The sequence below is a fragment of the Bacteriovorax sp. As-1 genome (genome assembly GCF_058446905.1).
On the sequence record NZ_CP184341.1, the window covers coordinates 115,343 to 172,630 of the forward strand.

Genomic DNA, 57,288 nt, shown 5'->3' on the forward strand with positions numbered 1-57,288 from the left:
ATCTCGCTTCATAAAATTAAAAATCCTCATCTGAGTGACGAGCTTTTAAATTTAGTGGGCATTGCCCACAAAAAAGACTCCCTAATTTCTAAACTCTCAGGGGGAGAAAAACAGCGCGTGCTTATTGCCCGTGCCATTATTCAAAAACCGCAAATCCTGCTTTTGGATGAGCCGACAAAAGGTCTTGACAGCAATGGCCAGGATCAACTCTTGTCTTTAATTGAAACGATTAAAAAGCGCGACCAGACATCGGTCATGATCGTTGATCACAACATCAATCAGATTATCAAGAGCTGCCAGAACATCCTGTGTTTAAACCGCGACGTTCACTGGCATGACCACCGCGACTTCTTAACAAAAAATATTCTTGAAGATGTTTATCACTGTGAGTTTGAGCACCTGTTGATCCATGAAAAAGACCTGGAGAAAAATGACGGGGCCGATCACTCGCACGATCACCACTTCTGCAATCACGATCATGCTCACGAGAAAACCAAAAGCGGCCATCAGTTTATCAGGAGAAAACCATGAGTTTCATCAATGATTTTCTTCAGTACGATTTCCTGCTCTATGCTCTTTTGGGAACCGTTTGCCTGTCGCTGACTTGCGGCCTGATCTCACCTCTTATCATTGCCCGTAAAAACGCTTTTATGGGTGCGGCCATCTCTCACTCAACACTTTTAGGTCTGGCCATTTCACTTAGTTTATTTGAAGCGACACAGGCCCTGCCGGTTTTTATCTCTACTCTTATCATCACTATTTTTCTGACCATGTTCCTGGCCTACTCAACTTTCAGACAAAAACTACCCAACGATTCAATGATTGGAATTTTTTACACTTCGACAATGGCGATGGGGATTATCATCCATACACTTTTTGCCAAAGACCAAAGTGATCTTTTAAGTTTTCTCTTTGGAAATATCCTGCTTTTAACAGCTGAAGACCTTTATCTTTCGCTTTTCATTCTAATTATCACTGCTCTACTTATCCTGGTGCCGCTAAAAAAATGGCTCTTCTTAACATACGATGAAGAAGGAGCAATCACCTCGGGAATTAAAGCTCAGGTTTTTCATTACACTTTTTTTGTTTTACTGGCCTTTCTCATTGTCACAAGCATCAAATTAGCAGGGACCGTCCTGGTTGAAACATTACTCTTAGTTCCAGGATTTTTTGCACTGAATTTTGCAACGAACATCAGACAAACCTTCGTTATCAGCACGCTCTTTTCTGTGATCTTCGCTGTTACCGGGATTATCCTAGCAAATGCGTTTGGTCTTCCGAGTGGCGCCACTCTTGCCGTCGTACTCTTTGGGGCACTGGTGGTATCGTTTTTCCTAAAAAAGGTTTATACTCTCTTTAAGTAAACTAATCTTAAGGAAAGAGATTTATGCACAATCAAAACGAGCCAAAAACCGTTGCTGATAGCGCTGTTGAAATGCGCTATCTCGTCATGCCTAACGATACCAATCCACAAAACTCTATCTTTGGAGGAGTGGTTATGTCTTGGATCGATATGGCCGCGGCCATGGTTGCTGAGAGACACTCAAACCGTCCCGTTGTCACTGTTCACGTAGGCGATATCAGCTTTAAAGCGCCTATTAGAATTGGTGATCACGTTCTTATCCAAGCGAGTATTAACTACGTCGGTAAAACATCAATGCTTGTTGGTGTAAAGGTTATCGCGGAAAATCCTTTTACTGGAATCACCAGACACACGACGACAGCTTACCTGACGTTTGTCGCTCTGGATGACATCGGCCGTCCGATTCAAACCAGAGGGTTAATTCCAGAAACAGACGAGGAAAAAAGACGTTTTGAATCTGGAAAAAAACGCATTGAAGACATGAAAAAAAGTAAAACCAAATAAGCTATGAGTGAAGAATTTAAATCAGGAAAACTTTCCAGATTTTTAAGACTGGGCACCAGTCTAACCAAGGCCTCTGCCCAGCTCGCCCTTGATGCCGCTAAAAATAAAGCGCAGGACTACATTGATAAAAATCCCAAGGCCCGCGACCTGGAACTTAAAATCAAGGCCTCTAAAGAAATCATTCAAACCATGGGGGAACTCAAAGGGGCGATGATGAAACTAGGTCAGATGATCTCCATCTCAGAGGACCTGGTTTTACCAAAAGAAATCTCTGCTCTTTTTGCTAATCTTCAAAAAAATTCTCCTTCAATGCCGGAAGCAGAAGTCATTCGCATGATCAGAGAGAATTTCAAAAAAGACCCGCAGGAACTTTTTTTAGAATTTGATTTAAAACCAGTGGCCGCTGCCAGTATCGGCCAGGTTCACAAGGCCAAACTGCATACCGGCGAAACAGTCGCGGTTAAAATTCAGTACCCAAAAATCGTCAATGCGATTAAACACGATTTTCAAAACCTGCACAAAATCGACAAACTCATTCACCTGCTTTACCCCAATAAACCCAATGTAGACAACATGATTCAGGAGCTCAAAACATCCCTGATCCAGGAGTGTAACTACATCACAGAAATGGAGCAGATCCAGTTTTTTAAATCACAATTTAAAGAACGCTTCCCGATGATTATCATTCCTGAAGTTTATCCTGATTACTGCTCAGAGCAGATTCTCACGATGGAATGGGTTGAGGGCGACAGCTTTGAAGAGACCCTGCACTACACCGACGAAGAAAAAAACTTCCTGGGTACAGCTTTGTATGAAAGTTTTCTTTTTTCACTCTGGGAATTAAAACGACTTCATACAGATCCACAAAACGGCAATTACCTTTTTAAACGCGACAAAATCATCATGCTGGACTTCGGCTCAACCCGTGAGTTTGATCCGGATTTTATCGTCGATTATTGCGGCCTGCTCATGTCTTTGGAAGAAGACCGCTTCGATCACTACATCGTGATCTCCAAGCATCTCCACTTCTTTAAAGAAGACGAACCAGAAGATATGATCAAGCGTCACTTCGAGATGATTAAGTCTCTTTATGCGCCCTATACCAAGCCTGGGACTCATCCAATTGAGGCCATCAATCCCTTTGACCTCTTCAAGGATTTTTTCAAGGATCTGGATTTTAAAGGTAGAAAATCCCCTCGACAGGAATTTCTCCTCCTCGATCGCTCAACTTTTGGCCTCTATGCAAAACTCAAGGGCTGGAGAAGCGAAATTAATTGGCTCGAAGGCCGAAATAAGTTTAGAAATTCCATCGAAAATGAGGTTAAATTTAAGTATCAGTTTTAGGAATAACTATGCTTTGGTTTAGACACTCTGTTTTACTCTCATTTGCTCTTTGGTCAACTTTTGCCCACGGTGCTTTAGAGTACTCAAAAATCGAACACGCAGGTTGCCCAGAAAACGCCTACTGCCAGAAAGTCACTGGAGAAATCAGACAAAAATGGCTTAATCAACTCGACGATTTTAAATCGGGTAAATTAAACGAAGCCAAATTCAATGCCGAACTTCAAAAAGAATACGGATTGCCCATCTCCAACTGGGCAGCAGAAGAGGCCAGTGTCCTCCCGCGCATTATCATGTGGGACTCCCCTTGCCCTCAACACAAAAAAGAAGCATCAAAATTTTACATCAGCGAAATTTTTCGCAAAAACTTAAAGGACTCGGAGATTAAAGATTACACGACTCTTTATTTCGCCAAGGCCATAGGTTTAGACGCCAACAAAAAACTAATAACTCTCACTATTCCCAGAGGAGAGATTCCTATTTTTACTGAAAACAATGAGTACTATTTCCTGCGTGAAGACGAAGGAAAATATTACGGCCTTTTAGTTGGCCGTGAAGGAAGCCTGAAAGTTTCAAAAATCCAGAACGTCAAAGAGTTACCCAAAGATGCGGTTTGTTTAAAAGAGCAAATCGACACATTTTTAAGAGAGGCCCCATCGCCTACTTTTTATCAGGGCTATCACTGCAAAGACATCTGGGACAAAACGAAAAAGGCCTACACGACGATGCTCTTTGGCTGGAGCTGTAATTGAAACTTTGTCTCTATAACGTAGAAAATCTTTTTTTAATGAATCAGGCCCCAGGTGAAGGTTACAAAAAGCCTGCGGAAAAAACTGAATGGGTGGCAAGAACTCTGAGAGAAATCAACGCTGACATCGTCATGCTTTGTGAAGTAGGCGGAAAAGAAAGTCTTGATTTATTAAATGCCCGCTATTTAAATCACGAGTACTACACCGCTCTTTTACCAGGAAATTCAGACCGCGGTATTGAGATGGGCTATCTCATCCACAAGCGCGTCCCTTTTTTCCACCAGCTTTTAAGCCATAAAGAAAAAGTTCTTAACTTCAATTACCCGCACGAAATTTTAGACCATCAGAAAAACCAAAGTGAACTCAAGCTTCATCGTTTTTCCCGCGATATTGCCGAGCTAAGACTGATCAAAGACCAGAAAGTGGTTTTCATCATTATGCTCGTACATTTGAAATCCAAACTCGATAAAGAAGGCATCGATTTCAACGGACAGCTTAGAAGAAAAGCAGAATTTCACTCACTGGTTGAGACCTACAACGAGCGACGCAAAGAGTTTCCCAACGTCCCGGTGGTGGTTGCCGGAGACATGAACGGCCAGGCCCAGAGGATACTTCTGGAGCCGGAATTCCAGGCCCTCTATGAAAAAACCGACCTGGAAGACGTTCTCGAAGTCATAAAAGAGCCTGCCGAGCGCAGATTTTCTTATTTCCATTTTGGCCGCGAAAACAATCGCGAAGCCTCTCAACTAGACTACATTCTCCTTCCTCCCGAGCTCCACGGGCGAGTCCAAAAAGAAGAATCAGGCATTTACCACTACCGCGATCCCAATGGCGTCCTGGTTCCCTATCCGCAGGACTCCTTCCAGCGCTACGCCCTTCCCTCCGACCATTACCCAGTGGTGGCGACCTTCGAATTTTAGCATTTTAAGTTTGTGAATAGACTTCAAATAAGTTAAATTCTGGCCTTATTAATTCAATGATTTTTAATGAGGTGACACGATCATGGAAAACGACAAAGCACGCCCTCCGGCCCCTTGGACAAAGGAAGAAGCAGATAGCGTCTATCACATCAGCCGTTGGGGTGATGGGTATTTTGATATTAATGATCAAGGACATTTATGTGTTCGTCCGAATCAGGATGAAAACGGTCCACGTATTGATATCGCCGAAGTTCTTGAAGAGATGAAAGCACAAAATATTCCTCTTCCGATCGTCGTTCGTTTCCACGATATTTTAAGATCACACGTAAAAGTGATTAACGAAACTTTCCGCGATGTCATTCGCGAAGCTGGATACCAGGGAATGTACACTGGTGTTTATCCAATTAAAGTAAACCAGATGAGAGAGGTTGTTGAAGAGATCGTCGATGCCGGCGCTCCCTACAACTTTGGTCTTGAAGCTGGTTCAAAACCAGAACTACTTTCAGTTCTTGCTTATAACGACAACCTTGATGCCCTGACTGTTCTTAACGGATACAAAGACGAAGAGTACCTTCGCCTTGCTCTTCTAGGAAACAAACTGGGAAGAAAAGTTATCGTCGTTATCGAGAAGTTCTCTGAGCTTCATAAAATCCTTAAACTTTCTCGCGAAATGAATGTTGAACCAGTTATTGGTCTTCGCGCGAAGATGGTTGTTAAGGGATCTGGAAAGTGGGCAGACTCTGGTGGAGAAAAAGCAAAATTCGGCCTAACGATCGCTGAAATCCTTACAGCTGTTCAAATCCTAAAAGATGAAGGCTTCATCAATTCACTAAAACTTTTCCACTTCCACATCGGTTCTCAGGTAACAGACATTAGAACTGTTAAAGAAGTTATCCGTGAAGGTGGACGTATTTTTGCTAAGCTTTGCCAGCTTGGTGCTCCTCTTGAGTACTTCGACGTTGGTGGTGGTCTTGGTGTTGATTACGACGGTTCACAGTCAACAAGTGACTCGTCAATGAACTACAAGCTTGCCGACTACGCTTCAGATATCGTGTATATCTTAAAAGAAATCTGTGATGCGGAAAAAGTAAAACATCCAAACATCGTTTCTGAATCAGGTCGTGCTATCACTGCCCGCCACTCGTGCGTGATCACTAATGTTGTCGATAAAATCGAAACATCATTCACTGATTACAAAACAGATGCCGTTTCCGGCGACCACACTCTTGTGCAAAACATGAGAGACCTGCTTGAGACGATCAATGAAGAAAATGCTCAGGAAGTTTATAACGATGCTCTGGACTTTAAGCGCGAATGTATGAACGCTTTCCGTCTGGGAATTTTAAAACTTGAAGAGCGCGCACGCATTGAAACTCTTTTCTGGAAAATCACAAAAAAGATTTCAGCTCTTCTGCCAACAATGGAATTTATTCCTGACAACCTTTCTGACATCGATCAAGGGATTGCTCCACAATACCTTTGTAACTTCTCTATCTTCCAGTCTGCGCCGGACCTATGGGCCATTGGACAACTTCTGCCAATCGTTCCTATCACGCGCTTAAATGAGAAGCCTGAAGTTCAAGGAACACTGGTAGACATCACTTGTGACTCTGATGGAAAGATTAACAAGTTCATCGATATCAACGAAACAAGAAACCTTCTGCCACTTCACGAGCTTCGCCAGGACGAAGACTACCATATTGGTCTGTTCCTAACGGGAGCTTACCAGGACGTAATGGGTGATCTTCACAACCTATTTGGCCGTTTAAATGAAGTGCACGTTTTCTGTGACGATGAAGATCCAACAGACTTCTACATCGAAGAAGTGATCCGTGGATCATCTTCTGAGTCAGTACTGGCAGCTATGCAGTACAACCCGGAAGCGATGGCGTACACAATGAAAAAGAATATCGACCGTCAGATTGCTCAAGGGAAAATCATGCCACGCGAAGGTGTTCGCCTGGTGGATTTCTATGAGAGCTGTTTAAAATCTTATACGTATTTAAAGCAGTAGGCGGAAGAAATGTTCCAGTGGAGCATTTCTATATCGCAAAATAAAATGTAAACGGCGGCCTTCTTCTTTAAGAGTTCCGCCTACAAAATAGAGGTAACAATGAAACGCGGACCTATTACAGAATTTATGCTTACTCACTACAAACACTTCAACTCTGCTTCACTTGTTGATGCAGCTAAAGGTTGGGAAACTCACCTGGCAAAAGGTGGAAAGATGTTTGTCACTCTTGCAGGAGCAATGTCGACAGCTGAACTTGGAAAGTCTCTTGCTGAAATGATCAGACAAGATAAAATTCACGGGATCTGCTGTACAGGAGCAAACCTGGAAGAAGATATTTATAACCTTGTAGCTCACAATCACTACCACCGCATTCCAGACTGGAGAGCGCTGACAGCTGAAGAAGAAGTGAAGCTTATGGAAAAAGGTCTAAACCGCGTAACTGACACTTGTATCCCAGAAGAAGAGGCCATGAGAAAGATCGAAGGTCTATTAAATAAAGAATGGCAAAACGCTGATAAAGCGGGAGAAAGCCATCCTCCTCACTTCTATTTCTGGCAGCTTCTAAAGAACCCAGAGTTCAAAAAAGAATACCAGATCGATCCAAAAGACTCTTGGATGATCGCTGCTATGGAAAAAAATATTCCAATCTACACTCCAGGTTGGGAAGATTCGACTAACGGAAACATGTACGCAGCTGCAGTGATCGAAGGAAGAATTAAAAACGTTCACACTGTAAACTCTGGTATCCAGACCATGATCAGACTCGCAGAATGGTACACAGAAGTTTCAGCTAATCACTCAATCGGTTTCTTCCAAATCGGTGGGGGGATCGCTGGTGACTTCCCTATCTGTGTTGTTCCAATGCTGGAACAAGACCTTGAGCGTAGCACTCCACTTTGGGGTTACTTCTGCCAGATCTCTGATTCGACAACTTCATATGGATCGTACTCTGGTGCGGTTCCAAATGAAAAAATCACTTGGGGAAAACTTGATGGTTCTACTCCAAAATTCATCATCGAATCAGATGCTACAATCGTTGCACCGTTAGTTTTTGCCTACGTTCTAAATTGGTAGTCGGCCGAAAAAATGCGTAAGCATTTTTACTAGTTAGCTTAGAGTTCGGACGACCGACAAAAAGCTCCTTCGGGAGCTTTTTGTCCGACTTATTTTCCTCTCACATTTTTCATAAAATACCCGATAAAGCTTCATCCTCTGATTTATCAGAGACCATGGAGAGGCCTTTATGAAAAATCTTTTTGTCATTTCTACCCTTACTCTTACGACTCTTGTTTCATGTGCAGGGCCTGAAAGCTTTGAGCAAAAGATGGACCGCTACACTCCAAAAAATATGGGACAAAACCAGGTTCCAGAAATCACTTCAAGCGGCTTTAAATTCTCTTCATCAAAATCGAGAATGCCGGCAAGTGCAGGATCGGCAACAAGTGTAGAAAAATCGCTAAGCGAAGAAGCAACTCTTTCAAACAAAAAACTTTATTTCCTCACACTCTTTGGACAATACGAGAGTATGAAAAAATACGCTCAAGACTTTGAAGCTCCAAGTGTGAACATCTGTCCTCATTTCCACACTAGTCTTCTTGAGCATAAGGGAAGAAAACCAGCTGGTTTTGCCGGGAATGTGACTTATAAAAACAACAAAAAATTTGTCTACGACTATAAAAAGATCGAAGACGCTGATTACATTTCAAAGAGACCGGAACTTTCTTTGCCATTGGCAAAAGATGATGTCACTCCAAAAGTAGTGGACATTTTCCGCTCGCAAAAAGGCGATATGAATGATGCTAAAATGAACGAACTGGTTCATAAGGCACTGGATATTCACCTGGCAAAGACGTATTCAGAAATCAGAGAGCTATGTGAGTTCGGTGTAAGTAACAACTACTACATCTATGAGAACCTGATCACGCATATTAAAAACTCAAGCTTCCCGCCTGCAGAAAAAAGCATGGATACCCTTTTAAAGACGACCATCTTTTCAAACATTGCATTAGTGACATCGCTGGATAAAATCCAGGCCACTCCAATGCGCTCAATTGCTTCAGTAGGGAGTAAGTCAAAAGAATCATCGAGCACTTACTCAAATGAAGTAATGACGAGATTAAATGTTGAATGGGCAAGAGAGTATTTTGAAAGCTTAAAATAAAAAAAGCTCCCCTCGGGGAGCTTTTTTTTATTTAATGGAATAAGAATAAACGATTTCTTGAAGACAGTACCGCCAGGTTATCCCCAGTCGACACCATTTCTCCAAAGACCGCTGAGTAAGCGTGACCCAATTTAAAAGTCTCCACAACATTCAGTCCTTTTTGATCAACGAGCTTTAATTCACCAGTTGTCGTTGAAACCGCAAAGTATGTTTTATAAGGCACGATAGAAGTGATCACACCGCTTGAAACCTTCACGCTCTTTTGCAGGTTAAGGTTTTTATCAGTCACTAACAGCTCTCCATTTGGCGTTCCAAAGATCAATTGATCGTCGCGGACAAGAGGTGGTCTTGAAACTGTGAAGTCAGACGTTCTTAAAACTTTCCCGGTGTTCGGGTCAATCAGGCTTAGGGCCCCACCAACTGGCGAGATATAAACTCTGTCTTGTAGAACAAAAGGAGCGTTGTCGATATCGATAAATTTTGAAGCCGTTGTCAGCTTTGTTTCATAAAGAAGAACACCCTCTTCAATCGATAAAGCGGCAAATGTTCCGTCGGCAAAACCAACCAGAAGCTTGTCTTTATAAACGACTGGAGTTCCTGCGCGCTGAAGAGTTGTCAGGTAAGGAACTGAGCGCTTGTAACCCCAGAGGATTTTCCCTGTTTCAACATCCAGACAGAAAACCTGGTGGTTTCTAAGTTGGAAGAAGACTCTTCCGTTACTCACCACTCCTCTGGTTTCCACAGAAGCTCCAAGGTCAACTGAGTATTTAATGGTCCCAAGAATTCCATGGCGAGAAATCACTCGGCCTTGAACTGTTCCGTAAATGACCTGGTCTTTGTAGGCCACAGCACCAGCATGGTAGGCCGATCCGTCGAACTCACTCCAGATTTCGCGTCCATTTTCCAGCTCGTAAGCTTTCATGTACCCACCGTTATGTCCGGCATAAACGATGCCTTCGTGAACAAGAGGAGACTGAAGACCAATTGGTAAATTTCCGCTGTCATAGCTTGGATCAAGATTTTTAATCCAAAGCGGAGTCAAAGGAGAGCGTTCCTCTACCACCTTTGTAGGTTTGTACTCTCTTAATGTTGAACATGAAGCCAGTACAGACAGAGAAAGGAGAAAAGGGATACAGTATTTTTTCATTCTAATGAACCAGTTTTAAAGCTTAAAGTTTTGTCAGGTAAAGTTGAGCAATTTTTACGAACTCTGCTTCGCCTTTTGCTTTTTCTACTACGTATGTGAAGTTCTTCTTAGCTTTTTCCTTGTCACCAGCTTTCATATAAAGGCGGCCAAGATCAAGGTAAGTTTTCCCTTCGAAAATTTTTACTGACTGAGAAGTCATTTTTTCCAGAGTTTCGATAGCTAATTTATCTTCCCCTAGGTCTTCAAACACTGCTGCTTGACGGCTTAGGATGAAATACTTTGCGTAGTCATCACTTGCGATTTTTTCACCAACAGATAAAACAGCACGCGCTTCAGTGTTTTGAGCGTGGGCCATTAAAGCGTCGCTTGATTTAATGACTAGAGGTAGTAATCCTAAATACTCACCCATTTCCAGGTGAAGGTTCATCACACCACTCTCCAGAGTTTTAGCTGCGTTTGGAGCAGTAGGGTTTGCCAGGTAGTCTTTTAGAGTTGTGATCTCAAAAGCATGAATCTTGTTGTTGTATTCAACGTTAGACTTGTCAGCGAATGTTTTGAACATACCAAAGCCTAAAACAGCGGCTACGATTACCCCTAAGACCGTGTAAACGGCAATTTTATTCTTAGCAACAAAGCTTTCTGCCTTGTTTCCAGTCAGGATTTCGTTAATATCGCGGTTTTGAGATGAAGTCGTTGTAGTCGTCATTGATTACCTTAGGTTGAAAGTTTACATTTTTAAACAAAGTCATTCTAAAAAGCCTTTGTTAAGTTGTCAAAAATAGAGAGCTTAGTTAGAATAAATATATTAGAAAAACGCTGCTGACAGGATGCGCAGTCCACATTTATTTAGGTAAGAAGGATTTTGACCTTATGAAGAATCTCTTAAAACGAGTTTTACTTGCAGGATGCTTACTCATTTCATTTCAAAGTGCCTATGCGTTAGAAAAAACTAACCGCCTTGGCGTCGGGATGACTAATCAGCTAAAAAACGATTTCCCTGCCCTCTCCTTTAAAATGCAAAAAAGCCGCTCTTTTGCTCTTGGTGGAATGGTTGGCGTTTCAACATCAGATACTGATGGTGGATACGGTGCCGGAATAAAACTCTACCGCAATATCTTCGATGAGCCTCAACTCAATTTCTACTTCGCGGGTCTGGGCGCTTTAATCAGCAACAAGATTAACGGCAAAACATACTCAGGTTTTCAATTTGATTTAAGTTTGGGAAGTGAATTTCACTTCACAGGTTTAAACTCACTTGGCTTTAGCTTTGAATTTGGAGTGTCGGCCAATAAGAAAAAAGATTTTGTCTTTGAAACCATTGGCAGTAACTTTGTGGTTGCAGGGATTCACTTCTATCTATGAAAAAATTCTTAAGCGCCTTTTTATTCTTCACTCTTTTACTGGGAACTCCAGCAATCACTAGTGCTCAGGAGGCCGGTAACGATATTTTTTCGGCCGACGACGATGACTTGAACGTGGGTGGGGACATCTTTACGGATTTCAATGAAGACATTGAAAACGCTAAAGTGGTTGAAGATGAGCGCTTTTATCGTTATGGCAGATTTTTTTCTTTCAATCTCTCGCTGGGATTAACGACGTTCGATGGTAACCGCGGTCTAGCGTATGAAAACCTTCCGCCTTCATATGGTGTTTCTTTTACTTTCTTTAAAGATTTTCAAACGGCCTTAGGTTTAGGTGTCGAGTTTTCGAAACACTCAATGTTTTTAAAAGATGCAGTAAGAGCTTTTCCCGATAAACGCTGTAATGGAAACACTGAGGCCTGTCCTCCGGGAATGGTTGAAATCAGCATGCTGCGAGTATTTCTGGGCTACCGTTACTACATCGATACAGCAAACTTAGGAACGGCCATCACATACTCAAACCCCTACCTTATTGGGCGTCTTGAGTACTGGTACACTACAAACAAATACACTGATCAAACTCAACTCCCTAACGATGCCGGCGGTGGTCTAGGAGCAGGTATTGGTTTTGGTCTGGAATTCCCTATTGAACTTAAAGAAAGCTATATCGGTCTCGAGTTTCTTTTCCACTCAGTGGCCTTCTTCGACAAAAACACTCAGCGCTATGCCCCTCTTACTACTGGTGGATACGGGTTTGAAGACTTAGGTGGAAATGCTTACAGTACAATGGTGAGCTACATCTTTAACTGGTAATCAACCAATCCCCTTAAAACTCTCGATGGAAATGGCCTCCATTTTCTTGATCACTTTTACCTCGCGGTAAAACTTGAGATACAGTAAATTCTCCAGATAAGTCACCGTCAGTTTGTTGGCCACATTTTTTATCGATTTAAAAATGCGTTTCGGATGAAAAAGATAGTGCACAATCACACAGGCACCAAGCACCGTAAAACGGAAAACAGATAAAAACCATGAAGGGATGTTTTCTGAGTATGACTGCACATACCCCAATGAAGGCCCAGTCGTTCTGGTCATAAAAGTGTCACCGATATAATTAATGTACCTTTTTTTAGGGTCATTAATCAACTTTTCATGAAACTCTGATCCATCATAAGGGACAAAGTTGTGAACTAGAACATCATCAACTCCCAGATGGGCTAGCTTCAAACAAAACTTCCCTGTTCGATAAAGATCCCGCAGTCTTTGTCCGGGATAACCAACAAGAATATTGCTACAAATAGGCAGGTCAAGCTCCACGCTTTTGGCCATGGATATAGTCATCTTATCCAGATTCGCATTCTTTTTTAAAAGTTTGGCCTCTTCAGTTGAACCTGAATCAGGTGCGTACTGAATGCGCAGAAGTTTTGCCGCTTTTAAACCGCGCAAAATCTCTTCTGAGAGAATTTCGCTGCGGGTTCCGGGACTGAAAGTGATGGTCACCGGAAGATTGGCCTGGGCCATTTTCTCACAGAAATCCAAGGTCCATTTTTTATTAACCAGCCCTACGAGATCCATAAATTCGATATGGTCAATTTTATAAAGTGAAATATAGTTTCTGATTTCCTGAATAATCGCCTCAGGTGCGCGGTGAAATACATATTTATCCCACATTTGAGGGGCACTACAAAAAGAGCATTTATACGGACACCCGCGAGACGTGAGCATCATCATTGTGCGACGGTTATGAACTGTGGCGCCTGAACCCTGCTGAAGGTATTTCTCGATTGGAAAGAGATCCCAGGCAGGCGTCGGGATTTCATCCAGGGCCTTAATCCTCTCACGACGTGAAGAAATCACTCCGCGCTCTTTATCGTAATAAGCAATGCCTCTTACATTTTTGAAATCGCCATCAACTTTTTCCAATTGTTGGCAAAGATCTAGCAGTGTTTCCTCTCCTTCGCCTAAAACGCAAACCAGGTTTTCAGGAAACTCTCTTAAAATATTTTCATGAGCAGCTGTCGCATGCTCTCCTCCTAAAACAATTAGTGCCTCAGGAAAAGTCGCAATCGCTTTTCTCACAATCTCCTTATGCAAAAGCCAGTTGCTAGTGAACATGCACGAAAGCCCAATGATACGACTCTTAAGATTAATACGTGCAATGATCTCGTTGGTCTGCAGTCCATGAAAAAAGTATGGTGAATTTTTAATATCTGTGACTTGATCGAGGGCCTCTCCCATGCTGTCGACAATCTCGACCTGGTAAAAAGTCCTGATATAAGAGGCCACATAAGCAAGCCCTAATGGAGGCGACGGCGTCACAGTTGCGGCATTGCCTTTTCTCATCAGCACTGGTGGATTAATCAGAGTTATGATCACGCAATCATTCCTTTTAATGCGCAATAAATATTATTTCCAAAATAATTTAACTCTACACTTAAAATAGTTTAGGTAAACAAAGATTTTACAAAATGTGAGAAGTTTTCACATTAAGTTAGGCGTACTTACAAGAAAAGAAACAAATAGGCCCGGATTATCCGGGCCTATTTTTATGAACAATGTCGGTATTAATCAGGTAACTTCTTTCATGCGTTTACCCAGGCGACGGTTTAAATCCTCTCCTGTTCTAAACACAATATGAATCGGCGTGTTGTCGAATTCAAACTCGCGTCTCAATCCGTTTTTCAAGTAGCTCTTATAGTTATCCGGAATGTCCTTAGAAAGGTTAGTAAAGAAAAGGAAAGTTGGCGGATTCGATTTTAACATCGAAGCATACTTAACCTTTAACCTCTTACCCGCTTTCTTAATGGCCACTGGATTTTTTTCAATCAACTGATAAACATAACGGTTAAGTTTTCCAGTTCCGATACTTCTATTTCTAATCAAGACAGTTTTTTTGATCGACTCTCTTAACTTTCCAATATGCTTATTGTACTTCGCGGAAATAGGAATCAGGTCGCAGTGGTTTAACCATGGAACTGTCGCTCTTAAATCGGCGATCCACTCTTTTTTGGCCGCTTCATCAACAAGCTTCTCTTTTAAAAGATCCACTTTGTTTAAACATACAATAACTGATTTTCCTTTTTCCAGAGCGATGTCTAAAAGACGGCGGTCCTGATGAGAAATACCAATAGTTGAATCGATCATAAAAAGAATAATATCACTCTCAGTAATACAACGAAGAGAGCGGTAAACAGACTGCTGCTCAATAAAGCCTTCAACGGCCTTCTGGCGTCTGATCCCAGCTGTATCTACAATGTGCATAGAGCGCCACTGTGATCCTCTTTCTTCCTCTTCTTTAAGCATTTGAGCTTCAGCTTGAAGATACTCTTCAGAGTATCCCTCGTTTTCCAGCATCTCTTCTTCTGAGAGTTCTACATCTTCATCAGAGAAGTCTTCATCGTCTACTGCAAAAACAGTTTCATAGAGATCATCTTCTGACTTTTGAACTTCTTCATCAGAAAGAGCGTCATCGAAATCGATTTCATTTTCGTTGTGTTCGTCTGCTTCAAGAGTTTCATCAAAAAGCGGAGTTTCCTCACCAACGTAGTCTTCTTCATCGTAAATCGGCGTACCCTGTGTGCCTTCTTCTTCAAGGTTGTAGGCAACGGCCAGGTCTTTATAAACATCTGGGTTGTTGTTTCTGAATTCTTCATATTGCTGGAATAAAAGAGAATCCGTCTTAGCGAAACTTAAATCATCATCCAATAGATGGGCCTCTTTTCCAAAGAAAAGATCAAAGAAGCCTTCAATCGGATCAACAGTTGTTCCCGGAATATCACTAACCAGTGCTCTCTCTGCTCCTAAAAGCAGGTTAAGCATTGTCGATTTACCAGCGTTTGGTGCGCCGATAAGGGCCAGACGAGCGACAACTTTCTCTCTTGGAGTCACACCTTTTTGTAGATTCGACATCTCATCTTTTTGCGAGTTTTCGAATTTTATGATTTCTTTTTGTAGTCTTTGTTTAAGATCTAATAAACCAAGGCCGTGTTCAGCAGAGACTTTAAACATCTCTTCTTCACCGATACCTAATTGATAAAACTCCAGCTCCTCGCCTTCTTGTTTATCAGTGTCGAATTTATTAACCAGAACCCAGAAAGGTTTTTTCTGAGCGCGGATATAATCAGCGATACTTTCATCAAAAGGTAAAACACCTTCACGTGAATCAACGACGAAAAGGATCAAGTCACTTTCTCTGATGGCCGTCTTTGCCTGATCAGTCATGATGTTGAAAAACTTGTTCATGATCTGGTCATTTTTTCTTGGAACATTTTCTTCGATTTTAGTCGGGTAGAATCCCCCGGTATCAACCAGGATCGCTTCAGCTGCATCTTTTCCAGCGAGCTCTTCAAAAGTCGCGATACCGTAGTGGCGATCGCGCGTCACTCCCGGCTTGTCGTGAGTGATGGCCTTATGAGCTTTTTTCATCAGCCTGTTAAATAGTGAACTTTTACCGACATTGGGTCTCCCGATCAGGGAGATCACCATTGAGCGGTGATATTGTTTTGTTTCCATTACTTCTTTCTCCAAACGCGATTAGAATCCTTCGCGCGAGGAAGACCGATTTCTTCAAGAACGAAGTTATTTGAGAACCACTTAGGCGACACTTTTACGTGTAGGTTTAAGTGAACTGGGCCTCCAGTCATAACTTCAATTTTCTTTCTCGATCTGATCCCGATTTCTTTAATCATCGATCCAGATGAACCAATCACGATCGCTCTTTGCGACGGACGGTTTACCAGAATAGAAGCAGAAATATGTGACTCATAAGAATTCGGGTCTGTTTTACCTTTTACTTCTTTATATTCATCGATCACAACCGCAACTTCGTATGGAACTTCATCTTTTAGAAGTTCAAACGCCTGCTCGCGGATGTATTCAGTAACGAAGAATCTTTGGTTCTTGTTTGAGACATCTCCGTTTGGATACAAGTGCGGTCCCGGCTCAGCTTTATCACAAAGAGCTCCGGTTAAATCATGAATATTGATTCCTTCTTTTGAAGAAATTAAAAAATACTTCTCAAGTGATGGGAAGATTTCTTTTGCTCTTTCAAACACTTCTTTCAGTGGAAGTTTATCTGAGTCTTCAACTTTGTCAGCTTTTGTGAAAAGAACCCATGTTGGCCCTAATTCTTGCTGAAAGTTGTCTTTGAAGTCTACAAACTGGTCTAAAATATCGCGAGAGATATCAATTAAAAGCAGGTTTAAATCCGCTCCTTCTGTTCCCTCTCTTGCCTGCTCATTTAAACGCTTGTTGAATTCCTGGTTTGACTTGTGTAGACCCGGAGTGTCCACCATAACAACTTCAGTGCGGTCTACAGTAAACACGCAGTGAAATTTGTTTCTTGTTGTTTGTGGTTTACTTGTAACTACTGACAGGTCTGTTCCGATCAAGCAGTTGATCAATGAACTTTTCCCTACGTTTGGCGCCCCTAATACTGCAACCATAATGGATTTGTTGTGGGGGTGCTGATCTTCGATTAACATTCTCGTCTCCTTTCTTATTCACGCTTTATTTTAGTAAAGCTTCTCGTCTATAATTTTTTTAGCTAATTGCTTTTCTACTTTTTTCTTTGATGTCCCAGTCATCTCTGCCAGCTTCTTGTCCCCGAGCCACACTTCAACATGAAATCCTGTGTGATCCGGAAGTTCACTCGATTTATAAGTGGGAAATACCCCGAGGGCGGCCATCGTCAATTCCTGAAGTTTAGACTTAGTATCAAAAACATTAAGTTGTTCTAAAGAATAAAATGAAGTCTTTGTATTCTTTTCAAACTGATCGACAATAAATTTTAGTGTTGTCTCTAAAATCTCAACATTATTATTTGAATCAAAATAAATCGCCGCAAAAAGAGCTTCAAAGGCGTCCGCCAAAATCGAGTCTTTATCAAACCCGCGCGAACGAAGCTCTCCGCGCCCCATGAACAAAAACTCTCCCAGAGTAATTGAGCGCGCTAATTCAGCAAGCTTCTCTTCATTAACCAGCGCTCCTCTGAGCTTTGAGAGATCGCCTTCGTGATGATCTTTATAAAGGTGATAAAGATTTTTTCCAACAATAAAGTTGATAAGTGAGTCACCTAAAAATTCCAGGCGTTCATTTGAGTGCAGTGTACTCTCTTTCATCTCATAACAAAAAGTTGATTGAGTGAGTGCGAGAATCAAATACTTTTTATCTTTGAATGTATAATTAATTTTTTTTTCGAGTTGAGCAAAAGAAATCTTGTGAGAAATAATATGATGAAGTTCCGATTGATCGAATTTTTTTAGTGACGCTTCGGAATAAAATGCATTAAGCCATGAATGCGTATCAGGAAAGCGTATGCTCCCATCTTCCTGAGTTTCTTGATTAAAGGTCGTCTCTTGCACGGCTTAGCCTACTGATTATTTGAATGTTTTTATCTCAGCGCGTTTTTTATCACTACTCATACGCGTTATCAAGATTCTCTTTTTTGGTTGTTAATATTTACCAACTAAGATACTATGCCCGCGCTAACACTTTGAAATGACTCTTCACACACACACTTTTCCGAGAGAGACGAAAGAACTATGAACACAAACACCACAGAATCTACTGTCCAAACCCCGGTTTCAAGCGCCCCTCTAAACCCAGAACTTTTCGAACTTCAACAAGAGTTTTACCGCAACCTGAGAACTCAGGGAAAGAGCCAAAACACGCTAAAGAACTACAAGACAGACCTAGACTGCTTTAACTTTTACCTAAACACTGAATACGCTTCTGTTGAAGTTAAAAACTTCGACCAGGCGCTAGTGACAAACTACGGAAAGTACCTGGAAAACAAGTACTCTTCTGACAACTCAAGAAGAAGAAGAGTTCAAGCTCTAAGAATCTTCTTTGATTTCCTTTTAAACAAATCACTGGTGTCTTCAAACCCGGTGAGAAAACTTCCAACTTCACCGAAGTTTTTAGATATCCCAAGACCAACTCCATTTATCGACGTAAAAACTCTTTGGACTTACTTAGTTGAAGAGTCGCACTCACAAGATAAAATTCAGGAGCTTCTGTCTAAGAGAAACCAAATCCTTTTCCTTCTTATCTTCGGAGCAGGGTTAAAAGTTTCTGATCTTTCAGAGCTAAAAATGAGCGACATCACAATCTCTAACGGAGAAGCACGCGTTCTTATCCGTCACCCGAAAAGAGATGCATACACAGTTGTTCTTCCAAAAATCTTTGAAAAAGTTTTTGCTGACTACCTGGCAATCCTTGATGAAATGAAGGCTAAGTCACAAATCACATTTGACAACCTTCTCTTCTACGCTAACCCATACAGAATCATTTCTGGTGGATTATCGCCAAGAGGGATTGAGATCATTTTCGAAGACTACAGAAATAAACTAATGATCACTCTGACTCCAAAATCACTTCGTCAGGCGTGTATCTTTAAATGGATCCAGCAAGAAAAGAGCGTAACGCTTATTAAGGAATGGTTAGGACTTGCTCCTTCTTACGACCTGAAGCTTTACCTAGAGCACGCTCCAAATTTCCTATACAACGAGGAAATCCTGGAAGACATTTATTCAAACTACAGAAAGCACTAAAATAAAAAGGGCCCGTTTTCCGGGCCCTTTTTTTTTAATCATCAATAACTTTTTCACCACTTGCTCTTCTAGGTCTTATTTCTTCCGGCCGATCGTAAACCGGCAAGCCAACATCGTGATCCATATGCCAGCGGTCAAACAACAAATCGTTCTTATCAATGCGGTAGAAGTCCAATTCTTTGTCGATATTATCTAAGCGGAAGGCCAGTTCGCGCTGAAGTTTAATCTCATCATTTTTACGAGAGAGTAAATCATCCAGCGCTTTGATCTTTGCTTTTTCAAGTTCAGCAATCTGGCGGTCGTAATCGGCGGCCGTCTGCACTTTTCTTTCTTCAAAGTTCCAGATCCCATTGTTGATATCGTTGAGTTGAACCATGAAGTCTTTTTTCTTATTAATTAAACTCGCGCGGTAAACAGAGGCCTCGCGTACGCGCTCTGCCAGCTTCTCAGAGTGCATAATCAGCGCAGTCCCGCGTCTGAAATACTCTTCTTTGGGAAAACATGGGAACAGTTCTTTGGCGTACATAACGAAGTAATCCGGCTCAATACTTCGGACATACCCCTGGCAGTAGTCGCCTTCTTTGTTGTTTTGGATTTTAAACTCGACTAAATCCCCGGCCCGGAAAAACTTTACGTTCTTATTTTCGCTGGAGATTTTTACAATTGAAGCTGTGGCATCACGGTCAGTCACTCGTCCGGAAAACATCGTATAATCGGCCTTGACGTCGTAAAACGAATCGGCCCCAATGACCAGTGTCTCTTTTTTAACCTTGTTTTTAGGCTCATCTCTGACTGTCAGAGAATTAAGTGCCTTCGACTCAATAGCATTTGATGAGTTGATTCCGAGGATTAAAAAACTAAGCAGTAGTGACTTCATACATAAGATTATAACCTACTTTTTTTTCTACCCCAGTGGGAAAAAAGCTTTCCGAAAACACCCGCCGAGCGTACTCTTATGGCATATTTTTTAAACCGGAGGATTTATGGAATTTTTTCTAGACACAGGAATTATTGCTGAAATTAAAGAAGCAGTTTCGTTGGGTATTATTGACGGAGTCACAACTAACCCATCTCTTATTGCTAAAACCGGACGCAAACAAGAAGATGTCATCCGCGAAATCTCTGAGATCGTTGACGGTCCCATTTCAGCGGAAGTTATAGCACTTGACCTAGAAGGTATGATTAAAGAAGGCGAGGAATTAGCTAAAATTCACAAAAACGTGGTGATCAAGCTTCCTCTAACTGAAGCGGGAATCGCTGCTTGTGCTTACTTCACAAAAAAAGGCATCAAGACAAACGTCACACTTTGTTTTTCAATGAACCAGGCCCTATTAGCAGCTAAGGCCGGGGCCACTTACATCTCTCCATTCATCGGCCGCCTGGACGATATCGGACACAACGGAAACGACCTGATCGCAGAAATCCGTCAGATGTATGATAACTACGGCTTCAAAACAAAAATCCTGGCAGCTTCTATCCGACATTCGGCACACGTCAGAGAAGTGGCCTTAATTGGGGCAGATGTAGGGACTATGCCTCTTTCTGTTATCAAGTCGCTCTATAAGCACCCCCTAACTACAAATGGTTTAGAGGCGTTTTTAGCTGACCACAAGAAGGCCAACACTAAGTAATCCCAAACTAGGGCAAAAATTAAGGTTTTTGCCCTAAGTTTCCCCCCTTGTTGCCCGATAATAGAGCAATGAGGAACCTGCTCTTAATTTCCTTATTCACTCTCCTGTTTGCTGCTTGTAAAAAGCAGACAACAACGTCTCAATCAGCCTTAGGCAGCAGCGGATCGGGCTGCCTTATCGGGAAATGGAGTGACTCTTCCCTGCCTCTAACTGTTAAAATGTCTTCTGATTTTTCCGGCGATATTACAGCGGGTATGATGGTCGGAGGACTCAACCCTCTCGAGCAGATGGCGAAAGTCTGGAATGATGCTGTAGGAGGCTCTAAAACGCTTATTACGGTGCCTTTTCCCGTAACGAACAACACTGGTTACTCGACAACGTCGGCCTTCAGAGACAACGAAATCGGAATCTATAAATCCCCTCAATGGTTTTCTAACGTTCAAACTAACGTTATCGCTATCACGCAATACTATGGTGTGGTCACAAGTAGCTCTGGTCTTGGCCAGTACGTGCAACTGACTCACGCTGATATCATTGTTAACTACCGCGATTACGCTTCAGACCTGGTGATGGCAAATGCCATGTACCAGGTGGATATGGATCTACCAACTGTTGTTCTGCATGAGATGGGACACCTACTTGGCCTTTGTCATGAATCGACTAAACCATCAATCATGGCCCCCTACTATTCGACAACCCAAAGATCAGTTCAAAACTTTGATAGAACTCGCATTCAAGACATCTACATCAACAACTACATTAGCGGCCTAAGCGCCAACACCAACGCTATCAGCGTCCCTGAAGGAACAGAAGTCAAAGGGATGATTGAATTACATAAAGATGGGACTTGCGCCCACTATCAGAATGGGAAAAAGGTTTACGAACACCACCTGGATCTTTCCCGCAAACCAGACATGTCGATGTTTAAAAAGCAGAAATAAAAAAGGCCCTCAAAGAGGGCCTTTTTTATTATAAGAATCTAATTCTAAAATTATTTCTTAAGAGCATTCTTAATTGCTGTGAATCCAGCAAAGTCAGTAGCTGCGATTTCTGCAAGCATTTTTCTGTTAAGAGTAACATTATTTGCTTTTAGAGATCCGATGAATTTAGAGTATGAAGTCTCTAGAGTTCTAGCTGCTGCTGCAATTCTAACAACCCATAGCTTTCTCATATCTCTCTTAAGTAGTCTTCTTCCTACGTAAGCGTAGTTAAGAGCACGTTTAACAGTTTCAGCTGTGTGCTTATATTTTGTTCTACGGTCAAAGTGAAAACCTTTTGCAAGTTTTAGAACTTTGTTTCTTCTTCTTCTAGCTTTAAATCCTCTACGTACGCGTGCCATTTTCTACTCCTGTAACGATCTTTGGGGGAAGCTTCTTCTCTTAGGCCCAAAACATCTGTTTTATATTTTTATCTTTTAATTAGAATGCGTATGGAAGCATTCTTCTAACTTTTTCGTGCTCTGATTGGTGAACTAGAGCTGGTCCACCTGCTCTGTTCTTTCTTTTTTGGCTCTTAACTTCAAGCTTGTGTCTTAATCCACATCTGCTTCTTTTAACTTTACCTGTACCAGTTACGCTGTATCTTTTCGCAGCTGATTTTCTTGTCTTCATTTTTGGCATGAAATACTCCCAACATTCGCTATATCAACGATCAATTTATAAAATAATGCATTAAATGCTTTTTAAAGCAGGTATAAATATCAATAAATTCATACCTTGTAAAAGACTTTCTTAGTCCTTTTTAGCTTTTTGTTCAGAAGCGGCATTTTTATCATCCGTCTTCTTCACAGGTGGCTTCTTAGTCGAAGCTAAAATGGCGATAATTCTATTACCCATCATTTTTGGCTCAGACTCGATCACGGCACCCATTTCAACAATTTGGCCGATGATAGCTTTAAACTTCTCCATTCCTGCATCGCGATATGACATTTCGCGACCGCGGAATTGCATAGAAATCTTAATCTTATCACCTTGGTCTAAGAACTTGCGGCAGTGGTTTAGCTTTGTATCTAAATCACCTTGCTCGATATTTGGACGTAGCTGAACTTCTTTTAACTGGATAACAATTTGCTTTTTCTTAGCTTCTTGAGCTTTCTTTTGCAGCTCGTACTTATACTTACCGAAGTCGATAAGCTTAACAACCGGAGGTTGAGCTGTAGGGCTCACTTCAACAAGATCTAGGCCTGCTTCATCAGAAATTCTTCTTGCTTCGGCCATAGAAACAACACCGTATTGGTGACCGTCATCCCCTAGTAAGCGGCATTCAGGAATCCTGATTTGCTCGTTAACTCTTGGACCTTGGTTTTTGCTTGATTGGCGGTCGCGATCGAATGATGGTCTCTGGAATGAACCTGGGCTCTGGTTGTCTTTAATAATTTACCTCTGGATATAGACCTTCTAGTTATTTAGAGGGTCCTTTATTTTAGTAATGCTACGAATGAATATAATCTTTTTGAATAAAAAAATGAAGCTCTAATTTAGGGCCATCCAAAACTATGTGGTAAGTGTCATTTATTCCCTGAGAGCTGGCCTTGATAATTTGCTGGGCCTGCTCTTTTAAGGCAGAAAAGTCCATCTTGAACGATTCTTCAGAAGACTCCCAAACTAAAGTCGTCTGGGCCTCTACGTCAAAAGTCGGTAGATCCGTCTTGGGAACACCTACGACTTCTAAAAGAAGCCTGCCCGTTCCGGTTTTTGAGCTCATTTCCACAATGCTTTTTTTACCGACAAGCTGGTAAGTCGAGTCTGTCAGAATCCTGCGTTTTAAGGCCTGATCAGCATCCATCCACGTAGTGAGGTCATGGAGTTCGGCGCTGGCGATAAAACGCCGCCTCTGCCAATTGATTTTTTTTAGCTTAATGGCGGCCATATTAGTTTAGTAGATTGATGGAAAGCTGCGAGCTTAAATCCGATTCCACTTTTGTCAGGACTTCGACCAGTTTCTGGGAATCCGTGACGGCATAGTAGCCGCTATTGCTAGCGACGATACCTGTGTGAATGAAATACTGCAGACTCGATTTAGAAAGAGGAACAGAGTAACTTTCAGCGTATTTGATAATGCGCTTAAGTTTTCTCTCACTTTCAAAAACCTCTTTATATTTCTTTAAAAAAGTCTCCATTTTGAAGCCTTCTTTGTACTCTTTTGAAAGCGACGTGAGCGTCAGTCCGCAAACGTAGTAAGCTTCCATAAGATAGTTACAAGCGCGCGAGAAAAGACTCACTTTCTGCAGAATCTGATAAAGCTCCTTATGAGAGAGCTCCATACATTCTTCCAGTGTCTTGACTTCTCTTCCGACAGCATCGGAAACAATGTCCAGAGTTGAGGTTAAAAACTCCTTTACCGTTGGAAGATAAAACTCGTGCATTAGCTGTTTTCTTTGCGAAATGAAGAACTTTTTCAGGTCATCAACATTCGTGATGTGCCCTGAAAACAGGTTGACCCATCCCATATTCACAATCCAAGGAACCAAGAAATGATGAAGAACCGTGTTTTTGAAATAGAGGATTTCTTTTCTTGAATCATCTTTAATCGAATAAAAAACGTGGTTTCCATTCGGATTTCCGATCGCTTCAACTTTTTTATTTCCGATTAAGATATCAATTGATCTCTCCAGTGATTTTTCTAAATTCTCCGGAGTGATAGAATCTGTGATCGGCACATTGAACTTCTGGCAGTAAGCGACGATGTGGCGGGCCTTAGAGAGAATTTCTTCCCACTTAAGCGCTCCTGTCGGTTCATCTAAAAGAATCATCGCCAGAAGTGACGTCGGAGTCACACGCATATTTTTCCCGACCTCTAAGAAGCATTCAAACGCAAGCTTTTGAGTCTGGGTTTTGAGGTTGTCCATATCGACAGATGGCATATCCACCGGGTGACCGACGTTGATGTGCACATTACCGAATTGGTATGAAAAAAGGCGAACCAGACCAAAAACCTGACCGGCACTTTCTTTTTTCTTTTTTCCACCATCGAGTTCGCGCACCAGCGACTTTTGTTCAGGAACATATTCGTGAACAATCGAAACCGGAATAAACTTGAGTGGCAGTCTGCTTGCTTCCGGGATGGCCTGGTGAGCCTCAATTAACATCTGATACAGACCGTAACGAGGTGGTAGAAGTTTTCCAGTGCGCGATCTTCCCCCCTCAAAGAAAAACTCAATGGGATTGCCCTTCACTAACATGTAATGCAGGTACGCTTCCAGAGTTAGCTTATAAAGGATGTCGTTGGCGAATGTTCTTCTGATGAAAAAACACCCAGAACGACGAAACAGAGGCCCGATTGGGAAAATATTAAGGTTATTTCCACCCGCTACAAAAAGTGGCGACTGGTATTTTTTAAAATAGATATAGTTAATCGCCACGTAGTCCGCGTGAGACTGGTGGTTGGGAACTAAAACGATATTATTTTTCTGCGACAACTCTTTTAGGTTTTTGCCGTTATCGTTAAAGTTAATCCCATCATAAAGTTGCGACAGTGAGGCATCGAGGAATTTCTCAAAAGTTCTCAAAAACGGAAGCGAGAGCTCCGCTCTGATTTCTTTTAAGTTTTTGATCGCTTTTTCGCGCTCTTCGTCCTTGTTGCCTATTCTGTCTTTAAGCTTGGGGTAATTTAAAACAATTTCCTCCATCTCTTTGAAGTTATCAAAGAAACTCGGGATCCCGCCAATGAGACCGCCAAGTTTGGCGAAGTTTCCAAGCTTAGAAAAATCCATTATCTCACTCCGTGAGGTTTTGATTCACTCATTCCCGATGCTGTCATCTGGATAAATAACGCTGCTTCAGACATCGCCTTAATGTTATCAACTCCAATGTAAGTCATCCCCGAGCGCAGACCTCCCATCAGTTCGTTGATTACGTGAGACACAGGTCCTTTAGAAGGAATCATTGTCGACTCACCTTCTGCAGCCATCCCTTGAGGCATTTCACCACGCCAAGAAACTTGCGCTGCTTTTGAGGCCATTCCTCTATATTGTTTCATCCCACCTTTTAACTCGCCTGGAGTTTCAAATGTTCCAGAAACAAGAGACCCAACCATAACTGAAGAAGCTCCAGCACAAAGTGCTTTTACAATGTCTCCAGAATTTTTTAATCCACCATCGGCAATAACCGGGATGCCGTGTTTTTCAGCAACACTTACCGCTAGCGCGATAGCAGATAATTGAGGAACACCGTGACCAGTAATGATACGAGTTGTACACATTGACCCTGGGCCAATTCCTACTTTTACCGCGTCAGCTCCGCGCTCAATCATTCTCTTTACACCATCAGCAGTCGCTACGTTACCTGCGATAACGTCGATTTTTGGGTGTTTCTTTTTTAGGTAATCAAGTGTCTCAAGCATCATAATAGAGTCGCCGTGAGCGATATCTAAAGTGATGATTTGAACACCGGCATCTACCAGCATATCTGCTCTTTTAATACCTTCTTCTTTAACCCCGATACTTGCAGCAATTGGCGTTTTAAGTCCTTTTTCTTTTAAGTATTCCTGGATTTTTTTAACCATCGCCACTTGTTCAGCCTCGTTCATGAAACGGTGAAGAGAACCTATCCCACCCAGGCTTGCCATAGCACAGGCCATATCTGTCTCAGTGATTGTATCCATATTGGCCGTGATCACTGGAAGATCAATTTCATAATTCTTAGTGATTTTTGTTTTTAAAACCGGATGTTTTCTCGATGAAACTTCTGAGTAGCGAGGCACTAGTAAAACATCATCAAACGTTAAACCAATTCCTCTATTTAAAATTTCTTTTGGACTAAACATTAGTTCCATGGATTCTCCTGTGGCGTTAAAGGGTCGAAAAAAAAGAGTACATTAGAGAATAAAACTGACGAAACCTGTTGGCAAAATTTAATTTGTGGCCATGCGGGCAAAAACGATAGGAAGGATGATATAAAGGATGGTGTCGCGCACTAAATAAAAAAGAAAGAAATAGACAAAGGCCTTTGGTCCCTTTTCCCATAGCTTTTCTAGCCCCAAATACTGGGCCTTTTTGCTCATGGCTATCATAAAACGGCTTTTCCCATAGTGTTTAATGAAAAAAGTTATAGAACCATCGACTTTTTTGTCGAAGGCCAGAAATGCGCCTTTTATTGGCGTATATAAAGTCTGAAAGATATTCATTAAGGGCACCCTATCACAAAAAAAGTGATAAGAAAAAAAGATAAAAACCTACATTTTTATGACAATTTACAGACTTTAGAGAGTTATAACTAGTTAAGACTTATGATTACCAATTTAACTGTCATTAATTTAAAGGCAAATTCACACGCGAGCCCTTCAAAGGGAGACGTCTTCGTTTTAAAGACGTGTCAGCGTACCCTAGTTATGGGGATTGGTGAAGCACCTTTTCTTCACCTTCGCGAAAACGCTCTGAGAGAAGACGTCATCACAGACATTTTTGAAGGACAAGACGCTTACGTTTTCCTACTTGAAACGATCTGTGGCCTGCGCTCTGAAGTTGTTGCCGAGTATGAGGTAGTGGGACAGTTCAAAGACGCCTACCAGGAATTCCTTAAATCCCCTGAAAGAAACACTCACGTCATGACGGTTCTGGAAAAACTCTTCCAGGACAATAAAAAAGTAAGAACGGATCATTTAACTGAGATTGGTCAGCTAACATATGCCGGAATCGCCAGAAAACTCATCCATACTGCTGTCAATGACGGAGATGTATTGGTTCTTGGTTCTGGGACACTGGCAGAAGACTTGATTAAGCTTTTAAAGAAAAAGCACAACGTGTTCATCTCTGCCAGAAACGACGCGCGCGTAGCGGAGTTGTCGTCTACTTACGGGCTAGAGAGCGTCGCGTGGGGCGCAAAAGACATTTACGCCCGCTTCCCATTTATCGTTAATACTATTGGAGCAGATGAAGTTCTTTTTGATGAACTCTTCTTCTTGCAATTTTTCGGTTACAAATATCACACTTCTCCCGCAGCACAAATGAAGCTCTTTATTGATCTTGGATCTCCCTCTGTGATAGAAACTAGTCTCACAGAAAAAGATGGAGTTCTTCGCCTGGAAGATATTTTCAGACAAAGCGCCAAGCTCAATATCGAAAAGATGGAAAAGGTCAATAAAGCGAAATCAACAATCGCTACCCTTGCCGAAAAACGCGCAAGACCTGCTCTATCCAGCACACCATTTGATTGGGAGGAGTTACAGTTTGCCTACTCACTATAAGATCGGAACCAGAGGGTCACTTCTTGCCCTCACTCAATGTGGACAAGTTAAAGACGAACTAGAGCGCTTAACCGGCGACACTTTCGAATTAGTTGTCATTAAAACTCAAGGTGACATTCAAACCTCGCAGCCGCTTTGGCAGATGAGCGGAAATAACTTTTTTACTAAAGAACTTGATGAAGCTCTTTTAAACGACCAGGTAGACCTGGTCGTTCACTCACATAAAGACCTAGGCTCTCTTCGTCCTGAAGGGATCACAATGGCCGCGGTGACAAAAAGAAGTTTTGCTCACGATATCCTGCTTATTAAAAACGAAACGATTCCTACGATTAAAAACAGAACTGAATTAATCATCGGGACTTCTTCGCCAAGAAGAATTGTAAACATCGAAAAGAAACTTGCTGACTATCTTCCAAAAGCAAAAAACGTTGTTGTAAAAACAAAGATGCTTCGTGGGAATATCAACACTCGCATTCAAAAACTGCGCGATGGTGAATACGATGCCATCGTTCTCGCTCTTCCTGGAATTGAAAGACTTGCCCACACGCCTGCTTCAAACGAAGAACTAAAAAGACTGCTGGATGGAATCAACTTTATGATTCTTCCTCAAACAGTCTTCCCTTCTTCGGCCTCTCAAGGAGCGCTGGCGATTGAATGTAAAATAAACCGCGCTGATAACGGAGAGCTTTTAAAGAAGCTTGCCCTAGTTCAAGATGCACGCACGAAAGAAGAAGTTGTGCGTGAAAGAAAATCTTTCAATGAATACGGCGGCGGTTGCCACCTTGCTGTGGGAATCAACGTCAGAAAACTTCATAGCTCTAAAGGGGAATTTTTCCTTCATAGCCATCAAGGGCACTTAAACGGTGAAGACGTTTCTGTCTTTGAACTAGAAGGTCGCTCACTTCCGGCCTTTGTGGCCGCTCCAAAAGTTTTTAACGGTCACCCGACAAATGACCAACTAATCACTAAAAAAAATATCCCGGTCACTCTCGATCAGGGACTGCATCTTTATATCACCAGCAAATACTGCTTTGATGCGATTCTTGGAAGCAATCCAAAATCACTTTGGGCCGCTGGAACAAAAACGATGAAAGACCTGGCCGCTCTTGGCTTCTGGGTTAACGGGACTGCTGATAGTATTGGCGATGATGAAGTAGAAAACCTGCGTTCATCCCGTGCTGCCGGAATTATGGTCGATACCAAAGCTCCGCTGATTGTTCTATCTAATGATGAAGCAAAAAGCACGCTGACGACAGCTGAAGTCGTCGCGTGCTATAAGCGCGAGATCAATAAAAATGTAAGCGCAGAATTTAAAGCTAATATTTTAAAAACAGAAGTCTTCTACTGGACGAGCTTCTTCCAGTACCAGGCCTATATTTACCACTTCCCGGAAATCAAAGAACGCATACACGCGTGTGGGATCGGCAAAACGTACGATCTTTTCCGCACAAATGGCGTTGAAGTTCTTCCGATGGCAGGAATTGAAGAATTTAAATCATGGACCCAATCTTAAGGAAATAATATGTCGAATATTCAATCTGATCTTTTTTCTAAATCAAAAACATTAGTGCCTGGTGGAGTTCACTCGCCAGTAAGAAGCTTTAAAGGTCTTCACACTACTCCTCGCTTTTTTAAAAGAGCTGAAGGGGCCTATATCTACGACGTAGAAGATAAAAAATATGTCGACTTCTGCATGAGCTTTGGACCACTAATCCTAGGACACAGACACCCAAAAGTTGAAAAGGCCCTGCACGAAGGTCTTGAGCGCGGATGGAGTTATGGAGCTTGTGAACCCTACTCACTGGAGCTTGCAGAATTTCTTTTAGGAAAACTTCCTCACGTTGAACAACTTCGTTTCGTTAACTCTGGAACTGAAGCCGTCATGACAGCTCTTCGCCTCGCTCGCGGAGTGACTGGAAGAAATAAAATTATTAAGTTTAACGGCTGCTACCATGGACACGTGGATTCAATGCTGATTAAAGCTGGTTCTGGCCTTGCTGGTGAAGCTGAAGCTTCGTCTGCCGGTGTTCCAGAAGGCGTTGCTCACGATACACTTATTCTTGAACTTGGTGACACTGAAGGATTAAAACAATGCTTCATCGATCACAAAGACCAAATCGCGGCCATCATCATTGAGCCTCTTCCGGCAAACAATGGACTTATGGTTCAGCCAAAAGAATTCCTGCAATTTTTAAGAGACATCACAACTGCAAATAAAGCACTTTTAATCTTTGATGAAGTTATCTCAGGTTTCCGCGTCGCTTTCGGTGGAATGGCCGAAGTGACAGGGATTAAACCGGACATCGTGACATTAGGAAAAATCATCGGTGGGGGTTTACCTGTTGGAGCGATCGGGTCTTCTAAATTCATCATGGAACACTTAGCTCCGATTGGAAAAGTTTACCAGGCGGGAACTCTTTCAGCGAACCCTCTAGCGATGGTGGGTGGACTTTCAACTCTAAAAGAGATGACTCCTGAGTCTTATAAAAAAATTGAAGAACAAACAAAAAAGATCACGACACTTCTAGCGAACTGGATGAAGACTTATAACAATGGTCAGTTCAACATGTTCCAGATCACAACGTACTCGTCTCTTTTTTGGATTGTTCCAAAGGCAAACGTAACAAAAATTGCTGATATCCCGGCGAACCTGACAGAAAACTTCAACAAGCTTTTTGAAGTGTTATTAGACCGCGGGATTTACCTGGCACCAAACGCTTATGAAGTGGGATTTGTGAGTTTAGCTCACGATGACACTGTTGTTGCTGATATCGCTAAGAGACTGGACATTAAACTTTAATGAATATTAAAAACCCATACTCTCATTCATCAAAACTCCTTTTTACCCTCTCATTACTGTGGGCCGGAGTTCTCTTGATGATTGGGGCCTGGTGGGTTTATATCATGATCAACTTTGAAAGCTTTTTAGGGCACGCTGACAGACCTCGCATCACTAAGATGCTGGCCTGGGAAGGTGGAAGTTTCCTGGTGCTTTTAATGCTTCTTTCAATTTCCCTGCTGCTTCTTTATTTAAAAGATCAGAAAAAAACGAATTCCCTGCAGGCGTTTTTTGCGAGCCTTACTCACGAGTTAAAAACGCCACTGGCAAGTATTCGTCTTCAAGGTGAAGTGATTAACGAGATTTTAGAATCAAAGAATGATCCGACCTTAGATAAACTAATCGGGCGCTTAATTGCTGATACAACAAAACTTGAGACTCAAATGGATAAGATCCTGCAACTCTCGCGCATTGAGCGCGGAGGAGAACTCAATCTAACAAGCTTGTCTCTTCTGCCCTTTATTAAAAGACTAGCAAAGACCTGGGTTCCTGAACATGAAGTCGAGATCATTGCTCCAGAAGGAACTATCAACATTGAAGCTGATGAGTTTGCTCTTGAACTCATTATGAAAAACCTGCTGGAAAACACTCGCATTCATACGACGAGTAAAAAGATTCAAATCGTTTTATCTCACAGTGAAGGCAAAGTTCACCTGGCCTATATCGACCACGGCGACTTTAAAGGTGACTTAGAAAAATTAGGGACACTTTTTTACAAGCACAACTCGACTAAAGGCTCTGGGATTGGACTTTATTTAAGCCAGAAGCTTTTAGATAAAATGCACGGAAATCTTTCCATCACTAAAGCAAACCATGGATTAAAGTTTGATTTAGTTTTCAAAAGAAGTGAGGAGGCCCATGCTTAATATTCTCATTGTTGAAGACGAAGAAAACTTAGGAATCACTCTCACAGAATACCTAAAAGGTCTGGGGCATGGCTGTGCTTGGGCAAAAAATGCAAAAGAAGCACGCGAACTTTTTAAATCAGAACACCCAGCTGTGATCCTGATGGATATCGGCCTTCCCGACGGAAACGGACTGGATTTGGCCCGCGAATTTAGAAAACTAAGAAAAGACTTTGTTCTTCTCTTCTTATCAGCACTCAATGACCCGGAGACAAAAGTTGAAGGACTGGAAATTGGGGCCGATGACTACATTACAAAACCATTTGCTCTAAAAGAGCTTATTTTAAGATTAAACCGCATCCTTTCAAGCCAAAGCGAGATTAACAAACTTCCTGAGGAAATCACTCACGGAGGACTAAAAATCTGGTTTAAGCGCTATGAAGTGCAGGATGCCCAAGGAAACGTGATCACTCTCTCTCAAAAAGAGTGCGCGATCCTGGAGCTTCTCTATACCAAAAAAAATAATGCCGTTGACCGCGAAGAGATCATTGAAAAGATCTGGGGAGAAGACAAGTTTCCTTCCAACCGCACCGTCGACAATTACATCGTTAAACTTCGCAAGTGGTGTGAGACAGATTCGAAAAAAACTCTCGAAATTCAAAGTATCAGAAGTATTGGATATAAATTAATTGTGAATTAAAGGACAAAGAAATGGGATTATTTAACGACCGCTTAAAAACAAACGATGGAAAGACTCAAGTGCCGGTGTGGTTCATGCGCCAGGCAGGTCGCTACCACTCTCACTACCAGAACATTAAAAAAGATTCTGACTTCATGACTATGTGTAAGAACCCAGAGATGGCCTGTGAAATTACCATGGGACCAATCCGCGATTTTAATTTCGATGCGGCGATTTTATTCTCTGATCTACTCTTCCCGCTTGAACAACTTGGACTGGGGTTAACTTATGCTCCAGGGCCAATCCTGGAATTTAGACTTGAGACTCCAGCTGACGTCAAAAAATGCAAACTGATCCAGGACTCAAGATCATATTATAACTTCCAAAAGGAAGCGACAAAACTTCTTCGCGCTGAACTTCCACAGACGAAATCTCTTCTAGGATTCGTAGGAGCTCCATGGACGCTTTACACTTACGCCGTTGAAGGTTCACACTCTGGAAACCTAACAAGTTCGAAAAAAGGTTTCTACGATGGAAGATGGCAAGGATTCTGTGAAATCTTAATTCCTGAACTTTTAACAGAAATGTCAGTTCAAGCTGAAGGTGGCGCAGACGCTGTTTGTTTATTCGATACAGCTGTTGGGGAATTAACATTTGTTGATTTCAAAGAATTCGTTCTGCCAATGCTTAGAAAAGTAACGAGTGAATTCAAGAAACTTCACCCAACTAAAAAAGTGGTTTATTACTCAAAACTGACACATATGAATTACCTGCAGGAAATCCAGGACAAAAACATCGACGTTCTGGGAATTGACTGGAGAATGGATTTAGCTTCAGCACTTAAAACATTAGGTAATGATTATATGATCCAAGGAAACTTTGATCCAAGTTACCTGCACTATGACTGGGCAAATGTTGAAAAGAAATTAGAGCAATTCTGGGCACCACTAAAAGATTTAAAAAATCTTGATCGTTGGATTTGCGGTCTTGGTCATGGAGTTCTTCAGCAGACTCCGGAAGAAAATGTTCGCAAGACGGTTGAGTACATTCACAAAAACTTTAACTACTAAAATAAAAAGGCCCTCGCATGAGGGCCTTTTTATTTTATATTATTGTCTTTCTAATTCAACATCACACGAAAGAACTTCCGCTCCCCCAATATCACCGATACAGTCAATGAAACCTTCATAAACGACAACTGCTTGCCCTTTAAGTTTCGTTTCATATCCCCAGTCGAAATCATCTTTTCTCCTTTGGATTAGTTGAACTGAGTACTCTCTGTTGTCGTGTCCAGGAGCTACATAACCACCAAGTTTATAAAGATCACTCATCTTTTTTAGAGCGATTTCTGATCCCGTCATCGTCCCATCATAAAGCCCACCAACAACAGTGTTTTTTACTCTATCAACCGTCACAGTTACAGAGTCTACAACTGAGTCACTCTTGCCTTTGCAAGTCCAAACTTCTTTTAAAATGTCACCTTTTTGAAACTCAGCGAACACGCTTTGAGATGAGAAAACTAACGCTAAAACGACAAGCCCTTTTTTCATAGATACTCCCCGAGGTAATTAGATTGGCCCCGTTAAATCACAAGTCATGGTGAAATATCAAGGCCCTTAAAGGAATCTTAACAATCTAATTAAAAGATGATCTAGAATTTCAAATTTGTGATTGGGCAGACAAACTCTTCCAAGTGCTTCTTATAGCTTGCGACCATTTCTTCTTCCGATACCTTAGCGAGCTCTCCAAAACGCGAGTTTCTAAGTTCGGCCACAACATCGTAAGGAATATTCTGCTCAAGGGTTTCAAGTCCGCGAGGAAGAACGCTCATCATCCCGTGAAATGCTCTCACATACCCCAGGGCCGCGTCCTGACGGCCAAAGCCTTCAAGAAAAGCACAGACGATTTCGCCTTTTTCATCGTTGGTTAGAAGTTTTGATTCGCCTAAGTCTCTTCCCCACTTGTCCATAAATGGGCCAACTGGGATTAAGAATTTATTGGAACGACGAAGACATCTCGGCTGTCTCATCGACATGTGACGGTGGTTTTCAACAGATAAGAACGCTTTATTAACTTGTCCGGCATAAACCAGGATTGGGTCTTGAGCGTCGTTAATTTTGTGGCCTAATTTATAAATACGTTTTCTAAATGGGTCGTCTTCTGGCATTTCCCATTGATCGATAACACGGTCAAGGTCACCGAAGTTGTGGGCCATCAGTGCCGTTGATCTTAAGAAATTTACGTGGTCTCTTTTTTCTCTTAACTCTAAAAGAAGTTTTTCTTCTTTCTCAGCTTCGGCCAAAATAACGTCGGCCATTTCTTTTGCCAGGTCAAATTGCTTGTGTCTCATAAGAGCACAATAACCACCGATAGCAACTGAAAGCCACGTTCCTTCGTGAGTGCTCATCACTTGCCCGCGCTCAGGGTTGTAAGACTTTCTATTCGTCACCTGTTCATAATCCCAGGTCCATGAAGCGATAGTGATTTTCGCCATACGTTCGATGTGTTTTTTAATCTCGCCGTGTTCCCACAGACCTTTTCTGATTTGGTTATCGACGTCAGTTGGAACAAATGTTCCCGCTGTCGTCCAGTGAGCGGCCATACAGATATGGAAATATTCAGTGAGGTCGATATTTTTTAGGGCGCTTAGATTCTTTTTATAAAAAAAAAGTTTGGCCAAATACGCGCGCTCTTTTCCAGTGGTATCAAGTTCACCGTTAAATAAAAAGGGGGCCGTGTTTTGAACGTGGGTTAAAAGAATATTAGGTGCGATACCAGTAAGCTTTAGACCTGACTGCAATTGTTTTTTTGCCATAGAACCTGAGATGAGAAGTTAAAATAAAAAGGCCCCTTTCAAAGAAGGGGCCTTCATCATTATTGGGCCATGATATTGATACCAGAATCAACGTAAAGAACCTGTCCTGTCACTCCGTGAGATAGTCTCGAAGCAAGGTATACAGCTGTTCCTCCGACATCGTCCTGAGTAACGTTCTTTCTTAGAGGTGCTTTTTCTTCAATCACTTTTAAGAAATCTTTTAGTCCTGGAACTGCAGACGCTGCAAGCGTTCTGATTGGTCCCGCTGAAATACAGTTAACACGAATGTTTTGAGGCCCTAGATCGTCTGCAAGGTATCTCGTAGAAGCTTCTAGCGCAGCTTTAGCTACACCCATGACGTTGTACCCTTTAAGAACTTTTACAGACCCGTGGTATGTCATGGCGATAACTGAAGCGTCGTCGTTCATGTTGTTTTTTAGTGCATTACATAGACCGATTAGTGAGAAAGCTGAAATATCGCAGGCCATTTTAAAACCATTGCGAGAAGTTTCAACAAAACGTCCTTTAAGATCGTTTTTGTCACCAAAAGCTAGTGAGTGAACAAGAATGTCGAACTTGCCCCATTTTTCTTCAACGATTTTTTGGATGCGCTCGTAGTGCTCATCAATCGTTACGTCCATTTCGAAAATAAAATCTGCGCCAACTTCTGCAGCTAGCGGTTCAACGCGTTTTTGTAGGTTTTCGTTTAAGTAAGAAAGCGCCACTTGAGCACCTTCAGCTTTAAGTGCTTTTGTGATTCCCCATGCAATCGACATATCGTTTGCAATACCTAAAACTAAGGCTTTTTTTCCAGTCAGAAGACCCATCATTAACTCCTAATTAAACTCTAAAATTTAGTGGGGAAAGAGTAGCGTTACTCGCCTTGTCTGTCAAAAAGATAGCCGACTGAGCGCACACTTTTAAAGAACTTCGGGTCTTTAGGATCGCTCTCGAAGTACTTTCTAAAGCGCACAATGAAATTGTCTAAAGTTCGGGTACTCACACCTCGGTCATAGCCTACTGCTTTTTCGAGAATTTCCTCGCGAGTCAAAGGCATATTTGGGTGAGCAAAAAAGACTTTGAGAATCTTAATTTCCTGCAATGTTAAATCAAAATTCTGTGGATTGGATTTTTTAAATGAATAGGCCTTGAGATTTTTAAAATCCACCTGGTGCTCGCCAAATTCATAACTATCACCAAGAGAGGCCATCTCTACTTCTTCTTTTTTGGCCAGGTCTTCAGGAGCAACCGTATTCCATTCCATACGAGTTAAAAGACGGTCTACTCGCAGAAGAAATTCATCAAGATCAAAAGGTTTTGAAAGATAATCATCAACACCAAGAGAGAGGCATTTGATTTTTTCTTTAACCTGTTCTTTGGCCGAAATAACGAGAATAGGAATCTTCGGATCACGTTTTCTAATCTCCGTGATCACGCCAAAACCGTCAATTTCCGGCATCATTAAATCGACAATAACCAGCTCCGGAGCATACTCTCCGTAATAGTTTAGTCCCTCAAGCCCATTAAGAGCGTGCAGGACATCGTGGCCCAGCATGCGCAGGTTGAGTTTAATGGCCTCTGCAATATGCTTTTCATCTTCGATGATCAGAATTTTCTTGCCGGTATTTTTAGTCGTTACTGCCATAACTTATTTCGTTTCCTTAAAAACAATTCTAAAAATTGTTCCTTTGCCCACTCCATCACTATGAGCGGTGATTTCGCCCTTGTGGAGTTTAACGATACTCTGGACAATGTAAAGCCCTAAACCGCTTCCCTTCGTAGATCTTCCTACCTGGTAGAACTTTTTAAAGACTTTTTTAAGTTCGCCTTTTTCTAGGCCGATTCCATTATCGCTGATATCAATCACTAAACTTTTTTCAATCATGCTGACTTTGATACGCACTAATTTTTCACGGGACTTGTTGTAAATAAAACCGTTCGTCACCAGGTTCATCAAAAGCATTTCAAAAAGGCCGAAGTCAATTTGCATGAAATAACTTTCAACATCACTTTCAAACTCCACTTTTCCTTCATCAAAAAGATGGGGCGTGCTTTTAATAAACTGCCCGATCACCGAAATGAGATCCTCATCCTTAAAGTCGGCCTTGATGTTTTTATCTTCAAGTCTTCCCAATTGCAGGATGCGGTTAACATTGTCTGAGAGACGTTTGGTGTCTCGTTTCATGTACTCTAGGTAGCGAAGCTGCTCCTGGCGCTCAAGCTCGTGGCGGGAAAAAGTTTCTAAGAACAATTGAAGTGAAGCAATCGGCGTTTTTAGTTCATGGGTAAAACCATTAATGAAGTTTTGCTGCAATCTATAGAGCTGGATCATCTTTTGGTAATAGATATAGATGATGAAAAGACCTGCCAAGATAACCGATACCAGAAGAGAAAGAGTCAGGATTAAAACCCAAGTTTCGCTCTGGAAAATCTGCTTAGCATTAAGGTTGTATTTAAAAACCACTTCTTGGAGCGCCTCGTTGACCTGCAGGTACGAACGAATGTACAAAAAGAGCGATAGCGCTAAGGCCAAAAGCGAGAAAATAAAAATAAATAAGGGATGGTAAAACCACCGGGATTTAATCATACTAAAAGTGTTATTGAAGACAGATGATAAGGCAAGGAGCGTATGGAAATAGCAAGCATTCAAGACACAATTGCAAAGAGTATTGACCACACTTTACTAAGGCCGGATGCCACTTTTTCTCAGATCCACACTTTAGTCGATGAGGCTAAACAATATCGCTTTTTCTCTGTCTGCGTGAACCCGGCGTATGTCGCGACTTGTGCTGATCTTTTAAAAGGCACAGGCGTTCAAGTCTGCACTGTTGTCGGCTTTCCTCTGGGAGCAAGCTCTACGGCCGTGAAGGCGTTTGAAACAGCTCATGCCATCAAGGACGGGGCCGATGAAATTGATATGGTCATCAACATCGGGGCCTTAAAATCACAAAAACTTTTATTAGTTGAAGAAGACATCCGCGAAGTCGTTTATGCGGCCGAAGGAAAAGTCGTCAAAGTTATTATTGAAACATCTTTACTGACTGAAGAAGAAAAAGTCCAGGCCTGTAAGATTGCGGAAAAGGCCGGAGCGAACTTTGTAAAAACATCCACGGGCTTCAATGGCGGTGGCGCCACAGTAGAAGACATTAAACTGATGTGTGAGAGTGTTTCAACGTCGGTGAATGTTAAAGCAAGCGGTGGAATCAGAGACCTGGAAACGGCCAAAAAAATGCTGGCAGCAGGAGCAACTCGCTTAGGGACAAGTGCAGGTGTTTCGATAGTTAAGGGAATTGTCTCACAAGACTTCTATTAAATTGGAAAGTGCCCTTTGGCCTTTTCTTTTAAGGCCTGGCGGACTTCATTTCTATCTTTATAAATTTCACAATCCTTAATCGCGTGCAGATTTAAAAGCTCTTCACGCATATTGCTCTCTGGAGTCAGAATATAGACATCCCCTTTTTTTCTCGCCTCTTCCTGGAAGTTCATCAATTCATTGAGTGCATGACGTCCCATGCTCTTAATAGAAGTTAAATCGAAAACAAAGGACTCACCGCCAATTCTCTCAAACGTGAATTTCATATCTGAGAGTTCATCCATATCAGGATTAAATTTTAAATAAACGGCACTCCCCATCTTCACCACTGAAGCCATAAGCTATTATCTCCCTAAGAGCACTTTTTGAGTGTTCCTTATCTTACTCCTCTTATCGGAAGATTAAATATGTGGCTGTTTTTGCAGGGAGGCCCTTAAGATTAGGCCGCTAAATCGAGTTGTTTTTTTGACAACAAAAATGGGCTACATGTTTTCAAAGAAGTTTAATGGCAGCCCACCCTGACGGTTAAGCCTCTCCATACACTTTGGAGCAATCCCTTCAAAAACCAGGAAGCCATCTTCTCTGCGGGCAATGGTTTGAACCAGCATTGTAGGCCCTTCCATTCCACAGACTTCGATGATTTCGTTGATCACGCGGTTGCCTTCTTTATCACGGCCTAATTGAATGATGAATTGAACGGCAGACGTCATCTGCTTTCTCACTACATTTAAAGGAATTTCAAAACCAGCTAGTAAGAAAAGTGTCTCCATTCTTGAAAGACATTCACTAGCAGAACTGGCGTGCACGCTGGTCATACTTCCATCGTGGCCAGTATTCATCGCTTGAAGTAAATCAAAGAGCTCTCCTCCGCGGGTCTCACCGATGATAATGCGGTCAGGGCGCATACGCAGGGTATTCTTAACTAAGTCGCGGGTGCTCAGCGCAGACTTCGACATCAGAGATTTCGCTCCTGATTCAAGTCTCACCACGTTGGGCATATTGATGGTTAATTCAGGTGTATCTTCAATGGCGATAACTCTTTCGTGTTTCGCGATTTCATTAATCATCAAATTCAAAAACGTCGTCTTCCCTACACCTGTTCCTCCTGAGACCACTATATTTAGGCGCGAGTGAACCACCGCCCTTAAAAAATCAACCCAGTGAGGAGAAAGCCCGAAGACTCCTTGATTAGACTCGAAGCTCGAAATAAATTTTAAATACTTTCTAATTGATATCGCCGGTGAGCCGTTAACAAAAGGCTCGTTAATGATGTTGATACGCGATCCATCCGGAAGATTCCCATCGAGAATCGGGTTGTCGCCATCACACGTCTTCTGGTTCATGTCTGCAACATCTTTAATGAATTGCTTGATATCGGCCGCAGGAAGATTGGCATTGATTTGAATGAACTGCCCGCCTCTTTCGACGAAAACATTTTTCGGCCCGTTGATTAAGATTTCGGTGATGCCGTTTTTTTTGCTTAGATCGTTGATTAAGTTCCAGATACTGTTATTCATAATAGCCCTTTCCTATTGGGTAGAAACATCTGTCGTAAAAATATCGGAGTCATTAATGGAAGCTCCGTAAGTCATAAAGTTATTCATCATCTGCCCTTGCTCTTCTTTAGAAAGCAGGGAAAAAAGTGAAGCGTATCTCGTCTCACTTTGTAGCAGTGTAAAGAGTCTATCCTGTCCTAAAAAATGCTCAAACTGAATCAGCTGAAGCATAAGCCAGTCGATGCGCACTGATTTTGCTTTTGAAAGCTTCATATACTCAATGTGCTCGTCTTTAATTAACAGTGGAGTCAGCTCTCTCGTGTCACTTCTCATCTTGATATGAATCAAAGACATCTTGGCATAAAACGCCAGAAGAAAAGCACGGTTAAACCCTGCAGGTGTAAAGTGGCGGAGTTTATTTTCGACATTGATTAAATCAGTCACTAAATTAAGATTGGCAGTCTCCGGGAATCTTCCCGTCATCGCATGCTCTAAAAACACAGCCGCCAGGCGGTTTCTGATTCCAGTCCAGCCCGAAATCGAAAGAATTTTCCCCAGGAATCCATCGGGGTCGATGTCTTTGAAGACTTTTTTAACTAAAGCGTTGAGCTCTTTGTTCTCGTTGATATACATTTCGAGGTTAGTGTTAACCGCGGTGGAGTTTTGAATGTTGCTTGCTAGCAACCGAGTATAATACTCAGGCAGCGAAACATAAGGAAAATTAATCATGCAATCCTTGCGTGAATTTGTTCTCTCTAGAGATCACTTACAACTTAGTTTATACTGAGTTAAGAGCAGTCTCAATAACGAAATGGAAGTGCCATGAAAATCCCTATTTTTGAAGAAATCCTCCTTAAGGGCCCAGCTCTTTCTAATGTTCAGGAAGTGGTCGAGGATTCAAGAATCGGCAAGGTTCCCTGCTACATCAACCTTTCAAACTACGCGGCGGCTGACCTAGAATCTGTGATTATGAACCTGGAGCAGGTTATTTTAGAAAACGCTCTTCACCCGCGTTTTCCCTACCCGCTTTATATCATCACCAGCAAATCGGTAAAAAGTCTTTTCCCCTCTGTCAGATCAGTAAAAGATCTGCCTGAGCACTACTTTAAAAAAGTTAAGCGACCAAACAATAAAGAGCTTCAGCTTCTCAATAAACTCTCGCTTAAAGTTGATAAAATTAAAAACCTCGAGCTCTACAAAATCTCCCAGGACCTGAAAGATTCTGCCGAAGCTCAGAAAAAACTCTACGTCGAGACTAAAGAACTCTACTTTCTTGAAGTGTTGAACTCTACGCTTTTTGAAAAACCCACAAAGGCCAAAGGGCGCGACAGGTAGGAAAAAAATAAATGAGTAAAAAAATCGGAAACACCAACCTTTCAAAAGAAGTCCTGGCAGGCCTTAAAGGCTTTGAAGATGTCTTTGAAGACTACGTTAAAAGCGAAGAGTACAAAGACCACGAAAGAAAAGAGCGTGAAAATGCCAAGGTTGGCGAACAATATGAACTTCAGCATTTCCTGGAACAGGAAAACGACCGCCTTTCTGCGCTGGAGATTTTTCTTACGAAAAAAATCCCACTCAAAATGAATTTCTCTCAGACCGAAAAACTGATTCTGCTGCAAATGGAAAGAAAAAAAGTCTTGAAGGAAAAGATGAGCACGGAACTAGCTAAGCTCGACTCTCCTTTGCAGAAAAATCTCGCTCAGCTTATCAATTCACATTTTGCTTAATGCTTAACCAAAGTCAGGATAATAGGTCCGCCGACGTGTTTGAAGTCTTCATCCGACATCGAATCAATGTCGTAGCCTTCCATCTGCGATTTTAGAAGGTCCTGCAGGTAATTGTTGAAATCAAAAACCTGGTTCAGGCCATAAGTCTCTGAGAACTTCTGGATCTTTTTAAAGAGCTCTGGAGTCAGGATGAACTTCCCTTCCGAAGGAGAGACAATTCCCTGAGAGAATGCTTTATACTCATCAATCGTCAGCCCGAGTTTTTCTCCGTTGTTCTGCGATGGATTTTCATTGAATGAACTTAAGTAGAAGTTGGCAAAGTTACTTAATAAAAGCGACTCAAAGTTGATGTCATCAACAGTGTAGTTTAAATAATAGCTGTCCATTAAACGCCCTTCCTCTTTTAGAGTCGATAGCGTCTCATAGAACTTGCTTGCAAATGGCATTAAGGCCATTAGTGTTTTCGTTTTGTATATCCACATCTGATACTCTTCAAACTCGATAATCGTTTTTGGAGAATCATCTTTTGGAGCGTGAAATTTTGTCGGAGTATCAAAAGAGTTATCAAGGAAATCACTCCAATAGTCTCCCAGGAATGTTTCCTTGTCCCCTTCAAAGCCATGCGCGGCCAGGGCCTTTTTTAAGTCTTTTAAATTGAATTTAATCAGCGAGTTTCCAATTTTATACAGGTCGCTGAAACTAAAAAGCGTAAAGAGTCCTTCTTCCGGTGTTTCTTTTAAATGGTCTGTCGACTTAATATAATTAAAACCAAGAAGAATAAGATTTTTTGTCTGTGACCCAGTTCTGGTCATTGCCACTGAACCTTTTTTCAATGAGCCTTGAGACTCAAGGCGGGCATTGATTAACCTCACAAAATTAAACTGCAGGAAATCTGCGCGCTTTTGATCTGAAACTTTTAAAAGTTCATCAATGACTTTTTTGAAGTGATCTTTAAAAGCAACCAGCGATGAGTTGTGCAGATTTTGATTCTTTGAAACGTCATCAATTCTACCAGTCGCTGCCGTTTTTTTCTGAATGAAAAGATTTAAGAAGTCGATATTGATAAATGGGTTTTCCGCTTCAAGCGCATCGATATAATCGACAAAACCATAATCTCTCATGCGCTCTTTGCGCAGTTGATACTCTTCTTCCTGTAAAATAGAAAATGAATCAGACACCATCTTGAATAAGAATGTGTAAGCATTCTCCACTCCCAGTTCGTAATAAAGATGGCGAATCAGTGAGCGAACTTCATCGACGTAGGGAAATGTTTCATCAAATTCAAAAAGAAGTTGGTTGTCGTCAGTTAAAAAATAATTGTCGTGATCCGGGTAATTCGGGTCTTCGGCATCAAAGCTCCAGACGTTGAAGCGGCTTTTTAAAAACAGCAGGAACTGTTCACTAGTGACAAAGTCAGCTCTCACTGCCTCATCTTCCACTAAGGAATAGGCCTGTAACCAATACGTAAAGTGCTCCACATCGATTTCATCTTTTTGCCAAAGGTCGATGTCCATAAAAACTTCGCGCTGCTCTTTGGAGAATTTCGGAAGATACTCTGCGACCTTGTCTAAAGGTAATTTCCTTAGGGCCAGGTAAACCGGCTGAACGGGTAAAACCGAGAGGTCCTGGCCTCCTTCAACGTACTTTTCAATCTGATCCAGGTGATTGTAGGCATCAGACTCTTTCATTAGGATGGTTAAGGGGTCGTTTTTACTTGGTTTTTTAGGTATTTCACTCATGGTTTTTTTATAGCATTTGCCCTCGAGGAATTCAAGGAATAATCCGAAAAGACCCATAGGATGATCATTCGGCAACTGCTCACTTTCACACTTACGTTTCTGCTCTTATTTCAGAGTGAAGGGTTTGCTGCGCCATTAGTTTCGAACCCCCTTGCCGATCTTTTAATCCAGCACCGTGAAATCAAAACGGGAGTGGGAAGTATGGAGTTAATCGCCAAACACGGCAAGTCGCTTCTTGATGCCACTTACAAAATGATGGGCGATCCAAAAAACCGTGCGTATTTAAATTCTGCTGACGGAATGGAGTTGCAAAAACACCAGCAAATGCTCGCTAATTTTATTGCCGTTAAAGATCACTTTGAAAAATGTATCAAGGCCAAAGAAGCAAAAAGAAAACTGCACGAACGCGTTTTAAGTGCGAGTTTCCAAAGTCTGAACACGCTTGAGGATACGGCCCTTCCTTGTCTTCCTCTCAACGTAAATAGCACAAATAAAAGTTTTCTGGATTTTAATAACGGCGTAATGAAAGCAATGAAAGCAACGGTTAAGCCCTACTTTCAAAATCAGCTTTCAAAACAAATCATCACCAATACGGCCAAGTCACTTATGGCCTTCAGGCAAAAATTTAAGCCTGATTTTATGAAAGCGGGATACCTTTCACAAAAAGAAATGGATGCCCTCTTCGGCGATGTCTGCCAGAAAAAAATGATGGTGGGAAGAGGTCTATACTCGAGTATTGACGTTTGTAAGAGTATGGACCCGGCCTTCAAAAAAGAGCTGGCAAATGATTTGATTTCTTTTTCTAAAACACTGGACCCGAAAGGAAAAATGACTCCTGAATCGGCGACCACATCACTTAATGCTTCGATTGATCGCTTAAACTCTGCTCTCTCAAAAATCAAAGTTAAAAAAGACGTCGGTTATATTTATGACTCGGCCGATTTAACCAACGATGCAAATGCAAAAAAGGGCTTTGATGGCTACATCAACCAGTATATGGCCGAAGTTTCCAAAAATGCTGGTCCCCTGCTTTTAACTAAAACAATGAAAGACGAAGCTGGAAGTATCAAGCGCTTTCACAGCGACGATACGACTAAAAATAAAAAGACTACTCAGTTCCAGTTTATCCCGCATAAAAAAATTGAAACTAGCGACGTCAAAGACGCCATTAAAGAGGCCGAAGGAAAAATGCTGGCCCAAGCTCACGATACGCTCAACATCGCCTACGATGCCACCAAAACGAAAGGGAAAATCGTCTCTGACGAAGATGATATTGCCTCAATGGTGAAAATCAATCCATTTGCAGCCGGACAACTCCTGTTGAAAAAACCTGAGTACGCCGGTCTGATGTGTGATTCAATCAACAAGATCAATAAAGAAGATGTGAGCGATGAGAACTTTGATAAGTATTTTGCCATTGGAACAGCTGTGATTGGTGGAGCTCTGCTTTTAACAGGTGTGGGAACTGTGGCCGGAGCATATATGATTACTGGATCACTGACTGCCGGTGTGGCCGCAGGAACAATTGGTGGAAGCATTCTAGGTTACACTGCCCTTGCTGGAAGTGCGGTAGAGCTGGCCAGTGCCGGTTATTACGGGAAAAAATCATTTGATCAATACCATGAAATGAACCGCCTGGAGGCCGCGTATTTAACCAGAAACAGCGACTCTACTGCGATCATCGAGGCCAAAAATGCATTGGTAGAATTTAAAGACGCTCGCATGACTGCAGGTATTTCTCTAGCGAGTGTGGGTTTAAGTTTGGCCAGCGCCGGAAAACTCTTTAGCATCTTAAAGTCAGACGCTAAAATTTCTCCTGATCAAGTAAAAGCGGCGACTAAAATCCTGCGCTACCTCGGGCAAACTCAGATGGCAAAAAGAGTAAGAGATGTCGTGCGCGTATTAGGCGAAGCGGGTATGGAAAAACTCGATACCTTCCTTCTCTACCTGGCAAAGGCCGGAGAATCATCTCGTATTAAATTCCTCGAGCTTTTAAAAGACGGGAAAATCACTCCGGAAAAAATCAAAGAAATCGTCGAAGCTTCGCTCGAAGCTGCCAAGAATTGCGGGAAAGTTTAAATAAAACGATCTTAAAATTTCAATGATTTAAGTCTAATGATAGGCAAAAAGTATGATTATCATCACATTCGAACAATGTTCTTAGGTTAGCCTATTCCTTTGACGATATCATCACTACTATAAAAAGCAGGACCCTGACTATGAATTTTTTATTGAGCTTTCTCACTCTTCTTCTCACTTTTGCCTTGTATTTTGTGTACAAGTTTTTAAGAGATAGAAAAAATATCCTGAACAACCTGGATAATGTTTCAACAATCAGCTTTGACCTCACAGGATCGGCCGAACAGGTTAGTACTGTTAGCTCAGACCTTTTTAAGGCTTCTGAAGAGCAGCTTGATACACTTAACTCTACTGTGACGGCCAGCCATGAAATCAATTCTATGATCATGCGAACTAGTGACTACGCTAAAGACCTTGATGACAAGGCTTCAGGTCTTCAGGATATGGCGAGCGAGGGACATAAGATCGTTCAAGAGATGGTAAGTTCAAGTCTTGAAATTAAAATGGGAAGTGAAAACTTCCAGTCGCAAATGCAAGAGAGTATTAATGAGCTTTCTCAGTCACTCATGGTTATTAAAGAGATTGCAGAAAAAACAAAACTCATTAACGAGATCGTTTTCCAGACAAAACTTCTCTCTTTTAATGCTTCTGTTGAAGCGGCCCGCGCTGGAGAGCACGGGAAAGGATTTGCAGTCGTAGCAGAAGAAATCAATAAACTCGCTCAAGTCAGTGGTAACTCTGCTGATGAGATTTCTAAAATCGTTGAAAAGAGTGTGACGTCTGTTAATCAGGCATTGGAAAAAACAAAAGTCAAAGTTGAGAGATTAACATCTGACACGGCCAAAAGAAGCGAGGCCGGATACAATAAAGCAAAAAGTTGTGAGAATATCTTCTCCTCTATTACCGGCCAGATTGCAGAAATCAATTCGATGGTGCAAGAAATTTCAGTGGCCACAAAAGAGCAGTCCCAAGGTGTTGAGTTACTGGATAAGGCGATTGGAAATCTCCAGGAAATTGCAGATAAAAACCGCTTAGTGGCCAGCCAGTCAACTGAGCACGCTCACGCTTTTGCGGATCAGACAAAAGACCTGATTAAGTTCACTGAGAACATGAAATTTTATCTTCCAAAAAATAAAAACAAAGTCAAAAAACTTCAACAGTTCGTATGGAATGACAAGCTTATGCTTGGAGTTGATAAGATGGACGATGAACACAAGATCCTGGTTAATAAGATCAATATCCTGGTTGATGCCCTTTCTGCTCAGTATGTGAAAAAAGATAAGATCACTCTTTATAATTCTTTTAAAGACCTGGCGGCCTACACTCGTGAGCACTTTTCTCATGAAGAAAAATTCATGGAGTCTATTGCCTACCCTCAGTTGAATTCACATAAAAAGATCCATGAAAAGCTCCTTGAGCAAGTCGGCCGTTATGGCGAGCAGATTGAAAAAGGAACTCTCGATGACCAAAAACTTCTTTCATTCCTAAGAAACTGGCTAATCAGTCACATCATGGGTGTGGATATGCAATATGCCGGTCACTATCACGAAGAGAAGGCAGCTTAACTTTTTTTCTTATCACCATAGATCGTAAGCGACAGCTCACTCACAATAATATTGAGAGCACGGGACTCGCTGGCGAGCTTTTCAGCAGCACTAGCTGTCTCAAGCCCTGTATGACTATTCTTCTGGGTGACTTGATGAAGCTCATCCAGCGCCTTATTTATCTCACTAATTCCTTCGGCCTGCTCTGCCCCTGCCGTCTCAATCGCTGAGGCAATCTTCGTTACATTGGAGACGTTTCTAAAAATTTCTTCCAAAACATCGCCGCACTCTTTAGCTGTCATGACTCCGTTTTCAATTTTTTCATTACCACTCAAAACTATGGAGTCAACATTGGCCTTGGTTTTTTTGATGATGCGATCTACTTTTCCCATGCTTTCTTCCAACATAGTCGAAATTTCCAGCGAGGCCTTCCCGCTCATCTGCGCCAGATTACCGATTTCTTCTGCAACGACTGCAAATCCTTTCCCATGCTCTCCCGCTCTACTGGCCTCAACTGAAGCATTAAAAGAGAGAAGTTTTGTCTGGAACACGATTTCGTTGATCACTTTCGTTTTACTTTCAATTTCTGAAATCACTTCAATGATGCTCTTTAGCTCACTATTACTTTGGTTAATTTGTTCAACGAAATCCTGGTTGCTCTGGTCGATGACTTTCATAGAATCAATCATCTTTTTTACAACCTCTTTTCCACAATCAGCTTTGGCCTTAGAACGGATAGAAGCATTAGCCGCTTCCTGAGCATTCATCGAATTGCTCTCTATCATAGAACTCATTTCTTTGACCGAGGTTGCAGTGTCATGAAGTGAGATTGACTGCTGCTTTGAAGTGCTTGCTAAATCAGTGGAAGCTTCACCAATCTGCTCCGAAGCATGCATGAGAAGCGCTTTTGAATTTTCAAGATTAATGGTCACATTCTTTAGCGTCTCAAGTGGAGAGCGCACGATAAAGTAGGCCAGCCCCAAAGCAAAAAAGGCCCCTACTGTAATAAAGCCTCCCATATAAGTCGTCGCTGAAATTTTTCCTGACTCATGATTTTCGGCATCAATCATTTTTACGTCACTAGTGATCGCAAAAACTCCGTGCAGTTTTCCATCCTGCCAATTCTCCATATTTTGCCCGAGAATATCTTTGCCATTGCCCCATGGGCTCGTCAGCGGATCACCATGACAAGTCAAACATCCCGATTTTTCTTTAATACGCACAGGACGATAAACTGTGACATACCTGCCAACATCATGAACAATTTCCTCCAGCTCCGGTTTCGTAGCAAAGCGATCAAAGATTTTCATCTCATCTGGGGTGGCCTGATTGTCTTTATTTCTGGGCTCGTTAGAAAAGACCCTAAAGGAGTACATCTCCTTTTCAGAATCCACAGCGCCGATTCTCATCGCTGCATATATTGGAACTTGCTGGATGATAATTTTTTTATCTTCATCAGTAAGCTCGTCTGAACTACGATATTTCTTTTTGTAAAAATCAACCATATTCGCCAAACCGCCTTGTTTGGCCACATACTGGCTGGCAACATGGATTCTCGAATGAATCGTTTGGGCCTTACTCACCAATCCCTCGCGGAATTCGCGGTTTTTAAAATACACCCCCACTCCTAACGAGGCCGATGCGCAAATAAGACAAGTCACGGCCACAGTTAAGAGAACTTTTTCTCTTAGCCCAATTCTTTGGAAGCACTCCATACATTTCCCTCATAATTAATTTATAAATAAAACACTAATAGCAGGCATGAGGTTGTTTCAAATAAATAAAATTTGATTTTAGTCAGTAAAATTTTGCTTAGTATGAACAATAAAAAAAGGCCATCACATGGATGGCCTTTTTTTATTTTGAAATGTTTGTGAAAACCTATCTTTCGTTTGGTTTTTTCCACATGCTAATGAAAAGTCCAATTGTCAGAACGAAGAAGATTACGACGTGAATCACTTCAATCTGAAGTCCTGTCATTTTTGCAGTTGGAACACGAGATGGTTCCATATGTGCTTTTACCGGAATAAATGATGTTGGGTAAATCTTAATACCGTCAGCATTCACTTCTGGCTCTGGTGGTTGTGGTAAACTTTCAACTTTAGCCGCTTCGCTCATATACAATCCCTTTAATTTCTATTTTTTTCATCTTAATGGCCTTACTCCATAACTTCAAGAAAAACTTACTTCAAGTACCCTTTCAGGCGCTCAAGCTCTTGTTTTTCCTCGACAGGAATATCCGTCCCTGACGAACCACTGTAACCAAATTCAATATTTTCCGCGTACTCAGCGTAGCATTTTTTAGCAAAACGTGACTTCGGATAAAGCTTGATACAGTCTTTTAAATAGAGATCACTAAGTGAGAAAAAATAGGTATTCGAAAGTCTTCTTTCAGCAATTGAAAGCCAATAAAGGATTTCAGGTGCTAGTGGAGTTTTCGGGTGATCGTTTAGATACTTTGAAAGCACACCACTTGCAACTAAAAGAGTCACATCGTGCTCACCTCCGGCCGTCTGCCCTTTTTCAGATTCAAGCGGGGCCAGGTAAGTTTTAATAAAACGGTCAATCGATTTTACTTTTTTAGGATTAAACGACTTCCACTTACTAAGTGATTTTTTCCAGCTCACTAATGAAGACTTGGCCAGCGGAGGAAGTCTCGGATCCTTTTCAAACCTGGCAATCATCTGGTTGCCTTGTTTAACGTTGAAATCAATCTTCGTGTGAATCGAGATCTCTTTTCTCAATGATGAGTATAGTTCATGCTCCTGATTTTCTTTAAGGGCCTTTTCTATTGCTAAGTCAAAATATTTTTCTGAATCAGAAAAGCGCCTCACTAAAAAAAGATAGTTAGCGTAAGCAAAATCAGAGTCAAAACTTTCTCTTTTGGTCTTATTAATGGCCACTCCGAAGGCATTTTGAGAAGCACTTTCAGAAAGTTGTGAATGGCATGAAATACAAAGAGCTGTCAGGGCCTTCATGCGCTTTTGAGCAAAAGCGAAGTTGTCGTTTTTCACCGAACGAATAGTGTCGTCCATGTGATAATTGATTGTCTCAAGACTCGGTCTAAACCCTGGTCTCTGGAAATACTCAACGTGACGGGCACTTTTAAAGTAATCTGAGATATCTGTCAGGTTCTTTAAAAGCTCTGCTTTTTGTTGAGAGTCTTTTAATAGCAATCCCCCATTTTTTTCGTCCGAGTAAACGTAAGGAATCACCTTAACAAAAGAATCGTACACTCCGTCCATAATGGCACGGGCCTCGGTCTTTTGGTCTCCTGTTGTTTTTTTAGCATCTGCTGCCAGGGAAACGTGAGAGATTAAGAAAAGTAACAGAAACAATCTTGTCATAAACACAGCCTTTTTATTCATCGATATAATTAATTTTCTTCTTCAGAGAATTAAGCTTTTCAATGATGTCTTTTGGGAATTCTTTTTTATCTTTTGAAAGGTAATTGATCTCCAGGTCTTCCTGATAAGAATCAAAACACTCCGCTGCAATCGGGTCTTTGCTGTATTTCTCCATACAAGTAAGAAGATAGAAGTCACCGATTGAGAAGAATAAGTCATCGTTGATTCTCTTATCTAAAATCGCCAGCCAGTAAAGGATTTTTCCTCCCAAGCGCGTGTCAGGATGAGCATTATAGTAATCCAGAAGAATCGTCGAAAGATTCAAGTCGTAAACTTCAGAAGAGTTTGTAACCGTGAAGATCGGGCCTTCTTCATCGTCGGCAATAAAAGTCTTCATAAACTTTTCCATCTCTTCTTCTTTTGTCCCTTCAGGGTTAAAGCCGTCCCAAAGCGTTTTTCCTCCCAGAGTTCTACTCCACTCGCTGACTTCTTCAGTAATCTTTTCATTGAAAAGCTTTGCCTTTAGGTGCTTATCAAACTGTGCTTTGCCTGCGGCAAAATCTTTTTTAATACGCACGTAATAGATCAGCTCGCGCTCCAGAGCTTTATAGATAAACTCATCGTCGTCTGTCTTTTTCACTTTGCTTAGGAATTCATTGTAGAGTTCCATCGCTTTATCATAGTCACGGGTAATGAAATAAAGCTCGGCCTTTTCAAAAAGCGAGATTTTCATTTTTTGAATGTCTTTATCAGCAAAGAGTTTTCCCAGATCTTGTCCTGGAGACTGAGCATGACAGCCAATGCATAGGTTAAGGGCGCTGGTGAATTTCGCGCGCGCCAGGGATCTCTTGCCAGCTCTAAAGTAAGTAACAGTCTGCTGAAGTTGTTCAGTCATGACCAGTTGATTAAGCGAGAGACCTTGTGTTGAAATGACCGGGTGAACTTTTAGGTTTTTAAACAGGTCTGTTAAGTTCAACAGGTTTTGTTCAATAAATTTTTTATTGTTCTCTTTAGTGAATTCCTGTTCAGACGCAATGTAAGGACCAAGATTTCTGATCGTCCCTGAAATGGTGTTCATCTTATGGCGAACAGCAGTGTCCGGTATAAATTGTTTTTTCTTTTTGCTTTCGGCCAGTGTAGTTCCTGACATTAGAGCAAGACAAAGCGAAAGACCAATAAGTGTTCTTGATTGCATATGTTCCCATCACCATTGTTGATTGATAGATATAATTAAAAATCTAAATCTCTAGTTGGGCAAGAAAGAAAGTCTTTTACTCGGGAATTCTCTAGTCGAATTGTTGTGTTTTGAGCATGACTAGAGTGCAGCCGATCACGACTTCTGTACCTTGAGCTTCAAATTTCCTCTCTAAAGCAGGGTTTTCCGTACCAGGATTAAAGATAACTCGCTTAGGTTTAGAATTTAAAAGCAGATCCTGATATTTGTCAGAAATTTGCGGATTCACATAAAGAGTCAGGGTGTGGAAAGTGGTGTTAATCTTTTTGAGCTCTTCTTCCTGACGAGGGTTAATCGTCACCACTTCGTGTTTATAATCGCAAAGAAGATTGGCCGCCATATTCGAGTAGCGATCCGGGGCTTCTGAGTATCCAAAAACGACAACTTTCATAAGTCACCTCGTATAAGTTAGGACGAACAACTCACTGACAGATTTTTATATTTGACCGGCGCAGGTTTAGACCACTCGTGGAAGTCTTCCCATTCGGCAAATGGATGAGTGAGCACTTGATACACCACAGACACCATAGAAGCATCTTCGATGACCATCTGGGCGATATAGTTTCTTAAAATAAATTTCGGGTTGCGATTAAGCATCTTTTCGTGACGAGAAGATTCATCCTCTTCTTCAATCACCAGTCTTTGTTCGTAACGAGCAAGCCATTCTTTGAGTTCTGGATTATCAAATCCATTTAAGACCAAGCTTCCTTTTTCATAACGAGAAAGCGCACGGAAAAATTGAGTGTAATCAATCTTACTTGTGACCAGCATGTTGAGCATGCCTCTTAGTAAGTCCTCATCATCCAGGTGCATTTTATAAAGCCCACACTTTTCTAAGAGCAATCTGCGGTATTCATATAAAAAAAGCGGTGGATAAGTCTCCAGCGTTCTCTTTCTGTCTTCTTCATTAATAAAATCAGCGAGAGCATCCCCTAACCTTTCCAGGTTCCACATGCCGATTCCCGGCTGATTCCCCAGACTGTAGCGCCCCTCGTGGTCAGAATGGTTGCAAACATGATCCTGATCGAAGTGATCGATAAAGCCGTAAGGGCCGTAATCAAGTGTCAGTCCCAATAAGGACATGTTGTCTGTATTTAAAACTCCATGACAAAAACCGACTGCTTGCCAGTTAGCAAAAAGCTTTGCAGTTCTCTTTATGACTTCTTGATAAAAAAGCACATAACGGTTTGGATGATCCTGGTATTCGCAGAAATAATGGGAGATTGCAAACTCCACGAGCTCTTTAAGCTCTTCTTTTTGATTGGTGTGCGCATAATATTGGAAATGACCAAAACGAAAGAAACTTTCGGCCACACGTAAAACGATGGCACTCTTTTCGATCTCTTCGCGGTAGACATCATCTGCCCCCGTAATGACCGCCAAGGCTTCTGTAGTAGGAATACCTAGGGCCTTTAGATGAGCGCTTGCGAGGTACTCTCTGATACTTGATCGCACCACGGCCTTACCGTCCCCCATGCGGGAAAAGGGAGTCAGTCCTGAGCCTTTTAATTGCAGCTCAAAGTGTTCACCTGAATGGTTTTTTACTTCTGCCAGTGTAATCGCTCGCCCATCGCCTAAGCGTGGAACGTAATGACCAAACTGGTGGCCCGAATAAAAGCTCGCACCAAAAAAGAGTCCTTCAAAATCCAGGTCGCCATTTAAAAAACGCAGAAACGAAGGAGCATCCTTGAGAGAAGGATCAAGCTCCATGCGTTCAAACAGGTCAGTATTTAAATGCAAAAGTTTTGGTTCTTTAAGTGGCGTAGGTTTAACTTGAGCATAAAGAAAAGGCGCCTTTTTATAAAGGCGGTTGGTGTACTCTAAATCAGCTAATTTTTTTCCCATATTTACTTACGTGATCATCGATAAAATCTGAAAGTGCATTTTCGTCAGACGAATCTCCTAAAGACTGGAGCTTCCTATAATGATTCCTATCCTCTTCAGTTTTAGCAAACATCACCATCTCGGGTAAAGCTTTTTTCACTTCTTCACGAGTCATGCGCTTCTTATTAAATTCTACGCAAATTAGGCACATGGTTGTTCTCCTGTCATAGAGTTGAAATACTTACTATCAGCGGTGTCCACCGGAATTGGCACTTTTTAAAGATCCGCTTAAAGTAATTTTATCACGAATTTTTGAAAAAAAAGCACAAATAAGTCATGAATATTCATCAATTCTTGTCGGATATTCTTGAAAAAACTTTAATCCATGAAAAACTCACTTCTTAAATCGCTATAATCAAACCACCTAATAGCCTTTGATTTTGAAGTAGTTCGTTTACTGATGTTGCACGTCTGTGGTTATCAAAATCAGAGTTTCGGAAAAGATCAATTCTTTGACGTTAGATGGGGACGTTCATGCTATTAAATCTTTCTCGAGGCAAAAAGCATTTGCTTATTGCCCTATGCCTTCTAGTTCTTGGTGCCTGTAAGCAAAGTGAGTTCTACGAAAAACAAGGTCTTTCTGAAATCAGTACACCTAGTGGAGACACTGGCGGTAATGGCGGCGGAATTGTGCATGGTGGTAACGGTGGCGGCAGCACTGGTGGAGGAAACACTGGTGGTGGTGATACTGGTACTGGCGGTGGAAACACTGGCGGCGGCAATACTGGTGGTGGAAACACAGGAGATAACGGAGGTGGTGGCGGGACGACAACCCCTCCAGTCGTAACGAATCCTCCTGTGGTCACTGAGCCTCCTGTTGTTGTGAATCCTCCAGTAACTGAACCTCCAGTGGTCAATCCTCCTGTTGTAGTAAATCCTCCAGTGGTAAACCCACCGGTAGTTGAACCACCAATTACAGAACCAGTTGTGATCTTAAATGACCGTTCAGAAATCTTTACTCAAAACAAAGGGAAGAACGGTGACGTCGACATCCTATGGGTTATTGATGACTCGGGATCAATGGCGGACGAACAGGACGCTCTAGGGAAAAACTTCCAGTCATTTATTAACCAATTTATCGAAAAGGACATCGACTTCAAGATGGCCATCACGACTACAGATGGTACATCGACAAGAAACGGGAAAATGGTTGGTGACAGTGCGAAACTTACTAGTGCATCTGCCAAAGGAAATAAAACTGCATTCCTAAACAACTTTACGAAATGGGTAAAGGTAGGAACATCTGGATCAGGGATTGAGCAAGGATTAAAAACATCAGCAAGTTTTATGGACCGTTATGCTTCAAGCTTCTTAAGACCAGATGCTTTCTTAGTTGTGGTTTACATCTCTGATGAGGAAGACCAGTCAGAAAAGAAAGTTCAAGAGTATCTTGATAAGCTTCAAGCTCAGAAAACAAACAAAGGGATGGTTAAGGCCTACTCTATCGTAACAGTGAAAAACTATGGATACCAATGGGAAACTATCGGTAACCGTTATAAAGAAGTTGCCACTGCGACAGCTGGTATTACTGCCGACATTAAGCAAGACTTCTCTACTATCCTTCTGGATATGGGGGGAAGAATTGTTAACTTAATGGATAGTTTCGCTCTTAATGAATCTCCATACGAAGACAAAGTTGACGTTTATGTTAACAACGTAAAAGTTAGCTCTGGTTATGTCTTTAATGCTGCCCAAAGAACTGTAAAGTTCGATGCTAATTCTCTACCTGCTGAGGGATCTAAAGTTGAAGTTCGCTATAAAGTTAAAGCGACAGTATTAGGAGCCATTTAATGAAACTTAACTATAGAAATATTATCGCTCTTTCACTAGTTTCACTCACCCTTAGCGCACCCGCGCTAAGGGCTGATGAAAAAGACTTATATGATTTTATGTGGCTTGACCCAGATAAAAAAGTATACGTTCTCCAAAATAAAGTTCACAAAAAAGACAAAACTGTTTACCTGAACCTTGGGTACGGGATGGGTCTATCCTCAAACTTCCAGGACACTTCAATGGTTCACACCAATGCTGGGTTCTATCTTACGGAAGAATGGGCGGTGGAACTTCTGTACACTAAGTACAGCAACAGCGACAACGAAGCGATGGAAAACTTAAAACGCTTAAACGGGTCGATTCCGTTTATCAGAAAGACAGACAGCAATTATGGTATCGTGGCGAAGTGGTCTCCTTTCTACGGAAAGATCAATACATTTAACAAAATTTTCTACTTCGATTGGAACTTAGGTCTGGGACTTGGGAAACTAAACACTTCTAGTAACGCGACTTCAGTTGCCACTCCTTCACAGGCCAACTCTTACAAAGACGAAAAGTACACTTCAGTCATTGCTAAAACTGGTCTTAGTTTTCACGCTACAAAAAATATTCATATCGGGGTTGACCTGATCATGAATAACTATAAGGCCCCAGGACCGACAGTTAACGGTAAAACTCCAAGCTCTAAGCTTAGACAAAATACTGATGCCATCCTGACAATCGGGGTCTCTTTCTAATTTATAAAATCTTAGAGGTCATATGAAATACTTAGCACTGTTAATCGCTCTTCTTACAGTCACATCGCAGGTGCATGCTTCTGCTAAAGGTGCTTATGAACTTTATCAAAAAGATAAATCAAAGACCCGCGACAAGAAAATTGCTCACGAGTTGATTGAAGGTTCATACTATTTTAGTGCGATCCCCTACATCAATAACTATCTTGAAACCAACAATGAAATCGACGCTGAACTTGAAGCCGACATTGAGACACTGGTTTTAAAAACCGGGACAATGGCCGTCTTAAACCTGGATGAAAAACGCCTGGAGAGCTTCAACATTCCATCGATCTCATTGATTCTGGGGACAAGACTTTTTAACAAGGACCAGAATGCCAAGGCCTATGAAATCCTTTCGCGCATTCCAGAGACTCACCAGTTTTCTGCTGAGGCAGCCTTGATTAAAGGGACCATCAGGAATATGGAGCGCAAAAACATTGAAGCTCTAAACCTCTATGAGTCTTGTGTGAAAAAATCAACAGCACAGGAATCAAATGTTAAGGGTGAAAAGCTTAAGCGCTACTACAACTACCTGAAAGAGACTTGTATCATCAGAACGGCAAGAGTGAAAATCGAAGAGAAAAAATACGAAGACGCTCTTACGACTTATGAACAAATCGACAAACGCTCTTACAAATGGCCTTACATCCTGATGGATCAGGCCTGGGCACACTACTACCTAAAGGATTACAACCGCGCTCTTGGTTTAACTGTAACTTATAAAGCTCCATTGCTTGAAAGTTATTTCTTTCCAGAAGCGGAAGTTTTAATGGCGCTTTCTTATTACAACCTATGTCTGTGGGATGACTCGCTAAAAGTTGTTGATCACTTTTATGAGATCTACCAACCAAAGGCCCAGGCACTAAAAGACATTCTTGGAAAAAACAAAATGTCACACACTTACTTCCTGGATCTTTATTATGCAGACCCGGAAACAAGAGGGAACTTAAACCCATTTATCAGAAACTTGATCACTCAGACGAGAAAGCAAGTAAAGTTCAACCTGGACTTAGCAAGCTTAAAAGCAGCTAAGGATGAGCTGGCGTTATTAAAACGTCTGAAAAACAGAAATGAATTCACAGAAAACCTTGAAGGGAACCTGGATTCAACAATTGGGTTTATTAGCGCGAAGATCAACCACTACATTAAAAAAGAAATTTTCACTTTCGTTAACGAGATTCACAAGCACAGTTACTCGATGTTTAACCTTAAGCTTGAACTACTTTCTAAGAAACGCGATGACATCTACAATGCTAAGGCGATTGCTGAAGC

Annotated in this window: 58 protein-coding genes (2 of these 58 only partly in view); 28 read left to right on the forward strand and 30 right to left on the reverse strand. The window is 41.7% G+C overall.

Annotated features, from left to right (window positions below; all coding sequences use genetic code 11):
• From ACN20O_RS00535 to ACN20O_RS00575, 9 genes are all read left to right on the forward strand, one after another.
• On the forward strand, positions 1-531 hold the 3' portion of the coding sequence (locus tag ACN20O_RS00535; RefSeq protein ID WP_491636147.1) for a metal ABC transporter ATP-binding protein. It extends 315 nt beyond the left edge of the window; 531 of the gene's 846 nt are visible here — the last part of the coding sequence; its start codon lies beyond the left edge, outside the window; it ends in the stop codon at positions 529-531.
• A complete protein-coding gene (locus ACN20O_RS00540) occupies positions 528-1,364 on the forward strand; it encodes a metal ABC transporter permease (protein ID WP_491636149.1) in 837 nt (278 codons plus the stop codon). The genes ACN20O_RS00535 and ACN20O_RS00540 overlap by 4 nt, the downstream gene beginning before the upstream one ends.
• 23 nt (positions 1,365-1,387) lie before the next feature.
• Positions 1,388-1,867: an acyl-CoA thioesterase gene (locus ACN20O_RS00545; protein WP_102243921.1), complete on the forward strand. Its 480-nt coding sequence runs from the start codon at positions 1,388-1,390 to the stop codon at positions 1,865-1,867.
• Positions 1,868-1,870: 3 nt separating this feature from the next.
• Positions 1,871-3,211, forward strand: coding sequence for an ABC1 kinase family protein (locus ACN20O_RS00550; protein ID WP_491636152.1), 1,341 nt, complete (start codon positions 1,871-1,873; stop codon positions 3,209-3,211).
• Positions 3,212-3,219: 8 nt separating this feature from the next.
• A complete protein-coding gene (locus ACN20O_RS00555; RefSeq protein WP_491636154.1) occupies positions 3,220-3,960 on the forward strand; it encodes a hypothetical protein in 741 nt (246 codons plus the stop codon).
• The gene (locus ACN20O_RS00560) at positions 3,957-4,877 is read left to right on the forward strand and encodes an endonuclease/exonuclease/phosphatase family protein (protein ID WP_102243924.1); all 921 of its coding nucleotides are present in this window, start codon (positions 3,957-3,959) and stop codon (positions 4,875-4,877) included. The genes ACN20O_RS00555 and ACN20O_RS00560 overlap by 4 nt, the downstream gene beginning before the upstream one ends.
• Positions 4,878-4,959: 82 nt before the next feature.
• Positions 4,960-6,891: a biosynthetic arginine decarboxylase gene (gene speA / locus ACN20O_RS00565; RefSeq protein WP_491636156.1), complete on the forward strand. Its 1,932-nt coding sequence runs from the start codon at positions 4,960-4,962 to the stop codon at positions 6,889-6,891.
• Between the two features lie 99 nt (positions 6,892-6,990).
• Positions 6,991-7,965, forward strand: coding sequence for a deoxyhypusine synthase family protein (locus tag ACN20O_RS00570; RefSeq protein WP_491636158.1), 975 nt, complete (start codon positions 6,991-6,993; stop codon positions 7,963-7,965).
• 169 nt (positions 7,966-8,134) lie between these two features.
• Positions 8,135-9,052, forward strand: a complete 918-nt coding sequence (locus ACN20O_RS00575; protein WP_491636160.1) for a hypothetical protein — start codon at positions 8,135-8,137, stop codon at positions 9,050-9,052.
• A 31-nt stretch (positions 9,053-9,083) separates the two neighbouring features.
• Here ACN20O_RS00575 and ACN20O_RS00580 read toward each other — a convergent pair whose 3' ends face one another.
• Together ACN20O_RS00580 and ACN20O_RS00585 are read right to left on the reverse strand one after the other, a co-directional pair.
• Positions 9,084-10,199, reverse strand: coding sequence for an outer membrane protein assembly factor BamB family protein (locus tag ACN20O_RS00580; protein ID WP_491636162.1), 1,116 nt, complete (start codon positions 10,197-10,199; stop codon positions 9,084-9,086).
• 22 nt (positions 10,200-10,221) lie between these two features.
• Positions 10,222-10,905 carry a YfgM family protein gene (locus ACN20O_RS00585; protein WP_491636164.1) on the reverse strand — a complete coding sequence of 228 codons (684 nt, stop codon included), beginning with the start codon at positions 10,903-10,905 and terminating at the stop codon, positions 10,222-10,224.
• Between the two features lie 164 nt (positions 10,906-11,069).
• Between ACN20O_RS00585 and ACN20O_RS00590 the strand changes: the two genes are divergently transcribed.
• Positions 11,070-11,561: a hypothetical protein gene (locus tag ACN20O_RS00590; protein ID WP_491636166.1), complete on the forward strand. Its 492-nt coding sequence runs from the start codon at positions 11,070-11,072 to the stop codon at positions 11,559-11,561.
• Positions 11,558-12,373, forward strand: a complete 816-nt coding sequence (locus ACN20O_RS00595) for a hypothetical protein (protein ID WP_491636168.1) — start codon at positions 11,558-11,560, stop codon at positions 12,371-12,373. The genes ACN20O_RS00590 and ACN20O_RS00595 overlap by 4 nt, the downstream gene beginning before the upstream one ends.
• Here the strand turns inward: ACN20O_RS00595 and ACN20O_RS00600 are convergent, their stop codons facing one another.
• From ACN20O_RS00600 to rnc, 4 genes are all read right to left on the reverse strand, one after another.
• Positions 12,374-13,936 (reverse strand): B12-binding domain-containing radical SAM protein, encoded by a 1,563-nt coding sequence (locus ACN20O_RS00600; RefSeq protein ID WP_491636170.1) that lies wholly within the window; start codon positions 13,934-13,936, stop codon positions 12,374-12,376.
• Positions 13,937-14,128: 192 nt separating this feature from the next.
• Positions 14,129-16,072, reverse strand: coding sequence for a ribosome biogenesis GTPase Der (locus tag ACN20O_RS00605; protein ID WP_491636172.1), 1,944 nt, complete (start codon positions 16,070-16,072; stop codon positions 14,129-14,131).
• Positions 16,072-17,043 carry a GTPase Era gene (gene era / locus ACN20O_RS00610; protein WP_491636174.1) on the reverse strand — a complete coding sequence of 324 codons (972 nt, stop codon included), beginning with the start codon at positions 17,041-17,043 and terminating at the stop codon, positions 16,072-16,074. Before era ends, ACN20O_RS00605 begins: the two co-directional genes overlap by 1 nt.
• Before the next feature lie 30 nt (positions 17,044-17,073).
• Positions 17,074-17,922, reverse strand: coding sequence for a ribonuclease III (rnc, locus tag ACN20O_RS00615; protein WP_491636176.1), 849 nt, complete (start codon positions 17,920-17,922; stop codon positions 17,074-17,076).
• 180 nt (positions 17,923-18,102) lie between these two features.
• On the opposite strand from rnc, the gene ACN20O_RS00620 reads away from it, so the two are divergent.
• Positions 18,103-19,113 carry a tyrosine-type recombinase/integrase gene (locus ACN20O_RS00620; RefSeq protein WP_102243936.1) on the forward strand — a complete coding sequence of 337 codons (1,011 nt, stop codon included), beginning with the start codon at positions 18,103-18,105 and terminating at the stop codon, positions 19,111-19,113.
• Positions 19,114-19,147: 34 nt separating this feature from the next.
• Here ACN20O_RS00620 and ACN20O_RS00625 read toward each other — a convergent pair whose 3' ends face one another.
• Positions 19,148-19,990 carry a hypothetical protein gene (locus tag ACN20O_RS00625; protein WP_491636179.1) on the reverse strand — a complete coding sequence of 281 codons (843 nt, stop codon included), beginning with the start codon at positions 19,988-19,990 and terminating at the stop codon, positions 19,148-19,150.
• Between the two features lie 106 nt (positions 19,991-20,096).
• Here ACN20O_RS00625 and fsa point away from each other — a divergent pair, with 106 nt between their 5' ends.
• Together fsa and ACN20O_RS00635 are read left to right on the forward strand one after the other, a co-directional pair.
• Complete coding sequence (gene fsa, locus ACN20O_RS00630) at positions 20,097-20,744, forward strand: fructose-6-phosphate aldolase (protein WP_491636181.1); 648 nt, start codon at positions 20,097-20,099, stop codon at positions 20,742-20,744.
• A 68-nt stretch (positions 20,745-20,812) separates the two neighbouring features.
• Positions 20,813-21,685, forward strand: coding sequence for a matrixin family metalloprotease (locus tag ACN20O_RS00635; RefSeq protein ID WP_491636183.1), 873 nt, complete (start codon positions 20,813-20,815; stop codon positions 21,683-21,685).
• 50 nt (positions 21,686-21,735) lie between these two features.
• Here ACN20O_RS00635 and rplT read toward each other — a convergent pair whose 3' ends face one another.
• The 7 genes from rplT to ACN20O_RS00670 all read right to left on the reverse strand — a co-directional run bounded on the left by rplT (position 21,736) and on the right by ACN20O_RS00670 (position 26,867).
• Positions 21,736-22,083: a 50S ribosomal protein L20 gene (gene rplT, locus ACN20O_RS00640; RefSeq protein ID WP_102243940.1), complete on the reverse strand. Its 348-nt coding sequence runs from the start codon at positions 22,081-22,083 to the stop codon at positions 21,736-21,738.
• 79 nt (positions 22,084-22,162) lie between these two features.
• Positions 22,163-22,363 carry a 50S ribosomal protein L35 gene (gene rpmI, locus ACN20O_RS00645; protein WP_102243941.1) on the reverse strand — a complete coding sequence of 67 codons (201 nt, stop codon included), beginning with the start codon at positions 22,361-22,363 and terminating at the stop codon, positions 22,163-22,165.
• Between the two features lie 111 nt (positions 22,364-22,474).
• Positions 22,475-23,020, reverse strand: a complete 546-nt coding sequence (infC, locus tag ACN20O_RS00650; protein WP_491639245.1) for a translation initiation factor IF-3 — start codon at positions 23,018-23,020, stop codon at positions 22,475-22,477.
• Between the two features lie 154 nt (positions 23,021-23,174).
• Positions 23,175-23,612: a hypothetical protein gene (locus ACN20O_RS00655; protein ID WP_491636186.1), complete on the reverse strand. Its 438-nt coding sequence runs from the start codon at positions 23,610-23,612 to the stop codon at positions 23,175-23,177.
• Position 23,613: 1 nt separating this feature from the next.
• On the reverse strand, positions 23,614-25,455 hold the full coding sequence (locus tag ACN20O_RS00660; RefSeq protein WP_491636188.1) for a 1-acyl-sn-glycerol-3-phosphate acyltransferase: 1,842 nt from the start codon (positions 25,453-25,455) through the stop codon (positions 23,614-23,616).
• Positions 25,455-26,516: a guanosine monophosphate reductase gene (locus tag ACN20O_RS00665; protein ID WP_491636190.1), complete on the reverse strand. Its 1,062-nt coding sequence runs from the start codon at positions 26,514-26,516 to the stop codon at positions 25,455-25,457. Before ACN20O_RS00665 ends, ACN20O_RS00660 begins: the two co-directional genes overlap by 1 nt.
• 78 nt (positions 26,517-26,594) lie before the next feature.
• Positions 26,595-26,867 carry a hypothetical protein gene (locus tag ACN20O_RS00670; protein ID WP_102243945.1) on the reverse strand — a complete coding sequence of 91 codons (273 nt, stop codon included), beginning with the start codon at positions 26,865-26,867 and terminating at the stop codon, positions 26,595-26,597.
• Positions 26,868-26,969: 102 nt separating this feature from the next.
• Between ACN20O_RS00670 and ACN20O_RS00675 the strand changes: the two genes are divergently transcribed.
• Genes ACN20O_RS00675 through ACN20O_RS00700 form a run of 6 tightly spaced genes read left to right on the forward strand, consistent with a single transcriptional unit; the run spans position 26,970 to position 33,359 of the window.
• The gene (locus tag ACN20O_RS00675; RefSeq protein WP_491636192.1) at positions 26,970-27,926 is read left to right on the forward strand and encodes a Rossmann-fold NAD(P)-binding domain-containing protein; all 957 of its coding nucleotides are present in this window, start codon (positions 26,970-26,972) and stop codon (positions 27,924-27,926) included.
• The gene (gene hemC / locus ACN20O_RS00680; RefSeq protein ID WP_491636194.1) at positions 27,910-29,439 is read left to right on the forward strand and encodes a hydroxymethylbilane synthase; all 1,530 of its coding nucleotides are present in this window, start codon (positions 27,910-27,912) and stop codon (positions 29,437-29,439) included. Before ACN20O_RS00675 ends, hemC begins: the two co-directional genes overlap by 17 nt.
• A 9-nt stretch (positions 29,440-29,448) precedes the next feature.
• Positions 29,449-30,726 carry a glutamate-1-semialdehyde 2,1-aminomutase gene (gene hemL, locus ACN20O_RS00685; RefSeq protein WP_491636196.1) on the forward strand — a complete coding sequence of 426 codons (1,278 nt, stop codon included), beginning with the start codon at positions 29,449-29,451 and terminating at the stop codon, positions 30,724-30,726.
• On the forward strand, positions 30,726-31,631 hold the full coding sequence (locus ACN20O_RS00690) for a sensor histidine kinase (RefSeq protein WP_491636198.1): 906 nt from the start codon (positions 30,726-30,728) through the stop codon (positions 31,629-31,631). The genes hemL and ACN20O_RS00690 overlap by 1 nt, the downstream gene beginning before the upstream one ends.
• Entirely contained in the window at positions 31,624-32,310 is a 687-nt protein-coding gene (locus tag ACN20O_RS00695) for a response regulator transcription factor (RefSeq protein ID WP_491636200.1), read from the forward strand. The genes ACN20O_RS00690 and ACN20O_RS00695 overlap by 8 nt, the downstream gene beginning before the upstream one ends.
• A gap of 11 nt (positions 32,311-32,321) precedes the next feature.
• The gene (locus ACN20O_RS00700) at positions 32,322-33,359 is read left to right on the forward strand and encodes a uroporphyrinogen decarboxylase family protein (protein WP_491636202.1); all 1,038 of its coding nucleotides are present in this window, start codon (positions 32,322-32,324) and stop codon (positions 33,357-33,359) included.
• 39 nt (positions 33,360-33,398) lie between these two features.
• Here ACN20O_RS00700 and ACN20O_RS00705 read toward each other — a convergent pair whose 3' ends face one another.
• The 5 genes from ACN20O_RS00705 to ACN20O_RS00725 all read right to left on the reverse strand — a co-directional run bounded on the left by ACN20O_RS00705 (position 33,399) and on the right by ACN20O_RS00725 (position 37,637).
• A complete protein-coding gene (locus ACN20O_RS00705) occupies positions 33,399-33,839 on the reverse strand; it encodes a hypothetical protein (RefSeq protein ID WP_491636204.1) in 441 nt (146 codons plus the stop codon).
• 101 nt (positions 33,840-33,940) lie between these two features.
• Positions 33,941-35,104 (reverse strand): hypothetical protein, encoded by a 1,164-nt coding sequence (locus tag ACN20O_RS00710; protein WP_491636206.1) that lies wholly within the window; start codon positions 35,102-35,104, stop codon positions 33,941-33,943.
• 59 nt (positions 35,105-35,163) lie between these two features.
• A complete protein-coding gene (locus ACN20O_RS00715) occupies positions 35,164-35,931 on the reverse strand; it encodes an enoyl-ACP reductase FabI (protein WP_102243955.1) in 768 nt (255 codons plus the stop codon).
• A 47-nt stretch (positions 35,932-35,978) separates the two neighbouring features.
• The gene (locus ACN20O_RS00720) at positions 35,979-36,749 is read right to left on the reverse strand and encodes a response regulator transcription factor (RefSeq protein ID WP_491636208.1); all 771 of its coding nucleotides are present in this window, start codon (positions 36,747-36,749) and stop codon (positions 35,979-35,981) included.
• Positions 36,750-36,752: 3 nt separating this feature from the next.
• Positions 36,753-37,637: a sensor histidine kinase gene (locus tag ACN20O_RS00725; RefSeq protein WP_491636210.1), complete on the reverse strand. Its 885-nt coding sequence runs from the start codon at positions 37,635-37,637 to the stop codon at positions 36,753-36,755.
• A gap of 96 nt (positions 37,638-37,733) precedes the next feature.
• Between ACN20O_RS00725 and deoC the strand changes: the two genes are divergently transcribed.
• Positions 37,734-38,417 carry a deoxyribose-phosphate aldolase gene (deoC, locus tag ACN20O_RS00730; protein WP_491636212.1) on the forward strand — a complete coding sequence of 228 codons (684 nt, stop codon included), beginning with the start codon at positions 37,734-37,736 and terminating at the stop codon, positions 38,415-38,417.
• On the opposite strand, the gene ACN20O_RS00735 is transcribed toward deoC, so the two are convergent.
• The 3 genes from ACN20O_RS00735 to ACN20O_RS00745 form a co-directional block, all read right to left on the reverse strand.
• On the reverse strand, positions 38,414-38,755 hold the full coding sequence (locus ACN20O_RS00735; RefSeq protein WP_491636214.1) for a hypothetical protein: 342 nt from the start codon (positions 38,753-38,755) through the stop codon (positions 38,414-38,416). The genes deoC and ACN20O_RS00735 overlap by 4 nt on opposite strands.
• Positions 38,756-38,899: 144 nt before the next feature.
• The gene (locus tag ACN20O_RS00740) at positions 38,900-39,934 is read right to left on the reverse strand and encodes a TadA family conjugal transfer-associated ATPase (protein WP_491636216.1); all 1,035 of its coding nucleotides are present in this window, start codon (positions 39,932-39,934) and stop codon (positions 38,900-38,902) included.
• Between the two features lie 12 nt (positions 39,935-39,946).
• Entirely contained in the window at positions 39,947-40,546 is a 600-nt protein-coding gene (locus ACN20O_RS00745) for a hypothetical protein (protein WP_491636218.1), read from the reverse strand.
• A 189-nt stretch (positions 40,547-40,735) separates the two neighbouring features.
• Between ACN20O_RS00745 and ACN20O_RS00750 the strand changes: the two genes are divergently transcribed.
• Complete coding sequence (locus ACN20O_RS00750) at positions 40,736-41,248, forward strand: hypothetical protein (protein WP_491636220.1); 513 nt, start codon at positions 40,736-40,738, stop codon at positions 41,246-41,248.
• A gap of 11 nt (positions 41,249-41,259) precedes the next feature.
• On the forward strand, positions 41,260-41,640 hold the full coding sequence (locus ACN20O_RS00755) for a hypothetical protein (RefSeq protein WP_491636222.1): 381 nt from the start codon (positions 41,260-41,262) through the stop codon (positions 41,638-41,640).
• Here the strand turns inward: ACN20O_RS00755 and ACN20O_RS00760 are convergent.
• Positions 41,637-43,379 (reverse strand): DUF6178 family protein, encoded by a 1,743-nt coding sequence (locus tag ACN20O_RS00760; RefSeq protein WP_491636224.1) that lies wholly within the window; start codon positions 43,377-43,379, stop codon positions 41,637-41,639. The two genes, ACN20O_RS00755 and ACN20O_RS00760, sit on opposite strands and share 4 nt — an antisense overlap.
• Positions 43,380-43,439: 60 nt before the next feature.
• Between ACN20O_RS00760 and ACN20O_RS00765 the strand changes: the two genes are divergently transcribed.
• Both ACN20O_RS00765 and ACN20O_RS00770 read left to right on the forward strand, forming a co-directional pair.
• Entirely contained in the window at positions 43,440-45,458 is a 2,019-nt protein-coding gene (locus ACN20O_RS00765) for a hypothetical protein (protein ID WP_491636226.1), read from the forward strand.
• Between the two features lie 140 nt (positions 45,459-45,598).
• Positions 45,599-47,023 (forward strand): bacteriohemerythrin, encoded by a 1,425-nt coding sequence (locus tag ACN20O_RS00770; RefSeq protein ID WP_491636228.1) that lies wholly within the window; start codon positions 45,599-45,601, stop codon positions 47,021-47,023.
• Here ACN20O_RS00770 and ACN20O_RS00775 read toward each other — a convergent pair.
• From ACN20O_RS00775 to ACN20O_RS00805, 7 genes are all read right to left on the reverse strand, one after another.
• On the reverse strand, positions 47,020-48,717 hold the full coding sequence (locus tag ACN20O_RS00775; RefSeq protein WP_491636230.1) for a methyl-accepting chemotaxis protein: 1,698 nt from the start codon (positions 48,715-48,717) through the stop codon (positions 47,020-47,022). The two genes, ACN20O_RS00770 and ACN20O_RS00775, sit on opposite strands and share 4 nt — an antisense overlap.
• 166 nt (positions 48,718-48,883) lie before the next feature.
• Positions 48,884-49,120 carry a hypothetical protein gene (locus tag ACN20O_RS00780; protein ID WP_491636232.1) on the reverse strand — a complete coding sequence of 79 codons (237 nt, stop codon included), beginning with the start codon at positions 49,118-49,120 and terminating at the stop codon, positions 48,884-48,886.
• Positions 49,121-49,185: 65 nt separating this feature from the next.
• Complete coding sequence (locus ACN20O_RS00785; RefSeq protein WP_491636234.1) at positions 49,186-50,349, reverse strand: hypothetical protein; 1,164 nt, start codon at positions 50,347-50,349, stop codon at positions 49,186-49,188.
• Between the two features lie 13 nt (positions 50,350-50,362).
• Entirely contained in the window at positions 50,363-51,544 is a 1,182-nt protein-coding gene (locus tag ACN20O_RS00790; protein WP_491636236.1) for a hypothetical protein, read from the reverse strand.
• 91 nt (positions 51,545-51,635) lie between these two features.
• Positions 51,636-51,974 (reverse strand): CoA-binding protein, encoded by a 339-nt coding sequence (locus ACN20O_RS00795; RefSeq protein WP_491636238.1) that lies wholly within the window; start codon positions 51,972-51,974, stop codon positions 51,636-51,638.
• 17 nt (positions 51,975-51,991) lie between these two features.
• On the reverse strand, positions 51,992-53,428 hold the full coding sequence (locus ACN20O_RS00800) for a protein adenylyltransferase SelO (RefSeq protein WP_491636240.1): 1,437 nt from the start codon (positions 53,426-53,428) through the stop codon (positions 51,992-51,994).
• Positions 53,409-53,618, reverse strand: coding sequence for a hypothetical protein (locus ACN20O_RS00805; RefSeq protein WP_491636242.1), 210 nt, complete (start codon positions 53,616-53,618; stop codon positions 53,409-53,411). Before ACN20O_RS00805 ends, ACN20O_RS00800 begins: the two co-directional genes overlap by 20 nt.
• A 323-nt stretch (positions 53,619-53,941) precedes the next feature.
• Here ACN20O_RS00805 and ACN20O_RS00810 point away from each other — a divergent pair, with 323 nt between their 5' ends.
• The 3 genes in view from ACN20O_RS00810 to ACN20O_RS00820 are tightly spaced (at most 22 nt apart) and all read left to right on the forward strand, a layout consistent with a single transcriptional unit that may run on beyond the window.
• The gene (locus ACN20O_RS00810) at positions 53,942-55,258 is read left to right on the forward strand and encodes a vWA domain-containing protein (protein WP_491636244.1); all 1,317 of its coding nucleotides are present in this window, start codon (positions 53,942-53,944) and stop codon (positions 55,256-55,258) included.
• Positions 55,258-55,977: an outer membrane beta-barrel domain-containing protein gene (locus tag ACN20O_RS00815; RefSeq protein ID WP_491636246.1), complete on the forward strand. Its 720-nt coding sequence runs from the start codon at positions 55,258-55,260 to the stop codon at positions 55,975-55,977. The genes ACN20O_RS00810 and ACN20O_RS00815 overlap by 1 nt, the downstream gene beginning before the upstream one ends.
• A 22-nt stretch (positions 55,978-55,999) precedes the next feature.
• Positions 56,000-57,288 carry the 5' portion of a hypothetical protein gene (locus ACN20O_RS00820; RefSeq protein ID WP_491636248.1) on the forward strand. It continues 154 nt past the right edge of the window, so 1,289 of the gene's 1,443 nt are visible here — the first part of the coding sequence; its start codon is at positions 56,000-56,002; its stop codon lies off the right edge, out of view.

Bases quoted from the DNA above. Each gene is read 5' to 3' on its own strand.
- ACN20O_RS00540 (WP_491636149.1), top strand. From the start codon at position 528: ATGAGTTTCATCAATGATTTTCTTCAGTACGATTTCCTGCTCTATGCT.
- ACN20O_RS00545 (WP_102243921.1), top strand. From the start codon at position 1,388: ATGCACAATCAAAACGAGCCAAAAACCGTTGCTGATAGCGCTGTTGAA.
- ACN20O_RS00550 (WP_491636152.1), top strand. From the start codon at position 1,871: ATGAGTGAAGAATTTAAATCAGGAAAACTTTCCAGATTTTTAAGACTG.
- ACN20O_RS00555 (WP_491636154.1), top strand. From the start codon at position 3,220: ATGCTTTGGTTTAGACACTCTGTTTTACTCTCATTTGCTCTTTGGTCA.
- speA (WP_491636156.1), top strand. From the start codon at position 4,960: ATGGAAAACGACAAAGCACGCCCTCCGGCCCCTTGGACAAAGGAAGAA.
- ACN20O_RS00570 (WP_491636158.1), top strand. From the start codon at position 6,991: ATGAAACGCGGACCTATTACAGAATTTATGCTTACTCACTACAAACAC.
- ACN20O_RS00575 (WP_491636160.1), top strand. From the start codon at position 8,135: ATGAAAAATCTTTTTGTCATTTCTACCCTTACTCTTACGACTCTTGTT.
- ACN20O_RS00580 (WP_491636162.1), bottom strand. From the start codon at position 10,199: ATGAAAAAATACTGTATCCCTTTTCTCCTTTCTCTGTCTGTACTGGCT.
- ACN20O_RS00585 (WP_491636164.1), bottom strand. From the start codon at position 10,905: ATGACGACTACAACGACTTCATCTCAAAACCGCGATATTAACGAAATC.
- ACN20O_RS00590 (WP_491636166.1), top strand. From the start codon at position 11,070: ATGAAGAATCTCTTAAAACGAGTTTTACTTGCAGGATGCTTACTCATT.
- ACN20O_RS00595 (WP_491636168.1), top strand. From the start codon at position 11,558: ATGAAAAAATTCTTAAGCGCCTTTTTATTCTTCACTCTTTTACTGGGA.
- ACN20O_RS00605 (WP_491636172.1), bottom strand. From the start codon at position 16,072: ATGGAAACAAAACAATATCACCGCTCAATGGTGATCTCCCTGATCGGG.
- era (WP_491636174.1), bottom strand. From the start codon at position 17,043: ATGTTAATCGAAGATCAGCACCCCCACAACAAATCCATTATGGTTGCA.
- ACN20O_RS00620 (WP_102243936.1), top strand. From the start codon at position 18,103: ATGAACACAAACACCACAGAATCTACTGTCCAAACCCCGGTTTCAAGC.
- ACN20O_RS00625 (WP_491636179.1), bottom strand. From the start codon at position 19,990: ATGAAGTCACTACTGCTTAGTTTTTTAATCCTCGGAATCAACTCATCA.
- fsa (WP_491636181.1), top strand. From the start codon at position 20,097: ATGGAATTTTTTCTAGACACAGGAATTATTGCTGAAATTAAAGAAGCA.
- ACN20O_RS00635 (WP_491636183.1), top strand. From the start codon at position 20,813: ATGAGGAACCTGCTCTTAATTTCCTTATTCACTCTCCTGTTTGCTGCT.
- rplT (WP_102243940.1), bottom strand. From the start codon at position 22,083: ATGGCACGCGTACGTAGAGGATTTAAAGCTAGAAGAAGAAGAAACAAA.
- rpmI (WP_102243941.1), bottom strand. From the start codon at position 22,363: ATGCCAAAAATGAAGACAAGAAAATCAGCTGCGAAAAGATACAGCGTA.
- ACN20O_RS00655 (WP_491636186.1), bottom strand. From the start codon at position 23,612: ATGGCCGCCATTAAGCTAAAAAAAATCAATTGGCAGAGGCGGCGTTTT.
- ACN20O_RS00660 (WP_491636188.1), bottom strand. From the start codon at position 25,455: ATGGATTTTTCTAAGCTTGGAAACTTCGCCAAACTTGGCGGTCTCATT.
- ACN20O_RS00665 (WP_491636190.1), bottom strand. From the start codon at position 26,516: ATGGAACTAATGTTTAGTCCAAAAGAAATTTTAAATAGAGGAATTGGT.
- ACN20O_RS00670 (WP_102243945.1), bottom strand. From the start codon at position 26,867: ATGAATATCTTTCAGACTTTATATACGCCAATAAAAGGCGCATTTCTG.
- ACN20O_RS00675 (WP_491636192.1), top strand. From the start codon at position 26,970: ATGATTACCAATTTAACTGTCATTAATTTAAAGGCAAATTCACACGCG.
- hemL (WP_491636196.1), top strand. From the start codon at position 29,449: ATGTCGAATATTCAATCTGATCTTTTTTCTAAATCAAAAACATTAGTG.
- ACN20O_RS00690 (WP_491636198.1), top strand. From the start codon at position 30,726: ATGAATATTAAAAACCCATACTCTCATTCATCAAAACTCCTTTTTACC.
- ACN20O_RS00695 (WP_491636200.1), top strand. From the start codon at position 31,624: ATGCTTAATATTCTCATTGTTGAAGACGAAGAAAACTTAGGAATCACT.
- ACN20O_RS00700 (WP_491636202.1), top strand. From the start codon at position 32,322: ATGGGATTATTTAACGACCGCTTAAAAACAAACGATGGAAAGACTCAA.
- ACN20O_RS00705 (WP_491636204.1), bottom strand. From the start codon at position 33,839: ATGAAAAAAGGGCTTGTCGTTTTAGCGTTAGTTTTCTCATCTCAAAGC.
- ACN20O_RS00710 (WP_491636206.1), bottom strand. From the start codon at position 35,104: ATGGCAAAAAAACAATTGCAGTCAGGTCTAAAGCTTACTGGTATCGCA.
- ACN20O_RS00715 (WP_102243955.1), bottom strand. From the start codon at position 35,931: ATGGGTCTTCTGACTGGAAAAAAAGCCTTAGTTTTAGGTATTGCAAAC.
- ACN20O_RS00720 (WP_491636208.1), bottom strand. From the start codon at position 36,749: ATGGCAGTAACGACTAAAAATACCGGCAAGAAAATTCTGATCATCGAA.
- deoC (WP_491636212.1), top strand. From the start codon at position 37,734: ATGGAAATAGCAAGCATTCAAGACACAATTGCAAAGAGTATTGACCAC.
- ACN20O_RS00735 (WP_491636214.1), bottom strand. From the start codon at position 38,755: ATGGCTTCAGTGGTGAAGATGGGGAGTGCCGTTTATTTAAAATTTAAT.
- ACN20O_RS00740 (WP_491636216.1), bottom strand. From the start codon at position 39,934: ATGAATAACAGTATCTGGAACTTAATCAACGATCTAAGCAAAAAAAAC.
- ACN20O_RS00745 (WP_491636218.1), bottom strand. From the start codon at position 40,546: ATGTATATCAACGAGAACAAAGAGCTCAACGCTTTAGTTAAAAAAGTC.
- ACN20O_RS00750 (WP_491636220.1), top strand. From the start codon at position 40,736: ATGAAAATCCCTATTTTTGAAGAAATCCTCCTTAAGGGCCCAGCTCTT.
- ACN20O_RS00755 (WP_491636222.1), top strand. From the start codon at position 41,260: ATGAGTAAAAAAATCGGAAACACCAACCTTTCAAAAGAAGTCCTGGCA.
- ACN20O_RS00760 (WP_491636224.1), bottom strand. From the start codon at position 43,379: ATGAGTGAAATACCTAAAAAACCAAGTAAAAACGACCCCTTAACCATC.
- ACN20O_RS00765 (WP_491636226.1), top strand. From the start codon at position 43,440: ATGATCATTCGGCAACTGCTCACTTTCACACTTACGTTTCTGCTCTTA.
- ACN20O_RS00770 (WP_491636228.1), top strand. From the start codon at position 45,599: ATGAATTTTTTATTGAGCTTTCTCACTCTTCTTCTCACTTTTGCCTTG.
- ACN20O_RS00775 (WP_491636230.1), bottom strand. From the start codon at position 48,717: ATGGAGTGCTTCCAAAGAATTGGGCTAAGAGAAAAAGTTCTCTTAACT.
- ACN20O_RS00780 (WP_491636232.1), bottom strand. From the start codon at position 49,120: ATGAGCGAAGCGGCTAAAGTTGAAAGTTTACCACAACCACCAGAGCCA.
- ACN20O_RS00785 (WP_491636234.1), bottom strand. From the start codon at position 50,349: ATGACAAGATTGTTTCTGTTACTTTTCTTAATCTCTCACGTTTCCCTG.
- ACN20O_RS00790 (WP_491636236.1), bottom strand. From the start codon at position 51,544: ATGCAATCAAGAACACTTATTGGTCTTTCGCTTTGTCTTGCTCTAATG.
- ACN20O_RS00795 (WP_491636238.1), bottom strand. From the start codon at position 51,974: ATGAAAGTTGTCGTTTTTGGATACTCAGAAGCCCCGGATCGCTACTCG.
- ACN20O_RS00800 (WP_491636240.1), bottom strand. From the start codon at position 53,428: ATGGGAAAAAAATTAGCTGATTTAGAGTACACCAACCGCCTTTATAAA.
- ACN20O_RS00805 (WP_491636242.1), bottom strand. From the start codon at position 53,618: ATGTGCCTAATTTGCGTAGAATTTAATAAGAAGCGCATGACTCGTGAA.
- ACN20O_RS00810 (WP_491636244.1), top strand. From the start codon at position 53,942: ATGCTATTAAATCTTTCTCGAGGCAAAAAGCATTTGCTTATTGCCCTA.
- ACN20O_RS00815 (WP_491636246.1), top strand. From the start codon at position 55,258: ATGAAACTTAACTATAGAAATATTATCGCTCTTTCACTAGTTTCACTC.